Genomic DNA, 57671 nt, shown 5'->3' with positions numbered 1-57671 from the left:
AATTGGGTATCGATACTTTTCTATACGATCCCGAAAATAAACATCCAAACGCCCAGGTAACCTATCGCTCACAAAATCTTAAAGACGCGGCCGCTATTGTTGCTTAAGCACCTTTACCGTAACCAAAAGCTGCCCAAGATGGCGCATGGTATGCTCAGCCGAATGCGTGTACAAGCCGATAACTGTAGATGGTAATTGCCCCCGGCCTACTCCTCGCCATTCGGTTAATATGGTCTCGTCGGTAGCTTTGAGTTGATCGATAGCGTTATCAACCTGGATATTAAACGCTTTTATCAAATCAACAACGGTAATTTCACGTTCACCAGGTTTACCTTCGGCTGCAAGATAATTCAGTTGTGCCGCGCTAAGCCCCTCTCTTTTTGCATAGGTAAAAAGCCGGCTAAGTACCCCAGTGAGGTGTTGTAAATGAAAACCCGGCGATGCCATGCCGGCAAGCTTTTGCCACAGCAGCTTTTCCGGAAAATCGGCCATCAATTCATTAAGCTCCTCTCTTGCCTGCAAAAGAGCATGGGCAACAGGCTGAAGCAGGGCCGACATGTCATCCAGTGGCCCGCGAAGCCAAACTTCAGGTAATTTTTGAGTAGACATTAGTTTTTATTTAACATGGTTTTCACTTGTTCATGATTCAACGTTTGAGGCAGACCATAAATGGCTCTTACGCGCTCATGTGTATTATCAGTCCAAAGCCAGCTCGTCCAAACCATAAACCAGGCCCATTCGGGTTGGGCTGCCAGAATTTCGGGTTTTGGAAGTTCGCCGGTTTCTGTAAGCGCAATGATCTTGCCATTAGCAACCTTTAGCAAATCGTTATAATCCCGTTGTTCATAATCGAAATGATAGATATCAGCACCTAAAATGTCTACGTAATCGGCACCCGGATAAAAGTCTTTATAGTCATACGCTTCATCTAATGGAAGGTCGCGCAAACCGTTTGGGCCCCATACCCAAATCAGATTATTTAAATGATGATAATTGGTATACCGATCGTACATCATTTTCCAAAGCTTGATGATCCCGTCGTTCCCTTTTTTGTTTCCCCACCAAAACCATACGCCGTTCATTTCATGGTAAGGCCGCCACAAAACAGGCACATAGGCATCCCTGAGCTGTTTCAGGTAACCGGCTACCACGTCAATTTGGGCAAGCCATTTTTTATTCAGATCGGTATTGGGTGTAATTAACTCTTTCCATTGGGCATCAGTTATTTTGCCCTGAATGCTTTGCTTCCAATCATATGGCGGGTTATCTAAAGGGCGCCCCTGGTGCCACATGAGTGTTACCAGATAGCCATCCTGCCATTTTTGCTTAGCTTCGTTTACAAGGTCCTGCCCCAGGTCTTTGTCTCCCCAAAGCATGAAATCTGAGCCCCAAACGGCAGGATATTGTCCTGTAATTGCCTTGGCACTGTCTGAAAAAACGTCACGATCGCTGTTATAATTTTGTTGACCCGATAAAATATGTTTGCCTTTTATACTATAAAGGAAGCTAAGCAATTTATTTACCTCAGGCGACGCTTCTTTATTTACTGGTTTAAAACTTTGTGCTAATGCCATGAAAGGCAATGATATGATTAAAGTAAGCGGGAATAGTTTTTTCATTTTAATTAAACTGGCTATTCGGGTTAAAGGAGATAACAGGCTTTGTTCAAAAATAAATAAAAAGCACGGCCGTTTATGGTATGGCTATTGCTATTCATAAGCAATATTTAACTATCTTTCTGTCTATATGATACCTATTCCCTTTAGGAAACACTTTATCCCGATTATACTTTCCACGTGTTTGGTTTTGCCTGCTGTATTACAAAGCTGCAAGAAAAAGCATGAAATGATTGCTGAAGATATGTTCAGGATCACACAAAATGAAATTTTTAAAAAGGCCGATACTGAAGGATACATCCCTGTTTTTAAAAGAGTATTCACAAAATACCGGTCTAAGACTGCCAATCCGCTGGCTATCGAATCGTTTTTCAAAAAGAACGAATACCAGCCGCTCTTAGTTATAAACCACTTGAACAATGGCGATCTCGAAGCTTTACCAGAATATCTTGATAAGATCAATGAACACGGCCTCGATCCAACTATGTATCCATCGGCAGAGATCAAAGCACTTGTAGCCAAACTTAAAGACAAAAAGGCGATAAAAACAATTGATGAAGCCTATGAAACTGTTGCCAAACTTGAGGTGTTAACAGCGGGCGCATTAATAAAATATTCCAATGCCCTGCAATACGGTGTGATCAATCCTAAAAAGATCTACTCGAGATATTTTATGGCCACCCGCCGGCCCGATAGCACAACGATGCTTGCCACTTTAAACCGAGCAGACTTTAAGACATTACTTGACAGTATCCAACCCAAAAGCCCTCAATATTTAGCGTTGCAAAAAGCATACAGGGACAGTGTAACTATCGAAGGCCTTTCCCGCGAGGAGAGCAAACGCTACTTATTGGTTAGCCTGGAGCGGCTGCGTTGGAGAAATAAACCTTTCGAACCCAAATACGTGATAGTAAACATCCCCGATTTCAGGCTCGACGTTATCGAAGATGGCAAATCGGTTTTAAATATGAAAGTTTGTGTAGGCCAGGGACGAAACATGAAAAACCAAAACACGCTTGAACATTTTGATGATACAGCGAGAGCCGATAAACCTTTTCCGCGAGAAACGCCAATACTGAACAGCCTGATCCATAGCGTTGAGGTAAATCCTATTTGGAATATTCCCCGCAGTATTGCAACAAAAGAGATCATTGTTGAGGCTGCCGACGACCGTTACTATCTCTCAAATAAAAACATAGATGTTTTTAAGGACGGTAAAAAGATTGAGGATCCGGAAACTATCGACTGGTCGCAGGTTACGCCCGACAATCTGGAATACGAGTTTAAACAACGCCCCGGAGAAGACAACTCGCTGGGTAAAATAAAGTTTCTGTTTAAAAACCGCAGCAGCGTTTACCTGCACGATACACCTAATAAAGAAGCATTCAGGCATGCTATGCGTGCAGTAAGTCACGGCTGTGTACGATTAGGTGATCCGCTTGGCCTGGCACAAAACCTATTTGGAGAAGGTGCAGACCTCGATACCATTTCGAAAGATATGGTTGAAGATAAACCGAACCCTACCAATATCGGCTTGCCAAAGAAAACGCCTATTTACATCACCTATGTAACCTGCTGGGCAGATGATAATGGCACCATTCAATACCGCCCGGATGTTTATGGTTTAGATATAGTGCTTTACGCACATCTGCAAAGTTTTTTGGCCAAATAAAAAAAGCCCGGCAAACTTTTCGGTAAGCCGGGCTTCATGATTTGGTTTATAGTTGGGTTGGATTTAAAACTTTGTAAAATTGAATGACGTATCGGTGCTCGCCATTAAGTTAAGCGGCCCCGTTTCATCCAGGTATTTTGAATAGTACGACTCATCGTTTCCATTAATAAATAAAACGGTTTTGCCGGCAATGGTATTGATAACTTTATTAACCACTTTCGGCGATACAGCAGGGCAACCAAAGCTTCTGCCGATATATCCCTGCTCATTGATAGCAGCCGGCCCAACATAATTAGCGCCATGTACAACAATGCTGCGCATACGGGCATTCCCGTTAAAGCCTTCATCCATACCGTCAAGGTATAGTGAACGGCCATGTTTACCATTATAAACCTTATCAGTTACATAAAATCCGAGACTACTTTCATGTGAATCGTTAGCATCCGAAAAATGATTTGCCATTTCCTGACCGCTGCCTGATCCATGTGCAACCCATGTATTGAGCACCAACTGCTTGTTTAACAAATTTATAATCCACATACGCTTTTCACGGCTTGATTTGGAGAAATCAACCACGGTAAGCACCTCACTGCTTTGAGGTACTAAATGTGAAAGCTTTAAATTGGTATAACCAGTAACCGCTTTTTCAAATACGTTGAAAGCTAAACCGGCCTCCTTAAGGCGCGCTGCCTCGTATAAATTATTAACGTATTGCTCAAATAGTTCCTTTGTTGTAAACGCTACATTTTTTTCTTTACACTCACTGATCTATTTGCACCATCCGATCTCCAGCTTAAAATTGTTGCCGAAAGGAAAAAGATCGCCATAGTAACCCACAAAAAATGTTTCCTCATACGCTTGCCTGAGTTTAATTTAATTTTAATTAATTAGGGTATAGTAACAGGGTTTGGATAAAAGGTTAACCTGCCATTAACAGATTAATACAAAAATATACTTTAAAACTTGAAATCCAAATTAGCAATATGATATATTTACTAAAATGAAAATAAATTTAAAAATAAGCAATATTTTAAATTCTTATACGGAGCGAAAAAAGGAAAGGTTATAGATTAAATTTATTTAACCCATTTAATTTTATTTTCAAGCGGAATAGTGCGTTTACCTTCGGGATACTGGTCGGCATAACCAAGATATAATACGCCCATTACATTATCTTCATCCCGCAAATTCAAAAATTCTTTAAAAGTGGGTTTCAAGATAGCACCGCCGGTACTCCAGAAGGAGGCCATATTTAAGGCGGTTGCACCTAAAAGGATATTCTGAATAGCGCTCGACACAGCTGCAACTTCCTCGAACGGCGGTATTTTAGGCAAATCGCCGCGCTGCATTATCGTAATGATTACATGCGAAACTTTGTTGCCAAGGGTTTTCAGGTTATTGTATGCAGCCTCATTAAATTCTTCGGCAGATACACTCTGTTTATAAACTTCGGCATGTTCGGCACAAAACTGATCGGGGTTTTCATAAACAATAAAGCGCCAGGGTTCGGTGAAACCATGTGTCGGCGCCCAGTCGGCAAGTTCCAGAAGTGCAGCGATATGACCATTTGGAGCCTTATGACCATTCATCATGGCTGGTTTTACGGTACGGCGGGTTTTGATATTCTCGGCGACTGTTAAAAAAGTATTGTCCATAAACAGATAAAAAGCAGTTGTTGAAAACGGGATTATGAATCACTGATTTCAACAACCTGTAGTTATGTTATTAATAAATAGCGGGATATTTTGAAGGGTTAGCCTCATTCATCATAGCGTAAACGGTTTCAACAACATCATCAACAGAAGGCTTGCTGAAATAATCACCGTCCGAACCATAAGGCGGTCTGTGTTCTTTTGCGGTAAGCGTTTTTGGCTGGGCATCAAGTGCATAATAGCCATTTTGGCCTTCCATTATCTTTTGCAGGATATAAGCTGAACCCGCTCCCGGTAAATCCTCATCAACTACAAGTAACTTGCTGGTTTTCTTTAACGAAACAGCACAAATACCCTCTGTATCAAAAGGGTACAAAGTTTGCGGATCGATAATTTCGATATTGATACCCATTGCTGCAAGCTCTTCCGATGCTTCCTGCACGATGCGCAGCGTTGAACCATAAGATACAACCGTAATATCGTTGCCTTCGCGTAAAACCTCGGCTTTACCAAGCGGTACAGTAAATTCGCCGACATTGGCAGGTAACTTTTCCTTCAAGCGGTAACCGTTCAGGCATTCTATTACGAGCGCAGGTTCATCCCCCTTAACAGCGTATTGTACATACCTGCTGCCTGGGTCATGTTACGGGGCACACAAATATGAAAGCCGCGCATCGACCCTAGAATAACACTCATTGGCGAACCTGAATGCCAGATCCCTTCTAAACGATGGCCCCGGGTACGGATAATAAGCGGAGCTTTTTGCCCGCCCATAGTACGGTAACTTAAACTTGCTATATCATCACTGATGATGGTTATGGCATAGATCAGGTAGTCAAGGTACTGGATCTCTGCGATTGGCCTTAGGCCGCGCATAGCAAGGCCCATACCCTGCCCTATGATACTTGTTTCGCGAATGCCCGTATCTGTAATGCGGATTTCGCCATATTTTGCCTGTAAACCGGCGAAACCCTGGTTAACATCGCCTATCGCACCCAAATCTTCGCCAAATGCAACGATGCTTTTATCGCGCGCAAAATTAGCGTCGAAAGCTGCGTTCAATACTTCTCTTCCGTCCAATAACTTTGCATCATCGTTATAAATAGCGGGCACAACAGGAACATACAGAGGCGATTCAGGAGTTCCGGTAAAAAGCTTTGAGTTATAACGTTCCGTATTTTTTGCTTTCTCAACTTTTAACCATTCTGTTAAAAGCTGGCGTTCAACATTATTTTCGGTAGTAGTTAACCGTAATGTTTTGCGGATGGCTGAAAAGATTTCGCGACGCCCGGCATCAATACTGGAGCGCACACCAACTGATAATGCTGATATTGCTTCTTTTTTACCCGGTACTGTTTCGGCAAAGGCTTCGATCAATGCTGCAGCTTCTTCTATTTCGCTTTTTATTACGACTGCCAATTCATTAGCGGCCTCACGCTGGCATTCGCGTACATACCTTTTCGCTTCAGCTTCAAGCTCTTCCAGTTCTATTTCGGTCGAGATAGCCGATGTAATCATCCACTCGCGCATTTTTAACAAACAATCGTGCTCATCTTCCCAGGTAAGGCGTTCCCTACTTTTATATCGCTCATGTGAGCCCGAAGTTGAGTGCCCCTGTGGTTGGGTCATTTCGGTAACATGGATCAGTACAGGCACATGTTCCTCACGGCAAATATTAATGGCACGCTCGTAAGTTTCACAAAGGGCTATATAATCCCAGCCACGCACTTTAAAGATCTCGTAACCGTTGCTTCCGTTTTCGCGCTGAAAGCCTTTTAATATTTCAGAAATATCTTCTTTGGTGGTTTGCAGGTTCGCTGGCACCGAAATAGCATAAGCGTCATCCCAAATAGAGATGGCCATAGGTACCTGCAGTACCCCCTGCATTAAAAGTTTCAAAAAACGAACCTTCGGATGTAGCGCCGTTACCAACGCTGCCAAAAGCAACTTCATTACCATTAACCGAAAATTGTTTCAGGTAATCCAGTTCTTTATTTTGGCGATATAGCTTTGACGCGTAAGCTAAACCTAATAAGCGAGGGATTTGTCCGGCAGTGGTTGAGATATCCGACGAACTGTTCATTGTTTCGGCCTGGTTAACCCAACTGCCATCAGTATTTACAAAACGCGTAGCGTAGTGGCAGTTCATTTGTCTGCCACCAGAGGCTGGATCTTTTTCAATATCGGGGTTAGCATATAACTGGGCAAAAAACTCTTTCATATTGCTCATGCCCGTAGCAAACATAAAAGTTTGATCGCGGTAGTAGCCCGCGCGCCAGTCGCCGGCGCGGAAAGCCTTGGCCATCGCCAGTTGCGCAACCTCTTTACCGTCGCCGAAAATACCGAACTTTGCCTTGCCCGTTAGCACTTCCCTGCGGCCTATTAAACTGGCCTGACGGCTCTCATAACCAATGCGGTAATCATCAATAACAATCTTCTTGAAATCATCAAAACTGAGCTCGGCAGTATTAAATTTACTGGTAGCGCGTGTTGTAGTTTCAGGCATATAAAATTTTGTTTAGACGGTAAAAGTATAAAATTCTATTCTGTATTAAGCAAACTAACAGATAAAACCCCGAGTTTGAGTAATAGTTTTGTAATTACATTAAACCTTTTATATTTGTAATAATCAAATATAACGTATGAAAAAGATATTAATGATTTGCGCTGTAATATTAGGCTTTGCCTTCACCGCATCAGCACAAGATAGCGGAAAAGCTGAGTTTAAATTTAACGAAGAAAAGCATGATTTTGGTAAAATACCACAAGGCACTCCCGTTACTACTGTGTTTGAATTTACCAACATTGGTAAAGAACCGCTTATTTTAACAGAAGTAAGGCCAACCTGCGGCTGCACCATCGCCGATTACACTAAAACACCGGTAAAAAGCGGTGATAAAGGCATGATCAAGATCACTTACAATGCTGCTGCTGCTGCTCCGTTTAACAAAACTATCGTAGTTAAATCAAACGCAGTAACACCCGAAAAATATTTGAACATTGTTGGTGAAGTAGTAGCTAAACCCGCGGCGAGCAAATAACTGATTACATGCTTTAAATATCCCGTATATCAACCGGGATATTTAAAAATAATATTTAAAAGACCCGGTTTCGGGTCTTTTTTCGTTTACAAAGGTTTTACAAAACAGTATTTTGATTTTTAGTAATTTTGCAGGATGCCAAAAATATCTGAAAAAGGGCAACGGATGCCCGCATCACCGATAAGAAAATTAACACCTTACGCTGATAAAGCTAAGCAGGATGGAAAAAAGGTGTATCATCTCAACATCGGCCAACCCGATATTGCTACACCCGAAGGCATGCTGAATGCCATTAAAAATATTGATTTTAAGGTTTGGGCTTATACCCCGAGCGAAGGTACATTAAGCTATCGCAAAAAGCTTACTGAATATTATAACAAGCTGGATTATAATATTACTCCCGAGGATATTATTGTTACCACTGGAGGCTCAGAAGCAATTACTATTGCCATGATGGCCTGCCTTGATTCGGGCGATGAAGTGATCATCCCTGAACCTTTTTATGCCAATTATAATGGATTTGCAAGCCAGGGCGATGTTGTGGTTAAGCCTATATTGTCATACATTGATAATGGTTTCGCGCTCCCTCCTATCAGCGAATTTGAAAAGCTAATAACGCATAAAACCAGGGCCATCATCATATGCAATCCTAACAACCCTACCGGGTATTTATACTCAAAAGAAGAGATGGAAGCATTGAAGCAATTGGTTTTAAAGCATGACCTGTACCTGTTTTCGGACGAAGCTTACCGCGAGTTTTGCTATGATGGCCGTTCATTTATATCACCGATGCACATGGATGGGCTTGAAGAAAACGTTGTAATACTGGATACAGTAAGCAAACGCTATAGCGCGTGCGGTGCCCGGTTAGGATGCCTGATCACTAAAAATAAAGAGTTGCGTGCCACAGCTTTAAAATTTGCCCAGGCCCGTTTAAGCGCAGGCATGGTAGAACAAATTGCAGGCGAAGCTGCCGTTGATACTCCGGATAGGTATTTTGAAGCTGTAAATAAAGAATATACCAGCAGGCGTAACACACTTGTTAGTGCATTAAACAAAATGGATGGCGTTTATTGCCCTAATCCCGGCGGGGCTTTTTATGTGGTTGCCAAACTGCCTATTGACAATGCCGACAAGTTTTGCCAATGGATGCTTGAAGGCTTCAGCCTCAACAACGAAACCGTGATGATGGCCCCTGCCACCGGCTTTTACAGCACACCGGGCGCGGGACTCAATGAAGTGCGTATGGCATACGTTTTAAATAACAACGAGCTTGAAAAAGCGATGATTTGTTTGGATGAAGCATTGAAAGTTTATCCGGGCAGGACGGTTAGCAGTGAGCAATTATCAGTTGGCAGTTTGTAACAGGCGGTTGTAGCAGGCAGTCGCTTAATTTATAAATGGAAAACCACTGCTTAAAACTGCAAACTATTTCCGTATATTTGTAACCGCTTTACTGCAACTGCCTACCGGCTAATACAAACTAAAAAATGGGGTCGACCGGAATTGACAGGATGGAGATAAGTAGGTAAGCATGCAGCGCGTTGGGTGAATTAGCGCTTTAATCTGAACGCTCAAACTTACAAATGGCGAAAATAACTACGCCTTAGCTGCCTAATTTAGAATTAGCATAGCTTTTGTCCCGCCGGTTTTCCGTTTCATCGGATCGGCAACCGGGGCATCGAAAGATGAAACTGGCCTGCTTAGGGTGTGATAAGCGGGTAAGATAAAGCACCTAAGGAAGACGGTACAGGTAAGCGGCTGACCTTCCCCTTCACTACAATTAAACAGAAGCTAAGCATGTAGAAAGCTTACCTTATACCATGTTTGGACGAGGGTTCGAATCCCTCCGGCTCCACTTTTACAGGTCTAAAGAAGATCAAAACGCTATAAAACTCGGTTTTATAGCGTTTTTTTTATGAATTCAAACTCTAAAGATGTCAAAATAGCGCAACGTTCTGGAGACCTATTCGGAGACCTCGACAAGTTTCTTACCTTAGGTCTCTGGAAACTCTATAATTTATTGTATTTCAATTTGTTATATGAAATCAACTCATTAAAATCCGCTGTTTAAAGGACTGATTTTTTTAACCCTTTAGAGACCTGAAAATGACAAAATCTTTTGCCATTTTGTTTCAGATGAAACGAACAAAGGCGTTACCCAATGGAAACGCCCCTATTTATCTATGGATAACTGTTGATAGTGAGCGAGTTGAGATTGCAACTAAGCGAAATGCCCCTCCTGATAAAAGGATTACTGCCGCCCAAAAAGTAATGGGAAACACTGATGATGCCCGATCTGTCAACAGCCACCTGAAGACAATTGAGCAAAAAGCATATGAAGTTTATCGGGAAATGATCGAACGGAAAATCCCCATTACCGCGCAAACCTTTAAAGATCGCATGATGGCATTGAAGAGGAAGTATAACAAAATAACAGAACAAATAATTGCCGTATAACCATAAAAGTAACTCCGATATTGACTAAGCAACAATTTCATTAAAACTGAAAAACAAGTTACATAACTGAAAAATAAGTTATAAATTTGATTATGGAAGAATTGACCAGGACCGAAGAACGGATCATGCAGGTTTTATGGGATTTGAAATCTGCATTTGTGAAAGATATCATTGAACATTTGCCTGATGATCCAAAACCACCATATAATACGATATCGTCTGTGGTGAGGCTCCTGGAAACTAAAAATTACATTGGTCACAAAGCTTACGGAAAAACCCACGAATATTTTCCGCTTATTACCAAAGCACAATATGGAAAACACTCTTTTACCAAGCTGATCACTAATTATTTTGACGGCTCGGCGCAATCGCTGCTATCGTTTATGGTGAAAGAAGAAACCCTATCAGAAAAAGATATTGAAGAGATCCAGAAAATGATCGATAAACAATAGCTATGGATGTATTTAACTATCTGATCGGCGCAAGTGCCTGCATGGGTTTAGGTTATATGCTATATCCATTGGTGTTAAAGCATCTAACGTTTTTCTCAATAACCCGGTTTTACTTATTGTTCACTGTAACAATAAGTCTAATAATTCCAGCGATACACATTAAAGTGAGGGAACCCCTTCCTGTTAGCCCAACAACTCAGAATGTAATTGTTACTCAGACCACCGCACCCGAAAAGGAATATTTACAGCCCGTTGCACGTCAAAACAACACCATTAACTGGCTATTAATTGCCGGTGCCGTGTATAGCGCAATTTGTTTTGCTATAATTTTTAAAACGGCATTCAGCGTATTGAAAATAATAAATCATGTAAAAAAGCATGGTGTAAGATCCGGAGAAAATTACCTGGTGGTGGACAGGTATAAAAATAACGCATCTTTTTTTAACTACATTTTTATCAGTCCGGGCAATACAGCATCATCAGAAATAGCCCAGGTATTGGCCCATGAAAAAACACATGCCCGCCTGTTTCACTCAGCGGACAACCTATACATGGAGCTTGTGAAAGCGTTTTTCTGGTTTAACCCCTTCATTTACCTCATTGCAAATGCCCTGAACGAGGTTCATGAAGTTGAGGTTGACCATTTAATGAAGCATGTTTTTAACGCCAAACAATATGCTTCATTAATCCTCAAATTATCTACTTCGTCATCTACAGGCCTTGTTAACCAATTCAGCACTTACAGTTCAAAAAGTAGAATCGTAATGTTGTTTAAGCCCCATTCGCATGCATTAAAAAAGTTATGGTACCTGGCTATTGTACCTGTACTGGCCATTTATGGATATTGGATTTCGGTTGAAAAGGTTTACGGCAAAGCGTTGAAAAAAGATTTTGTATTGGTGCTGGATGCGGGCCATGGCGGTAGTCAGTATGGTACGGTTGGTGCCGGAGGTTATATTGAAAAAGATCTGAACCTCGAGGTTGTCAATCAGATCAAAGCCGTAGCCGAAAAACAAGGTATCCACACTATTTTAACCCGGCCCGATGACAGCTACTTAGATCTGCGCGGCAGAGTTGTGTATAAAGGGGACGCATTTATTTCCATACACCTGAACGCGCCCGGCTACTGGACCAAACATACCAATGGCATGGAGGTGATCATAGATAAAAATGAACTGTATCCTTTAAATAAAAAATTGGCCGGCCATTTAAAAACCAGTTTACAACAGCTAAGCGGTATAAACACCCGGCGAAAAATGGATATCAGCGAAACCTCGCCCGATAATACGCTGTATATTTTACGGCATAATAAAGCACCGGCCGTATTGTTAGAGCTGGGCTACATGACAGACACTGCTGATCTTAATTATATCACCAAAGCGGATAACCAGTATAAAATAGCCGAAAAAATTGTCAATGCGATAGTAGCTTACGGCACAGGAGAATAATATTTAAGCCCAACCCTTATTTTAGGATTGATAAGGCTTCGGCAATAATCCAAACATTTGATTAGATACCATGAAGGTGATTTTATCGGCCTTATTGCTACTGCTTTGCCTAAACTCAATGGCTCAAAGTAGTGGAAAAACAGAAACAGCGAGGGGTACCATCAGCGGAAAAATTGTTAGCGCTAAGGATAGCCAAGCAATTGAAGGCACAAGGATAACCCTTAAAAGCCAAAAGGACACACTTTATAAAAATGTGGTTCATAGTGATCAGTCCGGCGTTTTTGAATTTAAAAACCTGCAAAACGGAACTTATTCCCTGCAGATAAAACATTGGGTTTACAAGGAAGTTTCTATCGGGCAACTGATTATCAATGCAACAAAACTCTCTATAAATCTATCCGAAATTAAATTGGAGATGGCCGAAAATGATTTAAAGGAGGTTGTGATCAGAACCGGGCAAAAGCCTTATACCGAACAGAAAATAGACCGGACCATTGTAAATGTTAGTCAGTTGCTTTCAAACAATGGTGTGAGTGCCTTTATACGGTCCGCTTGAATTTGCTATTGAGCAGGCGCACAAACGCGATATGGAGCTACATGCCTGGTTTAACCCGTACAGGGCAACTAAGGATGGTAATTATACTGCTTTAAGTCCGCACCATATTACCAACATTAAACCCGAATGGTTTTTTACCTATGCAGGCCAAAAGTTGTTTGATCCGGGAATCCCCGAGGTAAGGGAATATATTGTGCGGGTTATACTTGATGTGGTAGATAATTATGATGTTGATGGCATCCATATCGATGATTACTTTTATCCCTACCATGTAGCCGGGCAGCAAATCAATGACTCGCAAACATTTGCCAAATACGGATCGGCATTTACCGATATTAGGGAGTGGCGGCGTGATAACGTAAACCGGCTGGTTAAAATGTTAAGTGATAGCATTCAACAGCATAATCCAAGGTTAAAGTTTGGCGCAAGCCCTTCGGGTATCTGGGCCAATAAATATCAAAACCCGGAAGGTACTGATACACGTGGCGGTGACTCCTATTACGAGCTTTACGCCGACTCCAAAAAATGGGTAAAAGAAGGTTGGGTTGATTATATTAACCCGCAGCTGTACCGTTTGCTCAACGACCGTTCGGTTGCCTTTAATGTTTTGGTTGATTGGTGGGGCAATAATACCTACGGACGGCATTTATATATTGGGCAGGGGCCTTACCGCATTATCGAAAATAAGCTTATCGGGTTCAGACAGCCATCTCAATTGCCCAAACAGATTAAATACCTGCGCAAAAATCCACGGGTGCAGGGCAGTGTTTATTTCAGTTCAAACTCACTGATTAAAAACCCGCTTGGCTTTACCGACTCTTTAAAAAATAACTATTATCGTTACCCTGCGCTGCCGCCGGTGATGTTATGGCGTGATTCTATAGCGCCGAACCCGCCAAATGGGGTTGCAGCTACTTCCTCTGCCGGAGCAGTAACCCTTACCTGGCAGCAACCATTACCCGCTACTGATAATGAGCCTGTATATGGTTATGTAATTTATCGTTTTGACGAAAGCGATAAATTGATAAAAATCGAAGACCCTAAGAAAATTATCCATATTCAATACAACACAAATACTACTTATACAGATATAAGCACAATCAAAGGAAAATCATACCGCTACGCTGTTACTGCGATAGACAGGCTTAAGAATGAAAGTGAGCGTTCTATGCCTGTTTTAATCAAATTCAAATAATATCAAACATGTTCATCTCTATTATCGCCTGAACGTGTTTCCCATTCTGCTTCCTGCTCTTCGGGAACGGACAGATGATATCCTGTTGCTTGCCGTATTTTTCGCCTGGAAATTATGTAAAAAGATCGGTAAACCTTTTCGCGGGATTGACGAGAAGGCCATGGATGAACTTCAGCAGTGTCAATGGCCCGGCAACATACGAGAGTTAGAAAATGTGATAGAGCAGGCTGTGATCATCAATGATGGTCAAAGTTTGCTTGGGCTCGGACGGCAGTTGACCGATAGGATCTCTACTAAAAATAATGATCATATAGAGGCTCCTTCGACACTTCACTTACCTAAAACACTTTCAGAGATCAAGCGGTTACAGCAACAGACCGAAAGAGAAAATATCTTATCCATACTTAAGATCGCCAACGGCCGGATAAGAGGCAAGAACGGGGCTGCAGAACTACTTAACTTAAAGCCGACCACCCTTGAATCGCGGATGGAAAAATTAGGGATCAGCAAGTCGAACATCTGATCCTTTTGTCCCGGCGTTCGGATAAGATATATTATAGGTGAATTTAAATGCCCCTTAGACCAGATGACTGACCACTGTGATCTGTTGATCGAAAAAACAACAACTCCGACTCAGATAATCTCGGAGCATCACGATGCGTAGGTTGTAGAACTTTGTATTTAAAGATCTATGCAAATGCAGACCCGCATAATTAAAGATATCTATAAATACAAATAGTTATCACGAAGATCATCACAGTCGCCCACCAAAAAGGGGACGTAGAGAAAGGGTATCATCTGTTAATATTTTGCGATTAATAGTTTTATACTACTTTGCCCGCCTGATGGCTTTTTCCTGCCCCGCGTTACTTTCCACTTTATTAAGCATCGCTGTTATTTTATAAACGTATAATACTCCTGGTTGTACGGTTTTATCTACGTAGGTAACCGCATTTTTAACGTCAGATACCTTGCTAAAGCTTTTCGCAGTAACAGCTTTACGGTAAACTACGTAATCATTACCCTTGTCATTTCCAGGCCAGGTAAGCTGAATGCCATCGGTTTTGTTGATCAGGTAAAAATCCGAAGGCGGGGAGATAAAATCATAGGTTGGTACTGTTAGCTCAGTAAGCGATGACAGCAAACTTTGGTTAGCAAAAGCATCAACGGAGGTAACACCATATTCATAAGTTTTGCCCGGCGTAGCGAGTGTATCCCTGAAAAACGGAAGGCGCTCCACTTTTGAGATCATCTTAAAAAAAGGCTGCCCTTTTTCTCTTCGGAATACGATATAGCCAATCACATTGTCATACACCGCAACAGTGTTTTCCCATTTAAGGCTCACAGCCCTATCGGCCCAGCGGCTTTGCACTCCTGCAGGCGATGCTACATACTGGGCTTTTAACGGACGGATGCCTACCGATGCGGATATATCGCTCATGTTTTGCGCCAGGTTCATTACCTGCACAGCATATATGTATTGTGTTGCCCCGTTCAGGTATTTTAACGAATCGCGGTAAACGGTATCACGGATTGGCGGTGAAATAACCTGCATATCTTTAGCAGACGTACCACGAAGCACATAGTAAGCAAAAAGATCAAGCTCAGGGTTTTTATCCCAGCTAAGTACAATAAACCGGGTGCTATCCTGTTTGGCGGTTAGCCCGCCCGGTTTTGACGGCCTCTCATTTTTTACCTGCATTGAGCCATTCGCGGTAGCGGTTGGCAGCATTTTAAAGCCCGGATAAGGTACCAGCAAAGGCCTCACCTGGTAGTAATATACCATATTGGGCAGCACTTTGCGGTCGAGGTAATTAACTGCGTTTGGTGCAAGCGTATCTGCAACAACAAATTCCTTTTGCGCCGAGCGCGATTTAAGAATCTGGATCCCCGAGTAAACGGCCTGCCGTGGCAAGGCGTTCCAGCTTAAATACAACGCATTGGTGGTATCTTTAACCTTAAGACCGGTAATGGTTGCGATGCTTTTAAATGATTTGCTAAGATGGCTGCTGGGATCAGAACTTGCACCTTTGTTGCCGGCCATATCATAAGGTTGCATATAATAGGTAAGCAATTCGCCGGGGTTTATCTTTTCTGTAAAATAAACATGCAAACTATCATCGCGGTTATAAACTATCAAACGTTCGGCGGCCACAGTGAAGCGTTTTGAGATTGAAGATTTTTTATATACCGATGCGAAAACGGCAGGGTTTGCAGCCGGTGCCGGAACCGACCAGGTAAACTGAACCACACTATCGGCAACCAAAGCCCTGTTCAATTTAAACTTGGGGAAAGGCACCCGCTTTACCGCCGAAACTGCTTCTGTATAAATAACCTCCGTTTTCCCCGCAGCGTCAATACCCGAAACTCGGTAAACCGTAGCGGCCGAATTGCCTTTGATGTCAGTATCGGTCCACATCATCCCGATACCTTCCAAAAACTCTTTGGAAAGGAAAAAATAACCAATTTTTTGTACATCGCCGCTTTGCAAGGTGGCCCAGGCTTCGGCATCATCCCTGGCTTTTACCTTGATCTTAAATTCATCAGCTACCAATGATCCCGTGCGTTTTTTAAATTCGGAATAGGAAGCCGGAAAAGTAACCACAGCCTGTTTTTTAAAGTTGCCTGTTCCACTTTGATCTTTGCTTACCTCGTAGCTTTTATACTTTCTGAAAATATTAAGGGATTTGGTACCGGCATCCGGTGCGTTCACCATAATGATCACCTGCTTGTCTGACGGCAGCAGGTGGCCGCCCACTACCCCGGTTTGTATTTGCTGCGCATTTACACCTGTGGCCGCTATCAGTAGTAATATTATTAAATTAAATTTTTTCATACTGTTTTTAAATTAAGGGCATACTGAACGGTCGCCGCCCACGTGGATACCAAAATTAAGTCCTCTGTGCTGCGTATACCCGAGGTCTACATTCGCAGTAGCGCAAACTTTGGCCCCGGCCGGCGGCCAGTCCCAGCACGTATCTATCGAGTTACAGCCCGGGCTACAGCCGCCTATGCTAAAGTCGGCCCGGCCACCAGCAGATCCTGAAATGAACCAGCCATCCGTATCATTACGACCGCCCCGGATATTATAACAAGCCTGGAAACCGGCGCTTACACATAAACCAATAGCGCAAGCTTTGGCTCCGCCGCCATATTTGCCTGATAAGCCAAGCAGGTAACTATTTTCGGCAAAATTGAGCAACAGCGTTGATTTCGATTCAGTGTAGAACCATACACTGGCACTGGCTACGTATACATCAAAACCAATAGCCCTATTTTCGGGGATGCCAAGCGAAGCGGTACTATTAAGGTAGATCCCTGAAAACTCCGTATTGATATACTCCGGCGCTGCATTGGCAAAATAATACGAAAGCCTGTCGGTACGGGTTCGCGGGTTTTTAAGGCCTATAGCCATGGCGTAATCCGCCCGGGCGTTGATCAGGCCTAACAGTGAAAGGTCCATGCCGCATCCCAAAAACACATACTTGTCTGTACTTTTACCGCTTACCACCAAATCGCCCTGGATATGCGCTTTTACCAGGCCCTTTATCGGCTCAATATCTGAAATGATACCTATCGTAAAATATTGGTTAGGTATATCTAACACGAGATCGGCATGGGCCAGGTTCAGGTAATCGGCCACTTGTACAGTAGCATAACCTTTTATAACGGGGCCGCTCTCTACCGTTAGGCCTATAGGATCGAGCTTAACCAATGTACTGGTGCCGGTAAATGATAATCCTCCGTTAATATCTATTTTAAATTTCTTTTCGGCACTGTTGTAGTTGAAACCACCACCTACGTGATCAATAGTAATGATACCCACAGGAATTACTGTACCGGCGCTGAAAGCTGCCCCTACATCAATACCTCCGGTTACCTTGTAATAGTGAAAGTTAACCGAGGCATTTATAGGCGTACCAGGTATCGATAATGACCCCGCGCCGTCAAAACCATTATCCTTGATCCCCACCTCGATCTCTGATTTCATTACCGGGATATCGATAGTGGCACCAAGCTTACTTACCGAAGCTTCAATGCCGCCGCCAACTTTAGCTTTAAAGCGGATATCGCCCGCGGTAAATTTAATCATCGGCACTTCTACCGTAAACTCGCCCTGTACACCAATAAAAGGGATTTGATCGGTAGTGTTAAACTGGATGCTTTGCACTTTAAATTTAGCAAATGCAAAATCGGCCGAGAAATCGGTTGGCGCGTCTATCATAAACCGCCCGTCGGTTTGTATTTCAAAAACAGGCAGGTTGATCTCTTTAGTAATAAAAGTATCAAACTTGATCTTGCCCGATCCGGCCAGTTTATAGGCTGATGAGCCCGGTGCTTTACCAAAGCTAAGCGGCGTGCTGCCCGGCATCAGTTTTACTACATTCAGGAGGTTCAAGCCTTCATCGGGGATTTTAAAGCTGCCACCATAAAAAATATCCTTACCAACGCGCAGGTCTGAAAAGCTTACGGTAGATGGTGTGGATTTAGGGATCTGCACCGTAATGCTGCCGCCAAAATTGAAGCCGTCTTCCGTAAATACCAGTGAGGCCAGTGAAGCTTCCCAACTGCCGATGGATAGTTTGGGCAGATCGGTAGCCACTATTTTCAACTTACTGATTTGCAATTGCGGGTTCAGCACAAAATCTTCAATTTTTAAGTTGATAGTTTTTATCACGCCCAGATCAGGTGTGCTTACCGAACCTTGCATGTGAATTCCCTGCTGATCAACATAACTGCCCGCGAAGGCTATTTTAGCTTTAAAACCGTACACTTCGGCCTCCCAATCGGTCATGCCGGTGTCTCCCCCGTAAACTTCAGCTTGGTAAGCGCCGACGGCACCCCGCCCGAGCTGAAAACAGGGACCTCGGGCGATGAGGTGTTGTCAGGTATTAACTGCGGTATATAACTTTTGGCCAGCAGGTACCCCCGACTGTCGGTTACACCGGTCATATCTAACTGCAGCTTGCCTTTTATCTCTCCTTTACCACCCGTTGTACCTGTAACAACCAGGGTTTCTCCGTCGGGTTTAAGTATCAGCGGTAAAAAGTTAAATAATTTAAGCGAGAGCTGTGTATCGTCGGTCTGTACCTTGTTACCCTCTGGTATCGGATTATTTGATGCATCAAACGTAACTTTTATGTTAGTAAACTTCAACGAAATTTTATCATGGCTGCTCAATACTGAAAATAGCGGGGTAAGATCACTGAATTTACCGGTTACGCGATAAGAATTAAGGCCATCGGGGGTCATTTGATCCAGCGCCACCGGAAAACCCAGTAACTTGCTTATGTTTTTACCACCGCCATCGCCAAGGGTAAAATTAACGGAAGCCGGTTCGGAGGTTAGGTTTTCCTCTTGCGTTAAAGATATAAAGCCAGATTTTGATGCTTTAAGGAAGGTTTTTCCTGCCGGAAGACTGATTTGATACCGTCCATCAACCCCTGTAACGGTATTAAGATACGGTTGACCTTCAACCTCAACAACAGCGCCGCCTAAATTGCTCCCGGCAGCGGTAACAACACCGCTAACCAGGGTACCTTTAGCAAGTGTAATGTTTTGGAGACTTTCAATACCGTTTTCCTGAACAATCACTGTATTTTCAACAGCTACCAGTCCGGAACCACCTGGAGGCGTTACGCTTACTTTGGCATTACCTCCAAAGCCTTCGTAATACCATTCGCCGTTTGTAGCTACGTGTGATGTATCAAACAGCGTGATAGTAGCATTATTTACAAGTGCACCGTTCGGGTCTAAAATCCTAAACCTTATCCTGCCTGTCCGGCGTACCAGGTTACCGCAATCGCCTAGATCAATAGTACGTACCGCCGACTGCACCAGCGGATTATTATGGAGGTTTTTTGAATAAAGGTCGGCAAACTGAATGGCCGAGGCCCTCATTGCCGGGCTATTGATAAAGGCCTGATCGGTAACAGGGCCGGTTAGTACGGGGTTATTGCCCACCATATTACCTATAGGCGATGCAATTTTAGGCGTACTATTGTCAAGCACTATCGCGTTTGTTATCAGCTTTACATCGCCTATTGCCGGTGACGTAGCACTTGCCACTGTTGGCCCGGCAAAACCAAACATGCGTGTGTTATAAACAAAGCCCCTGTTAATTGATGCCTGGATACTATTGGCGGTAAGAATATTAGCATTAAGCTGGTTAAGCTTTGCGATATTATCGCCGGGGTTAATTACCGGATTAATTACCCTGTTGACTGTCGAGATCACATTAGACGGGTTTTGTAACACCAGGCCGTTGCCAAGCGCAGGGTTAGCATTTGCTTTTGACGGTGCAGGGATCACTACATCAATGGTTTGTGAAATGTATCCCTCCTTTTCAATCATCAGCTTATGGTTACCCTGGTAATAGCTTGTCTGGAAAAGCCCGTCCTCGCCCGAGTTAAAATAAACCGTTGAGTTAACAAAGTGTAAACGCGCGTTTGGAATTGCTTGCTTTGTTGACGATATAGCCCGGCCAACCACACTCACAATATCCGGTTTGATGCTGAATATCACTTCCTTGTTTGATCCGTTGGCCAGCGCCTGGAAAGTTTGTACTGTATCGGGTGTTACCTCGAGATCCTGAAATTCACTGCTTACTTTAATCAATTTTACCTTAAAGCTCGCGCGATCTTTTAGCTGCGGCAAGTTCGGGATCGTGAACCTGCCAAGCGAATCGGTCTTCACACTATAGGGGCCGTAGTCAGCAGTTAAAACTTTTACAAGGTTCAGTTCATCCATCTTGCTTAAAACACTCTCCGCTAAAATGGTTGATTTATTCGCATTACTTACAACAGTGTTCGATATAGGCGAGGGTGCGGTAGGTAATCCTGCAATGGCAGGAATTGGGCGGATAGTTGCCGGGCCGTTAAATTGCGCACCGCCAAGTGAAAGCGTGTTTAGTATTAACGGCCTTGCGATAACCCCACTGACAACAGGCAGCTGGTTATTATTGCCGCCAAGAAGGATAGCTGTTCTTGATGCTTGCCTATTGAAATAATCAATTACTGAACCCGTGAACGGTGGTGGCCCGGGATTCAATAAATCGCTCGTATTGTATTCAATCTTAACTATGGCACCCGTAACCGGTACAAAACCCGTTGGCAGCGACATTCTTACCTCTCCAAATACGTATGCCGGCGTGGCCGTTAACCGGTAATCTGCTTTAACATTAAGTACCAGATTAGAAGCAAGGTTGAGGTTATGCGCTTCCAGATCGGTGGTTTTACCGTTGAAACGCTGGTTATGGCTTTCAATAACCACTAAAAAACGCCCGCCATAAAACAGCTTACCATACTTTAGTGTTCCGCCACCGGTTCCCATTTTTACACTATCAACCGACACTTCAACCACACTACGGCCGTTTATAGTTACAGCATGTTTAGATTCAAAAGGAATATTCCCTTCCTGGTATAAGTAAGGATCGTTTTCAAAATCAATCTTATTCCGGTAAATATGTACAACAGCTATCTTATCTTCCGGGCTGGCATCGGCCACGTCGTCTAAAGTGAGTTTTGGCGTGTAGCGCAGGGTGCGGGCCAGTAAAAGGATCTGTCCTATATCACGCATCCCCGTTGAATCCAATTTACTTATGGGGATCTCGACGGTTTTCTGCTCAAAATTTTCAGACGTTATACTGATGATCAGTTTGGTGTATTTAGCTAACCCCATATAGGAGGGATGTGTAAAATCAATAGCGAAATTGCCTCCGCCATCGGTTTTACTGGTAGCTATCAATTCCTCCACCGGCGGTGGATCTAAGTTGTAATGGAAACCAAAACTAAAATCGAACATGGGGTTTACAAAACTGCTTGCCGGAAATGAGTACATGCCCAGGTACGAAAAATCACTCGTGTAATTTGTGGCTTGTGTGCTCGCTGTCGTGGTAGAAAAACCGTTATCCGTTTTCCAGTTTGGATCGACAACTCCTTTAATGACGATATCTGCATTAGGCAGTGCGTACCGCTCTGTTGCACTGTCAACAGCTATGGCGTCCTCGTTGTAAGAGAGGTTGGTGCCGCCCGTTGTAGTCATAACAGCGCCTGCGCCCAACCCGGCGGTGGTTTGTACAGGCACATAAGGTATCAAGGTAGGATCTACCTGCGCAGCTGCGGCTATCCTGGAATCATTTAAAACATTAGGGGCATTAAACACAGAGGTTTTTAAAATGGAAGATATCGGCCTTGAGGCGAGACCTGGTATAGGTGCGCCTGTTAATACAATTGGCGGCGGTGTAGCCTTCACTATCGTATTTATCGGAGCAGGAATATCAGCCGATACCCCGCCAAAACCAGCTGACCCAGTGTACTGCGCTTCGGTTTTCTTAAAAGTCCATACCAGCTTGCCTTTTATAGTATTGGTAGCGTATTGTACCGATTGAGCTTTTTGTTTGGCTTGTTCTTTAACTAAGTTGGTATCTACCTTCACAATTGGCGCCCCGCCATAAATAAACGACCGAACCTCGCTTCTGCCTTTATTGCGGAATGGGGTATTATTGAAGGGATCAAAGGCCTCTACTAAAAGCGCATACCTGCGCCCCGGTGTAAGCTGCGGATCGGCGGCATTATAGACATAGGAGTTGCCGACAACCTCCTTCTCAAAAAAATAAGGCTGCGTTGCCGACATAAGTGCATTACTGGGGTTTCTGTCACCAAGTACCTCCACCATCCTAAGCTTATACCTTACTGACGACATGATTTGCGGAGATGTGCCCGGAGGCGTTGTCCATTGCATCAAAACAATTTGCCCGCCGGTTGTGGATAGCTGTGCATCCTCCATAGGTGATATAATGGTTGGCGGCTCCAGGCTGCTTATGGTAAACGTGTTACTACATCCTACCGGTTCATCTGGACTAATGACGGCATTGGTATCATAATCAAACGCCTGTAAACAAAAACGGTAACTGCCTTCGGGCAAGCCATTTTTGTTGATGAATTCACTTTGGGTTATACCGGTGTACTTCACCTGGGTATAATCAAAAAATTTACTGAGGTCATTACCGTTAAGGCTGCGGGTTTGGCCCGGATCAAGCTCAATAGCTACAGGACTTTTGTAATTTGGCTTTACAGCAAGTATCACACCGTTATCGCCGGTAATAGTTCCCCGTAACTGGATCCGTTGCCTTTTGGTTGATACGTTGGTGACCGCGATCACCATTAATTGAGGCTGCGATGCATAATCGGTGATCTTACGCGGATAGGGCGGCAAGATCTGTATCGACACGCTTACTTGTGCTTTTAAGGGCAACCAGGCAATACAAATGAGTAAAAAGAGGTACAGTTTTTTCATGTTCTTAAAAGCTTAGTAGATAACTTAATTCCCCGCGGGTTTCTGTAAAATTTGGCTGCAGTTGAGGCCCTGCCGTTTTCACTTTGTTATTGGTAAGGAAAAAATTAAAGGATACTAATTGTTTATTAGCCACCCGGTAACCCAGGTTACCGGTAGCGTTAATGATAAATGTATCCTCTCCGCCTAATGACTTGCTGCTGGTAAAAGTGCTGCTAAGGCCGGTTTGCAGTTTTTGAAAAAAGACCTTGTTTGCCCCTGCCGTTGCCGACCGGAAGCTGTTGCTCATGCCCTGCCCACTCAATTTGGTATCCGAAATATTGACGTAGGCGCTCAGCATCCTTTTAGTGAAGTTGATATTGTAGCTCAGCATATACTGGTTTGTTTTTATGCTGCGCGATACCGCATCGGTACTATAAAAAGTGTTATAGTCATTTAAACTATTACGGGTAAATGAGCCGGAGATCATATGGATCACATCGGTGCTGATGATCATGTACCGGGGCATGATGGTGATGGTTTGGGTGGTTTGTACAATCTTAAGCGAATCGGCAAATAAAACGGTTTGGGCCTTTTGATTATCGGAGAAGTTGGTGTAAACCGCATCTACCGACAGTGATTTGGTAATATCAACGCCCGCGTTAAACGCGCCAATAACCCGGTGATTGGTCGCTCGTTTCTGATCTTTTATATTATCGTGCTGAAAGCCCAAGCTACCGTTAAACCTTATTTTTCCTTTGGCAAGATTTGCAGAAGGGCTTACCGTCCAGTTTTCATAATCCGAGCTGAAATAGTAGGCACCCATAGTCTGAAAATCTGGGTCGAGACGCTTATATTTTAGTTTGAGTCCGTAGTTCCGGCTTTTATAACCAAGCCCCGCCGAAAAAGCGGTGTAGTATTCGGATGTACCATTTAGCCCAAAGGTAGTGCGGAGTTTATTCAATAAAGTACTGCTTCCATTATCAAGCGAGATTGGCGAATTGACATCATTGGTATACAAACTTAACGCGCCGTCACTTTCAAACATAAAATACTTAAAAAAGCTAAACCTTGAGGTATAACCCATCACATCATTTCTGGCCGGGCTTATATAGTCTTGCTGTGGGGTAACACCTTTTGGCTTGATGGTATCGTCTTTGGCGCTTAGGTAACTCAATTCAAAAAAGTTACGATCGGTTCCATAACCCAGTTTAGCGGCATATCCCTTTCGTGAAAAAGAGAAAGGTACCAGGGCCTGCGTGGTAGTATCGATAGTGGTTGCCCTGTTAAGCCGGCCATACATAAAACCCACCCTCAGCTTGCCGGGGGTTAATTCAAAACCCGCTCCAAGCATGGTATGACCGCCAAGGGTATAAGGCGAAAAAGAAATATCCCGGTACCCGAGGTGCACGGTAACCCATTTATAAGCAGGACTTATTCCCAACTGGTTAAATGGCTGCCTGAATGATTTATCAGACTCGCTGAAACTGAAAGACAGCGGTACATCCAAACCGTAAAAACTAATAGTCGGATTACCCGAAAAATAGTAAGTAAAAGGTGCACGGCGATCCTGGATACCCGTTGCATTATAAAAAATACCCTGAGCCTGGATAGTGCCTGATAAGGTTACAGGCTTTTGATGAGCGATATTTTCAAGATCTTGAGCGTGAAGGCTGCAGCATCCACTGTAAATAAGTGCCATTAACAGCAGGTATTTTTTCATTGCAGTTAGGTTGATAACTTCAACTCATCAACCGGTTAAATGCCGGTTAATGAGTTAAATTGATATATGAGTGACAAGGTGCTTTATTACGTATAGCTTTCAGAATGCAGTATCGCCGTTTGGGATATATATTACTGTTTTAGTGAACTGTTTCATAGGTGTTAGTTTTAATAATATTTATAGTGATAGTTTATGATTTTACAGTCCGCAGTTATGCGAAATCCGTTTTACAAATAAACACGGTGAGGCTAAGAATCTCTTTCGAGTATGTTGCAGATACTTGCGTTTTCGTTACATTTTGACGCAAGTGGCGCACTTCCGCACTATGCCGGCCTAGGCTTTTGGCGAAGCAAGAGGTACGGGGCTACCGCCTACATTATTTTTTCGAAACACCGAATGACAAATTCGCTGGGGATATTGGACCGTCAAGCTTATTCTCATAAAATATAAAAGGGGAGAAAAAATATCTTTTATACTAATAGATTATTACACGGTATCAGCGGTTTTCTTCGCCCGGAAGACAGTGAATGTAATGTATCGGGCACCGGTCATTCTTTCGCTTCCATATCCCCGGCAGTCACTCAGTCGAACCATTCAATCCCAAATTGGTTAAACATGATATGACGATAATCGCAAATGAATTACATGTTAATGCAGTGCGTATAGAAGGTGAAGAAACTTCCCTTCTCGTTGTGGCGACGAAGCTGCTTACCGAGCCGGCCTACATGGTGTTTTTAATCCCTGAAAGATGCATGCGCGTGCCGATGAACAATTTTGTACATGAATAAAGCGGCAATGAAGGCAGAGAAGCTTAGAAAAAAGCATCGATCCCGTCTTTGTAGCGGGGCTGTGAATATACTATTTTCAACAAAAGAGCCTTCCCGGGAGAAGCCTTTAATGAACGTATTTCATGGATGATTACTAATGTAGGAGCAGCGCCTCATGGTCAGGAAAAAAGCCCGGCGATGCAGGGAGCATCTAAACGGCTGAATATGATACTGGCTAAAATTTGCGACGGTGTGCGTTCTCATTTTAACAGACTGATGACCTGTTCATCAGGAACCTGGGACGATGTAGACTGGAAATTATTTGATATTGTAGGTAGATTATTATAAAAGCGGTGAGTCTGCCGAATCATACGTAACTGAATTGGAGAAGTACAAGTCAAAAAAACTTCGGTGGCAATGGAAGTTGTGCTTATGAGGCGATGCTGAAACGGTGGTCCAAAAGTTTCCCAATCGGGCATAATGGTGTTTGTTTAGGTTCATCGGTTCGGATTAACGGGATTATTATGTTCCCGGTTATTTTTATCTATAAGTTTTTTCTTTTTTCTGCTGTCCATAATCAGGGTTACTACAGCATATATGAATACGGCCAACATGGCCAGGATCTCCTGTGTGTTTTTTTTGACAATGCCGTCCACAATGCAAATGGGGCCCAGCACTGTCAGGCAAATAAGGGTCGGTTTTCGCGGCAATAAAATGGCCATGGTAAATAATTTAATTGGTTAGCAAATTTTGCGGTGTATAATAATTTACTGTATAACCAGGTCTGCTTCAATATTTAATTCATTATCCGCTTTCACCTTGTCCCAAATGTGTACTTTTACGTGATAGGTCTCCCCTGCTTCCATCGGTCTTGCAATGGTGATATCACCGCGCAGTTCGGTAGCGCTTGCCGGCGGATAGCCCTGAGCACCTGCAAACAGGTCGGCAGCATTAAGTACCGTGGTTCCCTTTTTATCAGTTACCAAGAGCATCATCCCCGGGAAAACCTTTCCTTCTTTAAGCCCATAATTGTTTAGGCCAAGCGCTACAATAGCTATTCGGGTGTTCAATTGTACTTTATTATCGGTCATTCGTTTATTGGCCGGGTCAATCAATAAAACATCGCGCACGATAAAGCCATTGTAGCTGAAAGATAAACCGGTGCGGAAGTCCTTTTTTGCGCCTTTACTATAGTTGCATCCGACAAATATCATACAACTTAATAGCATGAGAAGAGGTATCGCTAAGGTTGTTTTTAGGTTTTTCATTGAAGTTAAGAATGTTGTTTTGAAACCAGCCAATATGATCACTACAGATTGTAAGGCCGGTACAATTTCTTCACAAAGAAACGTAGCTCATCCAAAAATTACTTTCGTATATGTTACAAATGCTTTTGAATTTGTTGCGTTGTAAAGCTGCCCGTTTCTAACCCTGGCATCTTATTTTGATCTAGCTGCCAGGATGTACAAGCTGATAAGCACATCAGGGTAACGTAAAGTGGTTTTGATGGGTCGTTACAGATGTTCATGCCTCAGCATGGTACGGTCAAGTTTAAACTTCACCTCGGTCTTTAGACTGTCGGCTGTTTGGTAAATCCTTAAGCGATTTATCAATTATGCCAAGCAGAGCGCTGTGATATTAAAGCTGACAAAGACCGCCACACGCAAAAGCATGGCATTCCGTAATCATGCTCTGTACGCAAGTGCCCTATATCGTCTTACAAATGTCTGGCCCACGCCACATGCAAAACAGCAGGAATGCACATCCAACTAATCGGCGCCGATACCCTCAAAACGAGTAAACCAGTGACGAAATCACATCGTTTATTAGACGATTATGTTAGAAAGGTAATAGGCAAATACAGTGTCAACGTTTTTATTTCTCAAAATTATTTTTAAAGCCAGTTTTATTTAATAGTGAGCTATTCATTGAGTAGGAAAAGCGCATCGTCATAAAACATTGATTTTAAAGCTAATAATACCGGAGTTCAATTCCCGCTCTTTCCTACTCCATCCTTATATAAATCAACATTTTATATATCTGCTTATTTAACACCTAAGCTAATCTTTATAATAACAGCTTGGTGAGCATTGAGTGAGCAAAGCGAAAGCATACATCATCTATTTTGATAATGAACTACTTAAGAGTCGATCAAATTCCTTCGGACTCCTAATATTACCTTTCAAAATGGTAAAACTAAAAACGACCTTCGCAATATATTAATGGTCGTTTTGTGCACCCAAATGGGCTTGAACCATTTTAAGCAATCTAAAATTGTCTAACTAAAAACATTTGGATTTTTCGGCATTATTGACCATGTTGTTGCGTACCTATTAGCCTTGCGAATCGCGTCGACGAATATCAAATTACAAATATCGGATTCAGGGAGATGACACGATAAAAGTTTAACGAAACGTCGTGAACCCATTTTCGAAACGTATTGGTCTACTAATCAGGAATATCCACCTACCTCACTTAACCAAAAAAAGTTTTATGTTGATTCATCAATTGAAAGGCAATTGATTTTTAATTAACGTGTAGTTTAAAGCGTAGCGATACAGTTACCCCTCCCAATCCCGATATTTCAAAAACTCCTCTCAGCTGTCGCGTAAGCCCATTCATCATCTGCAAACCAAGTGATTTATTTTGCATAGCATCAAAGTTTTCCGGTAATCCCCGCCCGTTATCGGCAACAGTAAGTTTTACAAGATCATGCTCACCTTTAGCAAATGATATAGTAATTTGCCCGGCTTCGCCATTAAAGGCATATTTAACTGCATTAGTAATAGCTTCATTCAAGATCAGCCCTACTGGAACCGCCTGGGAAAGCTCTATATGCAGCGAATCAATTGCCTGTATAAATTTAATTTTTTTAACACCAAGGCCATTAGAGAGATTATTAACCAAATCTGATACATATGCAGGCATATTGATAGTGGCAATCTGGTCATTGTTATAAAGTTTCTGATGAATAAGGGCGATAGCGTTAACCCTGTTTTCGCTTTCGGCTATCGCCTCTTTAGCATCTGCGTTTTGAAGAAAACCGGCCTGCGCTCTTAAAAGGCTCATGATAATCTGGAGGTTATTCTTTACCCGGTGGTGTACTTCTCGCAACAACCAGTCCTTCTCCTTCAAAAGCCCGTCTTTATCTGCAAGCAGGCCATCCTTCTCGTATAATAACCTTTGTAAAATGATATTCTGCGTATTGATAGCTTCCTGTTGAGACTCCAGTCTTCTGTTAATTTTCTGCTTGCTTTTAAAGCCCCAAAACGCCAGGGTTGCCAGCAACAACAGCACCACAACGCCCCCAATCATCACATCGCGGATTGTATTGGAGCGTTCTATTACTGCTTCCTGGAGTTTCTGCTTATTCTCAAGCAATTTGATATCCTTCGACTTTTTGTCTGCCTCATACTTGATATTTAATTCAGATATTTTTTGCCTCGCAGCTAAATTATTGATAGAATCGTCTAACGCTTTATGCCTGGCAAAATGCCTGATAGCCGGAATAAAGTTTCCGAGCGCAGAATCTGCCTTAAACAACAATTTATGGGTATCAAGCTCCTGGTCCCGGTCAAAATATTGCGGATCCTTTAACGATGCCTCCAGGTATTTCTTTCCTTCTTTGAAACGGTGATGCTGGGTATAATACTTACCTATAATGAATAAAGCGCCGCCACCGGCTAAAGTTAAATGATAGCCTATCCTTTTCCCATTTTCCTGATCGGCAGCCTGATCAAGTCTGAGCATTTCCAAATAGCTTTGTTCTGCAAGGTTTTGGTTCCCGAGCAGGTCATAAATATACCCGTACGTTGAGGCAAAGAGTTCCCTGTTATTAACCGATAAGGTTGGATATTTCTTTAAAAAATCGTTGAGAAATCTAAATGCCTTTTTAGGTGCCCCTCCTGAGGCCATGAAATTGGCTATCTTATAACAATCAACATACTTATCCCGGTCAGATTTGCTGATATCATATTGAAGCACTATCTGATAAAATTGAATAGCCTTATCAAATTTCTTCAGCGCCGCGTATGTGTTGCCAAGCGCAATATACGGTCTGATCTGCTTATCAGGATTATCTCCGGCAGCCTTTACCCCAGCAAATCCCCAGTCGAGGGCTTTATCATAGCGGCCGTTAAAACGATAAAAGTCACTTACGATATAGTAAGTGGTTATAGAAAGCGGCTCGTGACATTCCGAAAAAGTCTCAGCATTTCCAACAGATCTTTCTCGGCCTGTACAATCTGGCCATGGTTTCCCCGGATAATAACAAGGTCGCGTAAACTATATCCAGCTTCTTTCAGGTTATTTGCCTGGCGATAGTATTTTACGGCCATTTCATTACTGTAAATAATATCGCGATAGGTATTGTTATTCTCAGGCATATACGTACCAAGTTGCGACCATGTTCGAGCCACATTTTCAGTTTCTCCTGATTGGTGAAAACTTTGAATGATATCCATGAATGCCCTCTTGCCACAAGCTACGTTACCTCGGTTAAAGTAAAATTTACCTGTCAGGACAAAGCATTCGTTCATCCATTTAGTTGAGCCGGCTTTCTTTGCCGCCGCCGATGCCTGGTTTATCAATGGCATAGCCTGGATGTATTCTTTACTGTCGGGCGGAAAGTTAAAAACGCCGCGTTCGGCAATAAGCAACAACAACCTCGCCTTTTCTTCACCATCGGTACTGGATGCTATATCCAATGCGTCTTTAAACTGATTTCGCTCAAGTAAGGCCTTGCATTGCATAAATTTGGCCTCGTTGCCGCCCTCGGTGAAATTTAAAGTTTTACTTAACTCAAGTGCCAGACCTGCATATAACATAGTGCTATCAATAGCCTTGTTCTCTAAGGTTCTGGAATACCAATAAACATGCGAAATTTTAAGGAGCAAATTGATCTTATTGGTATCTGAAGGAGATTGGCTTAACTTTTCCAACAAAGCCGAAAGGTTATTATCCGTTTCCTTTTTTACAAGCAACACGCCCTTAGTTACCTGACCAAGGGCCGTCAGGGCAAACAGCAAAAAGAAAGAAATAGAAAAAATCCCTTTTCCCATAGTAAAAGATAAATTCGTCCGGTGAGTGGAGTTCTTACCGGAGCGATAACCGGATCATTTCCGTTTCTAATCCGCTCAATCTTATTTCGCTATTAAGCTAAAGCAATGTCCCAAATTTACGCATAAAATAAAGAAATAAGGATTTGACAGTATACACTCCCTCCTTTTAACTAGCAAAAGAGCACCCGCTGGCAGCAAACCAATAATTTTGATTGACACTTTTAAAATCATATCAACTTTGTTATTGACAAGAATTCAATCCCGGTAAGAAAACACCGAACCTTAACTACCCGGTTATAAAATCTATACTTTTGACGTTGCCCCCTACTTATGAATAAGCTGTTTTTTAAAATCTTTATTCTTGTCTTACTTCTATCCCACCCTGCTTTCAGTAAATCCAATTCCCCCTTCTACCGGATATACCGTCTGGCATTAAGAAGATCGACCTCGGAGACACAGCAAAGATCAACGCATTGCTCCGTTTAGCATCTACCTATGTGAATAAACCGGGTGAGCAGGCCGACGACCTAAGTAACGCCATCAATTATGGCAACCAGGCCCTTTCCCTAAGTCATCAATATCATTTTTTGCCACAGGAAATCGCCGCCTACAGCTTGCTTTCACAAAGCTACCGCGAAAAAAGATATAGTTGCGGGCAGAAAATATGCCGAACAGGGCGTTAAACTGCTTCCCAAAAACTCAACAACCATTGAAGCCGCTGACGTACTGGCGGAATTATCAACTTATTACGACGCCACCAATGCGGATAGCCTTATTATCAAGATAAATTATTTTACGAAGTCGGTAGGCATTTTGAGAAAAGTAGCGCCACGTACTAAGAAGCTTGCCGATGGATTGAAGTTTCTTGGAGATTTGAAGAATAGCAGATATGATCTTAAGGAAGCTGTTTCGCTTTTAAACGAATCGCTGGCTCTTTACCAATTACTCGGGGTAAAACAATTGCAGGATATTTATGATTTGCTTGGGGATGCACTCACAAGTTCAGGAAACACCGTAGAAGGCCTTTCCTATCAACTAAAGGCGCTTAAAACTGCTGAAATGTTTAAGGACACCAGCCAAATGATCAGTACCATCTACTATCGTTTAGCCTTTACTTACAATTCCATCAATCAGGATAACAGAACAGCGGAATACATGGAGAAGGCAAGTTATTATGCGCTTAAAAACCGTAATAATAACGACTGGATTATGATATCGGGCAGCCTCGGCACTATCTATAACAAGCTGGGGCGTTACCGGGAGGCGGTAAAAACTTGTGAAGAAGCGCTCATAAAATGCCCGACTACCGATTATCAGAACCAAACCAACCTGATCACCAACCTGCTTTTCGCGGCGACAGCTACAAAAAAGCTTGATAAAGCCTCGGGGTATTATAACCGTTTGAAACAGCTTACAGACGCACACAATATCGAATTGAGCCCTACCGATGCGGCAATGATAGAATACTTGATTGCCATGAAGCAGTTTCCGGAAGCGGAATTACAAGTGGAAAAATTTATTAAATATGCGGCTGTCACCCAAAGCCTGATATCCAAACAGAAAATAGAACATTATCAATTCCAGGTAGACTCGGCCAGGGGAAACTTCCTTTCGGCAATCAGTCACCAGGAAAACGCACATTTATTGCGGGATTCAATGCTGTCCCGTAATTATAACAAGCAGATTGGCAGGATGCAAATGACTTTCGACCTGCAAAAGAAGGATCAGGAAATCGCTTTTAAAGCAAAACATATCGACCTGCTAACCCATCAAAATCAGTTACAGAACAGCGCGCTGCATAGCCAGAAAATGATCCGGAACCTGTTTATTGCCTCTGTCCTGTTATTGATGGCCTTACTCGCTGTCCTTTACAACCGTTACAAGCTTAAGCACCAAGCAAACAATGATCTGCAGGAACAGCAAGAGGAAATTAATACGCAAAATGAATATTTACGGCAATTGGTTGATGAAAGGGAATGGCTTTTGAAAGAAGTACATCATCGCGTCAAAAACAACCTGCAGATCGTGATCAGCTTGCTTAATTCCCAGCTAAGCAATATTAAAGATGTAGTAGCAATCGATGTGATCAGGGACAGTCAAAACCGGATGCGGTCGATATCGCTGATCCATCAGAAATTATACCAGTTTGATAACCTCGCTACTATAGATGCGGGTGATTATATCCGGGAGATCGCACTCTATCTGCAGGATAGCTTCGATACCTTTGGCCATATCAAATTACGGGTAGATGTTGCACCGGTAAGGTTAGATGTTTCCCAGGCTGTACCCATCGGGTTGATCCTGAACGAAGCGATAACAAATTCGATAAAATATGCGTTTGCTGATCAGACCGACAAACAGGTTTCCATCAACCTTACCAGTACTGACAATCACGTTCGGTTAATGATCAGTGATAACGGGAAAGGTTTATCCCCGGAGATTGATATAAAGCAATCAAAATCATTAGGTATGCAGCTCATGACAGGTTTAAGCCGCCAGATACGCGCCCAATTAAAGATAACCAGCAACAATGGATTAACTATCGAACTGGAATGGCAACAGGCAGATCCCTTCCATACTTCAACGCACCGTGGGGTGTGATGGTTTATCCGGACAGTTGATCTGTCATGATTTATAAAAGTAAAAATAAATAACTTGTTGTTTGTTTGTGGTGTTGAAATGTGGGAAACTCGGAGAGTTTTCCATATTTCAACACGTTTTTCTTTTTTGCTTCTTTTTTCTTTTTATCGGGCCTCCGCTTTTTGTGGATAACTTGCCTTTCGCTCAAACGCCATCGGGCTGATATAGCCTAAGGCTGAATGTCTTCGGATAGGGTTATAGTACATTTCAATATATTCAAATATCTCGCTGCGGGCATTTTCTATATTTTCAAAAGAGCCGTCCTGCAATAGCTCGGCTTTAAACCGGGAGAAGTACGATTCCATAAAAGCATTGTCATACGGATTGTCCGCATCGCTCATGCTTTGTAGTACATGACACCTGGCAAGCCATCGGCGGAATATATTCCCTGCATATTGTCCGCCACGATCTGAATGAACGATCAACCCCTTATCAGCTTTACGATTGCTATAGGCCTTCTGAAACGCCTCCAGTACAAGGGCCTCTTTCATGTGGTGCAACAACTGCCACCCGATCACTCTGCGGGAAAACAGATCCATCCATACCGCCAGATAGCACCAGGATCCTTCTCTTAGCGGGATATAGGTGATATCGCCAACCCATATCTGGTCTATCCCTGATGGCGGTAACCTGTCTTTCAACCGGTTGGGGCTGATTGGATATGGATGTCGGCTATCTGTTGTCCGGGGCACAAATGATCTGGGTTGAATCGCTTTCAATCCATTTTGATGTAAGATACGCCGTACCCGGTAATGACCTATCTTTAATCCCTGGTCTGACAACTCCGGGACTAACCTACGGATACCATAACGGTGTTTATGTAACCGGAAGGCTTCAACTACCTGCGCTTCGATCTTCTTTTGAACTGAGCATTCAGCCTGCTCATCCTGCTTACGATAGGCATAGTAACAGCTCCTGCTCACCGATAATACATCACACATCCTTATCACCGGAAAAAACAGCTCCTGTGATAAAATAAAAGCGTACACCTGCTTTAAGTTGTCCGGCTGAAAATGCCCAATGCTTTTTTAAGATATCCCTTTCCTGCTCCACTTCTCGCAGACGTACCTTCATTCGTTCATATTCTTCTACCGATACAATCGGCGTTTCTGACCCTGGCGATTTCAGCGCCGATGATCCCGTTGTTTCTTTATAACGGCTTTTCCATTTGTGGATCAAATTCTCCCTGATCCCCAACGAAGCGGCCACGTCCACAACCGAACGACCACTAAAAACCATCTTCAATACATCCGACCTAAAATCCGCATCGTAAACACGGCGGCTTGACTTTTTCTTGTCCATTGATTTGCTAAGTTAAGCATCTCGACTGTCCGGCTTTACCGATGCATCTCACCGGGATAAGATCATTAACGACAGCTTCAGTTCAGCGGCAAAACCAATGATATGACAAACTAACCTTTAAACCCATTGTCCTTTTTTGTCTTTCAAAGTGCTATTGGCCAAACTCAACCAGGTTACCGACCCAATGCGGCAATCTGTTTATCAATAAATAGATTGTTTTAATAGCGCCAAAAGTAAATAATATAACCCAACATTTCGAAAATCTAATCGCTAATACAAGCCAATATAAACTTTATATAAACCAACATATATTATTAAAAATCAGTCTAATAAGAGACAGTTTTAAATCTTTTATCCGCCAATATCGTTTCAGTCTTCAAAGGCTTGGACAAGTCAATGCATTGACATTTATCAATGTGCTTTTTTATTCTATATCAATGCCTGGTCAACGCTAAAGGGGCAATTTTGTCATATTCACAAACAAATGAAAAACATTAAAAAAAGCAAGAACATGTCAACAAAAGCACAAATATCAGGTATTGACCATGTTGGTATCAATGTACCTGACCTGCAACAGGCCATCGATTTTTTCAGTGATATTTTCGGTTTCTCGGCGGTTACCCAACTTGGCCCATTCCCGCTTGACATCGCATGGAAAGAGAACAACAATATGCATCCCGATACAGGAGCAGTAACTATTAAAATGGTACACGCCGGCACTGGTGCAAGCATCGAAGTTTTCGCCTATGAAAATAACCAGGGAAGTAAATCGCATCCGGGGAGTGATGATATTGGCGCAAGCCACATCGGTTTCTATACCGCAAACATGGATGAATCGGTAGAATTCTTAAAATCAAAAGGTATCAAGTTTCTCGGCGAACCTTTCCTGATGCCATCGGGCGATACTGAAGGGGAAACATGGGTATATTTCCTTTCTCCATGGGGAGCTAAAATGGAACTTGTCTCCTATCCCAATGGCAAAGGTTACGAGAAAAACAAACCGACAAAAGTACTTTGGTCTCCTAAAGGCAGTATTAAAAATGAAGCGCTTACAGAGGAGGAGATTAAAGCCCTGATAGAACGCCATCTCGAGCTTTGGAACGAACAGGATGAAGACAAACGCAAAGCAATTCTCAACGAAATTTACGCAACAGATATAGAGATGCTCGATCGCCACTTTATTGCGAATGGTCACAAAGAAATAGATAATTTTATTGTTAGCCTTCACCGGGAAAATCCGAATTTCCGTTTCACACAAGCCAAACCGGTTAATATCAATCATAACATCGCCCGTTTATTTTGGCAATTTGGTGATGATGCCAAGCCAGACACTGTTACAGGCATGGACCTGTTTGTGATCGAAAACAGGAAAGTGCAAAAACTTTATGTTTTTGTAGGAGAAGAGTAAACTAAGTTGCTCTAAATTAAAACAATCGGGGCCGGTTAACTGAAAAAGATGTTAACCGGCCCCGACTGTTAAGAAGCCGCTTAGAAATGATTAAATAAAACAGTTATATCCACAACGTCATCGAATTATCCTCCATCATTAAAATGAAAAAATTATTTATTGCGCTTTTAGTAGCCTCACCATTCATTTCCACCGCGCAAAACAACGCTTTCACTATTAAAGGAGCTATCGAAAATTCAGCCCGCGGAGATAGTGCCTTAATGCGGTACATTACACCATCCGGTGCGCATCAGCAGATAGCGACACCGATCATCAACGGGCATTTTACCTTTAACGGAACTGTCGCGGAACCTGTTAAAGCAGAGATCTCGCTTAAACATAAGTCGCTCACAGATAGTAAAGACGATAAGCTCGAGTTTTATCTTATGCAGGGCACTACGATCATCCAGGGCAAATCGACTATTGAGGATGCTACTGTAAGCGGCACCAGGTTGAATGAAGAATACCGGTTATACCGTGCTGAAGAGAAGTTTTTTGATAACAAATACCAGGCATTAGAAGCCGAAACCAATGCGGCAACCGAACAAGAACGTAAAGCGGCAAGCTTTAAAGCTAAGCAACAGATCAAAGAAGCGGCTATCGATTCGGCTTATTATGCCTCAAAACGACGATTTGCTGAAAATCATACAGCATCAATAGCCGGGATTCTGGCCTTGGGCGACTATGCTTATACCGCCGATTATTCATTGCTGCAACCTATATTTAATAAATTTGGAGAAGATGTAAAAGCAAGTAAAGAAGGCAGAAGTTTTACGGCCAAACTGGAAAAACTGAAAATCACTGCAATTGGCAAAATACTCCCCGACTTCGCGGAGCCGGACACCAGCGGCAACCTGTTAAAATTATCTTCTTTACGGGGCAAGTACGTATTGATCGACTTCTGGGCACCATGGTGTGTTCCTTGCCGCGCGGAGAACCCTAATGTTGTAAAGGCCTATGAGCATTTTCATGATAAAGACTTTACGGTATTAGGCATTTCCCTGGATGGCCCTAAATACCGCGACAGCTGGTTAAAAGCCATTAAAGATGACCATCTAAGCTGGACACAGGTTTCTGAGTTCAAATACATGAACGACACTGCCGCGAAACTTTGTGGTATTAATGCAATTCCGCAAAACTTCCTGATCGATCCTGAAGGCAGGGTGATAGCTAAGAACCTGCGCGGAGAAGCACTGGAGGGCAAACTGAAACAATTACTAACAAGGGCCGAATTGAAGTAAAAGCCGCAATGCGTTAACGGATTCAGCAGGGAAAAAAACTGCGGTGCTCAACTTTACTCATTGACATTTATCAACCCTCTTTTTTATCCTATGTCAATTTACAGAAGAATGGCAATTCCAACCTTTGTATCAAATCAATAAAAGAACCATATGAAAACTCCAACAAATTCAGAAAACGAAAAAGTGATCCGCGAGCTTTACCGTGTCGCTGAAATACAGGATAGCAAAGCTTTTGCAGCCCTTTTTACAGACGACGGCTACTTTTGGGATATATCTGCAGGCGCAAAATATTATGGCGCGGATATTGGCAGAACGGTTGATATCTATTCAACAGCCTTCCCTGATATGCACCGCGAACTATACGATTTTTATGTAAGGGACGAAGAAAATGTAGTGGTGGTTGAACTATCACTTAACGGCACGCACAAAGGCCCGCTGCAATTGCCTGCCGGCACAATTGCGGCTACCGGTAATGAGATACATACCCCTTGCTGCGATGTATTTCACCTGGAAAATGGTAAGGTAAAATCATTTCACTGTTACACTGCCGGCACTATTTTACTCGGCCAGCTTGGTGTGTTTGGAAATTTAAGCGCGGTGCTACAGTAATTATTTAGCCAATGGCTACAGTTATTTCATCAACAGTTTAAAATATGGAAAATTCTATTAAAACAGGAACATCAACAGATCATGATAAAACACTTTCAACCGGTATTACGGTAAGTGCCTATTATCGTGTGCATCCGGATGACCGCCAGATATTCATCGACGCCGTGATCCCGGATATGACAGCGGCAAACAAATTGCCGGGATGTATATATTATGCCTTTTCTCAAGACCTAACGGATCCAAATACCTTCCACCTGCTTGAGGGCTGGGCAGACGAAGAGGCTTACGAGCGTCATGAAAACGCTGAAACATTTTTAACCGCGTTAAGTACGGTAGTTAAAAACGTTCGGATCCTTGATCGCCAGGGAGTACGGTACGAAATCGCCAAGATTCACATCGATGATCCGAGAGGTAAGGTATCGTAACCATTAGTTTCATATACTGAATATTATAGCGGCCAGCCATTCAGGCTGCCCGTTTTGGTTTATATCCTCCCGGCAAAATGATATCCAACAGCCCCGATTAAAAAGCAGGATTGATAAATGTCAAGGCAGTTATTTAGCGTAGGTCAACAGGTAGTTTTTAAATAGTCATGACCTTTGATAATGGATACTTGAAACAATACACCTGCTAACAAGCCCTATACTGAACCGGAACCAGATCAATAAGGGACATTGCACTTAATGCCCCAACCAGGGCAAATTGCTTCAAACCCAATACGGTTACCGAAATATCGCAATTTCTCGAAATATCGGGAATTTAATGAGGTCCAAATCGTAAGCAATTGAAAAAGAACAACCTTTTCGCGGGCATGCAGATTGCTGGTAAAGCGTATTATTTGTTCAAAACATTTTTGGATAAATAATACGCTTGACTAAACCTAACAAAACCGTGCCGAGGAATAATCAAATACAAAAATGACGATACCAAATGCCGGGTTTATTATGGCAACCAGTACCAGTAAAGAATATATTGCCGACAACATTTCAGGCTGTTTGGCAATAGGTGTTCTTCAAAACAGCTGGTTGATTGGAATTACAGTATTATTGCTGGTGATTGGGGGATGTATGCTGTTGTTGGAGCGTATCAGTATAAGAGAAAACAAAAAGGTGAACGAGCAGCAGATCAAAACACTGGAGTTGAGCATTGCCTTATTAAAAGGCGATATCGATAAACTATCTACCGAAAAGGAATGCTTGGTTGCAGAAATGCACCACAGGGTAAAGAACAACCTACAGGTATTAAGCAGCCTCATTAACAGCCAGCTTTCGTTTATAGATGATAAAACAGGCAGGGAGGTTTTGGTTTACAGTAAACACCGGTTGTATGCACTGTCGCTGGTACATCAAAAGCTATTTCAACAAGCCACCGGGGCTGCTATCGAAATGTCGTGCTGTATAAAAGAAGTGGTAGATTATCTTATTGATGAGTTTAAGTGTGGCAACCGGATAACGTTTGATTTGAACATGGTACCGATTGCGGTAGATCCGGATACCGCGATACCTTTTGCACTGATCATCAATGAACTGGCTACCAACTCATTGAAATACGCGTTTCCGAATGAAGCCGGGGGCAAAATAACAATTACGCTCCTGCACCTGCAGGAAGGCACTTATCGCCTGATGTTTGCCGATAATGGCGTAGGTCTTCCCGAGGGGTTTGATTTCCTTTCGGCAAAATCGCTTGGAAAAACGTTGATCATGGGGCTTTCCAGGCAAATACGCGGCGCTGTAACCGTAAATACCGTAAGCGGGTTTGAGATAATAATAGATTTTAAAACAAAAACTGATCAACAGGCGCATTTTGTGTTCTGCTAAGGAAAAGCTAATTTGAAGTATGATTGAAAAACTACTGATTGTTGAAGATGAGTTCATCGTTGCCAATGACCTGACCAATATGATGGAGAATGCCGGCTACAACGTGTGCGGCACTGCGGACAGTGTGGAATCGGCGAAAGCAGCTGTTGATAAATATCAGCCTACCTGGGTACTGCTTGATATATTTCTGCAGGACGATTCGATGGGGACGGAACTTGCCCCCTATCTGCAGGAAAAAGGCATTGGCTTTATTTATATTTCTGCCAATACCAATCAAAGTATCCTCGAGGCCGCCAAGGCCACGCAACCTTACGGCTTTTTGGTTAAACCTTTCAGGGAGAAAGACTTGCTGATCATGCTGGATATTGCAAGAAGCAAGCATGAAACCAGCTTGCAATTTACCGCACAGCGCGAACTGCTTTTGCAGCAACAGGTAAGGGCCTTAACAGATGAGCAAACAACATTGGAAAGTAAACTGAATAAAATTCCGGCTACATTTCAATCTCTGATCCCATTTGATTACCTCGCTTTCAGCTATACGCCGGCAAACAGTAACAAACCGGAATCCGGCGCTTTTTTTAGGGTTGGCTTTAACGAATACCAGGTACTGCCTGCACTCGAGGCCAAACAACTTATCCAGGTATTTTACTACCAGGGCAGTCAAACGCAGATCCGAAAAAGTGTAGACGTGAGTATACTTAATGGGGGCGCTTTCCATAGCTTTCAGGCAGGCCGTATCCCTGGCGGTGGACTGTTAGCGCCCTACAGGTTAAACTCATCCTTACAATTGCTGAACAAAACCAGCGAGGGCACACTGCAGCTGGCATTCTTCAACAGAAACGAAAATGGGTTTGACCATTCACATAAAACCCTTTTATGTAAGAATGAAAAGTTTGTCTTTCGCCTTTTTAACACTTTATCATTGGCGTATAACGGTGATTCAAAAACACTCAGACGGGCATCCCGTATTCAACCGGTTAAATCTGTACCTAAATTTGAGGGCATTTATGGCAACAGCGCCGCGCTGCTGCATGTGCTGGATAACGTAGAAATGGTTGCAGATACCCCGGTAACTGTTCTTATCCTTGGCGAGAGCGGTACGGGCAAGGAAAAAATTGCACATAATATCCATCTACTATCTTCAAGGCGGGATGCTCCATTTATAACAGTTAACTGCGCGGCTATACCTGCCGACCTGATTGAATCTGAACTATTTGGTCATGAAAAAGGTGCCTTTACCGGTGCTATCGAAAAGCGTATCGGGAAATTTGAAGCAGCTAACGGGGGTACAATATTCCTGGATGAAATTGGCGAGTTGCCTTTAGAATCGCAGGTAAAACTGTTAAGGGTACTACAGGAAAAGCAGTTTGAACATATCGGAAGCAGCAAAACAATTAAAGTTGACGTGCGGATTGTGGCTGCTACCAACCGTAACCTGGAGAAAGAAGTTGGCGAAGGCCGGTTCCGTTTGGACCTGTTTTACAGACTAAATGTGTACCCGATCAATCTGCCTCCGTTGCGGGACCGCAAGGAAGATATTCCGGTCCTCGCCCGGTACTTCCTCTTAAAAAGTGCCGAAGAAATGGGAAGATTGGAAGCGCCGGAGCTCAGCCCGGCTGCTTTAAAGCAATTATCGGTTTATAACTGGCCGGGTAATATCCGGGAGTTAAACCATTTGATGGAGCGGACATTGATCAAAACAAGAGGAAAAATTGTTGAAAGCATCGAAATGCCAGCTGTGAAACGAACGGATTCCATGCCTGCAACCTCCACCGGCGATAACAGGAAAACACTTGAGCAGATTGAAGCTGAACACATCCTTTCAGTACTTAAAAGCTGCAATGGTAAGGTAACAGGTGTGGGCGGTGCCGCCGAAATTCTGGGCCTGCCACCAAGTACGCTCACGTCCAGGATGAAAAAACTTAGTATTAAAAAAGAACTGTACCACGACAGATAGATTGATAGCTGGTATGGGACTAAATCCATACCAGCCCAAAAACTTGTCAGGAGGCTGTGCTCAACTCCCGCTCCTCATATATCCCAAACAGGCTTTGCCCGGTTATACGAATATGGCAAAAGCGAAAAGATCCCTGGTCACAATCCATAACAGCAACAACTTCCGCCCCAGATCTTGTCAATTCAACAAGCGCCTCATCCAAATTGCTGACCCTATAACTGACCACAACATCTGAATCTGCAAACAAATAGGCCGGAAAGTCGGCACCGGGACCATATAACTCCATTATTGTGCCGTCTACCAATACATACACAGTCAACCCAGGCGCGGCGAGAATCTTCTTTGAACCGATCACATTTTCAGCAAGCATTTCGTAAGCTTTACTGGTAGTGCCATTCAACCGGATCGCTATTTTTCTTAATCCTTCTATCTTTTTCATAACAAGTTTGCCAGCTCTCAAAAGCGAAAAACCGACATCCAAAAATGCTGATGCTGCTGCCGTTTTTAATTGATATCAAATAAGAAATGGCATTGATATTTATCAATGCCATTTCAAGTAAAATGCCTTCCGAAAATTCAAATACCTGCAAAACCTACGCTATTTCTTCGCAGTTTGGTTACGGATCCGGCTTAAAGTTTCGGGCGTTATGCCCAGGTAAGAAGCAATCATCCCCTGCGGCACACGCATCACCAAATGAGGAAACTTCTCCAGAAATTTAAGATACTTTTCTTCAGCGGATAAACTGATAAATGTATGGATGCGATTTTGGGCCACAATAAAACTCTTCTGCAAAATGCCGTTCACCATATCGTTAAATGCGGGGATCTGGACACAGAGCATTTCGAAGTTCGACTTCGAGATCAGGACAATTTCCGAATCTTCCAGCGCATCAATATTAAATATCGATGACTCGCCCGACGCAAGGCTTTCCCGATCTCCTGTCCACCAGTTTTCTACCGCGAAGTTGATAATATGCTCATTCCCCTTATCATCGAGCGTGTAGGTACGCACACATCCTTTTGTTACGAAGGCATTATATTTCCATACATCGCCCTCCTGCAATAAATACTGTCGCTTCCTTACTCTCTTCACTTGGCAAACCGCAATAATTTTATCCAGGTCCTCTTCCGAAACCTTGCTTTTTTCGCGGATATATTTTTTAAATACTTCAATCACTCTGTTCGCTGTTAAGTAAAATCAATTTCAAATATAAGCAATAGGCGTCTCCACCGCATAATTACATTTTCTGATTTTAAACAAAGAACAAATCACACTCGCAATTAACTTAAAACAGACAAGATATTTTTCGAAAACTCCCTAATTTCAGCACGCTCATTTTACCGGAACTTCAATTATCAGGATCCTGGAGTTTTCAGTAAACCTCATTAAAATGCTCTCCAAGCCAGTAACAGTAACCGCGTCACGTTTTTGCAGTGTATGCCCAGCTATCCAGGCCTCGCCGCTAATCAAAAGAAATATACACCATCGCCCTGGTGTTTGATGTTGTAAGCAGCACTTGCGCCAGCTTCAAAATCCCCTAAATGCATCCAGGCCCTTTGATAGATCCAAAGTCCCTCATCATCAGGATAAGGTGAAACCACTTGCCGGAGTTGATTTTGCGCGGGAGAATGGATATTTGCTGATACCTTGCGTTAACATCCCTTTGCTCCGGGTGGATCCATATTTGAAGGAAGTTGACCTCTTCGTTACTATGATTAAATTCGCTGTGTGTTATACCGGCACCTGCGCTCATTACCTGTATATCTCCGGCGCCGATAGTTGACTCCCTCCCGGTGCTGTCTTTATGGGTTATCGTTCCTTTCAACGGAATAGAAATGATTTCCATATTTTTATGTGGATGCTGTCCGAAGCCGGTATTAGGCTTTACGAAATCATCATTCAATATCAGCAAGGGGCCAAATGGTACCCTTCCGGGTTCATAGAATGCGCCGAAGCTAAAGGAATGGAACCCGTTAAGCCAGCCAATGTTTTTATTACCCCTTGTGGATGCCGGCAAAAAATTGATATTTTCCATATTTCTTCCAATTATATATCAAGCTTATTGGTAAAGTGTTACTAACTCGCTCATTGGTTTACGCACTTTCGGCAATTTAAAGTTCCAATCGTTCGCCTCATCACGGTAACCAATCGCCATCAGCATTGAACTGCGAAGGCCTTTAGATTTCAGATCAAGAAATCTATCCAATTCCTGTGCGTTAAAACCTTCCATCGGCGTAGCGTCTACCCGCTCCAATGCCGCAGCAGCTACAGCGATACCCAGGGCTATATGGGCCTGCTTAGCGGCGTGATGAAAATTCTCCTCACTGCTAAATTTTGAAAAATAGTTTAATGCGAACTGGCGCTGACGATCTAAAGTGGTAGACACCTTTTCACGTTGCTGGTTCAAATAATCGAACACGCCGTTAATACGTTCAGGCGTGTAATCATCCCAGGGAGCAAAAACAAGCAGGTGAGATGATTCTACCACCTGCATTTGATTAGCAGCTATCGGCAATATTTGTTTTTTCAACTCGGCGTTGGTGATCATCAGTATTTCATAAGGCTGCAGGCCAATGCCCGAAGGTGCCAGTCTGGCGGCTTCAAGGATCCGGCCCATTACATCTTGAGGAACAACTGCACCGGTCATTCTTTTCGCAGCATAGCGCCAGTTAAGCGCACTGTTGATATCTAATTTTTCTGTTGTCATGATCTAAAACTTTTGCTGTAAAGGTCACGAGCTACAGGCGGTTGCCCGTTGATATAAAATAAAAAAGGCTATTGACTTTTATCAATCGGCAACCGAAAAAATCCCGCCAAATTATAATAACAAGCATACCTGGCAGTGCGGTTTAAACAGTCATATCATAAGAGCTGTCAAGACACACAAGGAAAGTTCTTGATAAATATCAATGGCCTTTCTTGCTTTTTATCAATGTGCATTTTGGGGAGGCGACAGAGATTTGCACTATGAAAAACGAAATCAATACAAACGTACCCGAAGAAAATAAAAAAACCGATGAACCGGTAAAAGCCACTACCGATCCTGAAGTAAAAGTTACCGCCCCTTTGAAAACGAAAGAAAAGAACTATAAAGCGCGGACCAGGCGCCCCTTGTTATTGTTAGCATTTTGTCTATCGGCTATCGTTAAGACATACGCGCAAGATCCGGCACTCCCTCCTACCAACCTTGGCCTTGCAAATGTTTACGATGGCGTGGCCGGTAAGCCGGGCTTCATTTACCAGGGCTACGCCCAGTATTTTCAGGCCCATCAGTTAAATGATGGTTTCGGCAGAAATACACATTCTGATTTGAAGGTTAACTCTCTTTTGCAAATGAACCAGTTGATCTATCTTTCACCGGTACGCCTGATGGGCGGCAACCTTGGCTTTACCGTGATAGTTCCTTTTGTACAAATCTCGGCATCAAACCTGGGTGGCCAGGCCTTTATCGTTAATCCCGGTGTTTTAGGCGATATTGTGCAGGGAACAGCTGTTCAATGGTCGGATAAGAAACTGTTTGGCAAACCGTTCTCGCACCGCGTAGAATTTGACATTAACGTACCGGTTGGCGGTTATGACAGCAGGTATAATATCAATCCGTCATCGCATGTATGGGCCTATGGCCTTTACCATGCCTTTACACTTATGCTGAGCGATCAGGTTAGTGTAAGTTCCAGGAATCAGTTCAATTACAATAGCCACTTTATTGGGCAAAAAAGTAAGGCAGGGGCGTATTACAATGGTAACTACTCCGTCGATTATTCGATTTTAAAAAGCTTGAAGATAGAAGCAGCAGCCTATTACTTAACGCAATTCAACCAGGATAGTTATAATGGCGACAACCATTACTACCAGGATAAATACGGTATCGATAACACCAAAGAGCGCGTATTTGGATATGGCCCGGGACTAGCTTATTTTGCACCGAACGGCGTTTTGCTTGAAGCCAAAGTATTTTTTGAAACAGCAGCAAAAAACCGCTTCGAAGGAACCCGCCCAACACTTCGGCTTGCTATCCCCCTATCAAAGTAATCCGTATGGCTTAAATAATAAACCGAATGTCCCCTTCCTCGATAAAAATTTATATATCAACAAGGAGCCTCTATATGAGGCTTTTTTATTAGTCCGTACTTTACGGACGGAGGCAAAAGCAGGCGTTGACAAAAGTCAATGTGCTTTCTTAACCCAGGTCAAGCGGCATTTCTGAACCATGAGACATTTTTGCACCATAGAAAAACATAAAATCATGAAAACAAAAATGACCCTCAAAGCAGCATTGCTGTTAGGCACTTTAGCAATAGGAACAGAGTTAAAGGCGCAATCAACGGATCCGGCATCTGATCCGCAGATCGAATCAAACACCAAAGCATTTTTAAAAGTACTTAATTCTGGCAACGGGAAACCTATCGAAACTTTGTCCCCAAAAGACGCCCGCGCGGTGTTATCCGGCGCACAAAGTTCTGTAAAGGTCGATCTTTCAGGGATTACCATAGCAGAAAAAACAATTACCGAAGACGGACAGTCCATCAGCATCAATATTGTAAAGCCGGCAAACGCTAAGGGAACACTTCCAGTATTCATGTTTTTCCATGGAGGTGGCTGGGTATTGGGTGATTTTGATGTTCATAAACGCATGGTTCGTGATCTTGTTGTCGAATCGGGCGCGGCTGCAGTTTTTGTTAATTATACCCCATCGCCGGAAGCCCACTATCCCGTAGCTGTTAACCAGGGATATGCCGCTACCAAATGGGTTGCAGAACATGGTAAAGAAATCGGAGTCGACGGAAATAACCTTGCGGTTGTGGGTAACAGCGTAGGTGGTAACATGGCCGCGGTTGTAGCTTTGATGGCAAAAGATAAAAATGGCCCAAAAATCAAGCTCCAGATGCTTTACTGGCCGGTAACCGACGCCAATTTTGAAACAGAATCTTACAATAAATATGCGACCGGCAGATTCCTTTCAAAAAGTATGATGCAGTGGTTTTGGGATAACTATACATCAGACCCTGAAAAACGCAAAGAAATTTATGCGTCGCCATTGCAAGCTACTGTTGATCAGCTTAAAGGTTTGCCGCCTGCAATCGTTCTGACTGCCGAAAATGACGTTTTGAGGGATGAAGGCGAAGCCTATGCCCGCAAGCTCGACCAGGCAGGTGTTCGCGTAAACGCGGTACGCTATAACGGCATGATCCATGACTGGGGCATGCTAAACGCCTTGGCCTACATTCCCGGCACAAGGAGCGCAATGACCGAGGGGGCAGCCGAACTCAAAAAAGCATTTCAGGCTAAAGCAGTAGCTACCGCGCCACTAACTTCAACTAAATAACATCCTAATCCTTTATTACCTGCTGATTAATAATCAGCTTGGACGCCCGGTCTGCTCATGCTTTCCGGGCATTTTTTTGTACTGTGTAACCGCGTTCTGTTTCAATTTTACCCAAGCTGGGATTCTTATATTTGAGCATTTTAGATTTCTCCCAACTTGGTTTACCGAAATAAAATACAATAAATTCTTAATTATCAACAACATACAATAAAACGCATTGATAAATATCAATGCGTTTTTTTATTTCATGTCAATGTGTGGGCAAGCCCATTATATGACCTTTGAGATATCAACAACAACAAAAACTTAAGAAAATGTCACAGATAGTATTCATCACAGGAACAAGCTCAGGCTTCGGAAAATTAACTACAGAAACCCTTTCAACAGCTGGCTATACAGTTATAGCAGGAATGCGTGATATCGACGGAAAGAACGCAGAAGTTGCCAACCAATTGTCGCAGCTGCCAAATGTAGATGTAGTTGAGATAGACATAACCAAAGACGAATCGGTTACAAACGCCTTTGCAAATATGATAGCTAAATACGGCAGGATCGATGTATTGGTAAATAATGCGGCCGTTGCCGGTTTCGGTTTGCTGGAAGCCTATAGCTTAGACCGGATCCGCCAAATGTTTGAAGTAAACTTTTATGGTGTTGTCCGTACTTACCAGGCTGTGTTACCAACTATGAGGGCCGCAGGTAAAGGTTTGATTATCAATATTACTTCAGGGGCAAGCGGCCATACTATGCCGTTTATGATCCCATACCTGGCTTCAAAATTCGGCGTTGAAAGCATCACCGAAGGTTTACAGGACGAGCTGGCAGAATTCGGTATTGAGAATGTAAGCATTCAACCGGGCGTATATCCAACAGAAATGAACACCAGCCAGAAACAAGGTGTCAATTCAGACAAAGCAGCTATCACCGAGGCCTATGGCGATGCAGCCACTCAAAAATTCAACGCCATTGGAACAGCCCTTTTTGGTAAAATGCAGCAATTCAACATGGATCCTCAGGTTATTGCCAATGGCATCCTGGAACTCATCGAAATGCCGGCTGGTACACGACCACTCCGTAAACCACTTGATGCCATTGCTCAAGGTACCGATATCGAATTTATTGAAACCAGGGCCGCTATTAAAGCTAAATGGCTGGAAAAATACACCGCATAATAAATTCTAATTAAGAAATAATCTTTCATCATCATATAAAATGAAAAATCAACAATACAACAAGTTGGCATCCGGAGCAAAGTCAACACTATTGACCCTTGTCCTCGTTACTTTTTTATCGCTTGGAAAGTCAAATGCGCAGGCTCCCGGTATCGTTGGCATTGACCACGTTGGGATCAACGTACCTGATATTGACGAAGCTGTTAATTATTTTCATGACATGTTCGGTTTCACGCCGGTAACACAACTGGGGCCGTTCTCGATGCCGGCAGAATGGAAAAAGACTTTTTACATACATGAAAATGCAGACCAGGTTGAACTTAAAATGTTACGTGCCGGCGACGGATCAAACATCGAGTTATTCGCTTATAAACCAAACAGCGGTAGCAAAGAACAGCCGTATCGCGATGATATCAGTGCTACACACTTTGCATTATACACAAGCGACCTGAAGGCAACCAAAACCTACCTGGAATCCAAGGGTGTTAAGTTTCTGTCCGATATCCAATCAGGCGGCGGTGACACCGAAGGCGAAACCTGGGTGTACTTTGAAACTCCATGGGGAGCTACCATCGAGCTGAACAGCTATCCTCATGGTAAGGGTTACGAAAAACATAACCCGGCTGTTAAGCTTTGGACTGCTTCATCAAATATCGAGCTAAGCCCGGCTACATATTCTAAAGCTGAACTTAAAAAAATCGCAGACCTGCAGATTCAAATTTGGGACAATACCGACGAGACAAAGCCGGTCAGCACAATTGACAGAGCTATACACGGATGACATTGTTTTCTTTGACGAAGCGGCTGTGATCAAAGGGCTTAAAGACCTGAACGCCCGGATCACACAATTGCAGCATCAGAATCCAGGCTTCAAATTCAGTATGATCAAGATTGATAACAGCGCCAATGTGGTACGATATTATTGGAATTATGGTCCGAAGTCTAACCCGAAACTTATTTCAGGTATGGACCTAATGATCTTGGAAAATGGAAAAGCCAGGTCTCTGAACGTGTTCCTGGACAAATTACCTGCAGCCAAAAAATAACAACCATCAAATTTTTGAGCCATGAAAATATTTCAAATCAATTTCCAAACGGCTTCCAAATACAATTCGCAAATAAAGCAAAGTGGTGCTCCTAAAAGGAGCGCCGCTTTATTAATTACTGTTGTTGCCATATTTATCAGAGTAATTTCTCACAATTACGTATTTGCCCAATCGATTAATAAAGAGGCACTTTCAGACAATGCATTGGTTAAGAAACTCCCTGGTTTCAAAAGCGAATTTTCCGAGGTGAATGGCGTGAAACTTCATTACGTTGAAGGCGGTACGGGGAAAATACTCGTTTTATTGCCAGGTTGGCCGCAAAACTGGTGGGAATACAGCAAAGTCATGCCGGAACTTTCGAAGAAATACCATCTGATAGGAGTTGATTACCGAGGCATGGGTTCATCTGATAAGCCAGCCAACGGATATGACAAGAAAACTATCGCCTCAGATATATATGGGCTGCTGCAAAAATTAGGTTACAAGAAGGCTTTTATTGCAGGGCATGATATTGGCGCACAGGTTGCCTTCAGTATTGCCGCGAACTACCCAGACCTGACTGAAAAACTTATTATCATGGACGTACCACACCCCGACGAGATCCTTCGCTGCTGTGACTATGTTGCCGGCGCTGGGAACGCCGACGGACAAACTTGACCCTGCCCGACCGTTCCTTTGGTGGTTTGCATTTAATCAAATGCGGGGCATGCCGGAAGATTTGCTGGAAGGTAGGTTTGCATTGGCTCAAAAGTATATCTTTCATTATCTTTTGAAAGATGACAGATCGATCAACGCGTTTGACCGCGCTGTTTACGCCAACATTTATAATAACAGGGACGCTATCAGAGCAGGCAACGGATGGTACCAGGCATTTGCACAGGATATTGCCGACTATAAAACTTATAGCAAATTATCTATGCCAGTGCTGGGAATCGGGGGTCCAGGTTATAATTGGCTGAAATATTCGCTACCTGAAAAAACTTCGAATTTAAAAGTTGAAAAGGTGGAAAACAGCGGGCATTTTATAGTCGAGGAGCAACCCTCGGTTGTCATCCAGGACATCATCGAGTTTTTAGACTAACTGTTGAGAAGCCCACTAATTGAAATTAGTGGGCTTTTTACTATTTGAACATCTCTTTTCTGACAATAGACCCTATGAGCTTGATCGTAAATGGTCTTGTATGGGAACAGAAAGCGAACCTGCCAAATTACCTGAAACACGAGGATTTTAATTAAATATGATGCTTTCTGATCCGGCTTAATGTTTCCGGTTTAACACCCAGATAACAGGCAAGCATGTTTTGTGAAAAACGCATGGAGTATTGCGGTTGGTTTTTGAGCAGATCATAATATCGCTCTTCCGCGGTCATGCTAAGCGCGGCGTTGATCCTTTTTTGATTATAGATCAGCTGTTGTTTTTGATACTCAGAAAACATCTGGGCGAAAGCAGGTACCGACGCTATCAATAGTTCAATTTGCGACCGGTTGAGTATCAACAGTTCTGTATCTTCCATAACTTCGATATGATATCCGGAGCATTCATTTTGGTTGAAGCTTGCCTGATCGGTTATCCACGTGTTTTCCAATCCGAAGGCGACAATTGACTCCTGTCCGCGTTCATTAATTGAAAACATCCGAGTCGATCCCTTAATGATAAAACCGATGTATTTGCAAATATCGCCCTCCTGCAGAAAGTACTGGCGCTTTCGTAGTTTTTTAAGTTTTACAGATTCCACGATCAGTGTTTTTTGCTGATTGCTGAGCGACATGCCCGATATTGCTGTAATATACTTAAACAGCTCCCAATGAGCCGGCCCTGCAAGTGTCCGTACAGCGGGGTCGCCTGGCATACGGTATTCAACATTTTGTACAAAGAGAGAGCTTATTTCCGAGTTATTCTTGCCTACAATATTGTTAGTGTACATACGATGTCTGTTTTGTTGTACACACTATGCCAAAAAACAACCAAATATTTACAAGCCTAATAATCAGCAATTTAATATTTAAAAATCAAAATTCTATCGAAATATCGAAGATTCCCGAAAGCATAAACACCAAAATACCGGCAACAAGAAACGGTGAAGCATTGACAAATATCAACAGAACTTTTTAGTATAGATCAATGGGTAAATGACAGAGCCTTAATATTTTGCCGATTCAGATCCCAGATAGCCATTTACCATAACACTGTGGGCAAAACGTGAATAACGAAGAATTTACTCCATATTGCTGAGAATGCACCAAATACTTTTTAATGATAAAAGACAAGTGAATATGAAACCAAACAAAGCCCTTGCCATCGCTGGATTTACAGCGATCACCTTAAATACAATAATGCTTAAGCTTGCTAAAATTTTAGACATTAAAGCGGAAAGCGGCGGCTTATTGAAGTTAACACTGAAAATACTGCCGAGTTTCCTTCCCAATGCAACTTTTATTAAAACAGACTGGTTTTGGATCCTGTTCCATTTTGGAACCGGAGCGGTCATGGTTATCATCTATGCTGCGTTCTTTAACAAGTCGGCGCTCTCTACATTCTTTAAGGGTTTATTATTTTCGCTATTTCCTGGGTTGTTAATGGCGTGGTTGTCTTACCCACATTAAACCAGGGAATATTTGGCTTAAAAGCACTACCCCTATCGGGTGTTTTCTACTTTTTTCTTGCCAATCTCCTGTTTGGTTTTACGTTAAGCCAATTTTATGAAATGTTAAGAAGGTCAAGCTGATTTATCAGGCTCTATATTCTATAACTTCAGAAAACCATTTTAAAAAACGGATAAAGTGCGTTTAAATTCCCTAATGGGCTCAAACAAGAGATCATGCCTTTTATATTATAATATATTCTGTTACAGTGATAATCGCTGTGTAAGATTTACAAAAGTCAACTCAGAGCTACTTTTCGACCTGGTCAACAAATCACAATTTTATATTTCTTACACAATAGCGAACACTTAAAAGTTCCTCTACTAAATTCGAAACGATCTTATTTTTATATGATATTATCTTTTTATACTTTAGAATAAAGTAAGTAGCATAATAAGGTCAATTAGTGGCCATTTGGTGAGCATCCAGTGAGCGGTGTCGAAAACCCCAATATTGATATTGACAGTGAGCCCGTTATGTGATTTTTCACGTTCCCTCCGACTCCACTAAGTTCAATGTTAAAACAGAATAAAATCCTGAAAATCAAACAATTGAAGGCTTTTGTTTTTTAGTCAAATGACTATTATTCATCAATTCGCAATAAAAAGGAGCGTAATTCGGTGAGTAAATTTTAAAAATTCCCCACTCCCTAAAACGACATATAACTTTGATAATCAATGTATTAAAATTTTCAAAATCTTGTAAAGATGTAGTTGTAAGCTTAATTTTGTTTCACTTTTTAATGCTTAAAACATTATGAAAACTAATTTCAGCTTGCTTTTTTATTTAAACTATCAAAGCGGCCTGGTGCCGATTTATCTACGTATTACTGTAAACGATAAGCGTTCGGAAACTACCACCGGGCGCGAGTATGATCCCAGCCCCTATGGAACAGCATTGCTGGCCGATTAAAAGTAACTAAAGAAGACACTAAATCTTTTAACGCATATTTAGACACTTTGCAAAAACAAGTTTATGAAGCGCACAGTCAATTGACCGAGTAGAAATGTGGATATTAACAAAACGTAAAAAAACAGATACCCCAAGCCGTATTCCATTATTACCATCTGTCTTAACTCTACTTGATAAATACACAGATCATCCAATTTGCAGTAATCTAGGTAAAGCCCTTCCGGTAACTGGTTACTAACCGGAGAAGGAAAAATGGTTAAATCGGGTGTTTTTGAGGCCGCTATCCCTGACAGCAATACGACTTGCTTCACAGAATGCGGGGTATATTGCACATACCCCAGACAGTACAAAACGTACAGGTGTAACAAAAGCCGCAAAAACCGCCCCCTGCTACGTTTTTCAACCCCCAGAATTATATCTGTCAACAATGAAAAGACAAAAATATTCTGTACGTTCCTGTGGATAAGCGTATGGATTTGGCCTCCATTCGGCCGCCTGTAATTCACACCAAAAACTTTCCGATGTACCTTGCTGACCTGGTTATCATGCGGATGGACCGTGACAGAAAGCATCGTCAGTATCTCTCCCCTAAATAGCGGCCGTGAAGCTTAAGAACGAACATATCAAACAACTGATCAAGGAAATTATGACGAAGCAAGGGCTGACCGCACACTAATGCTGCTGATCGCGGCTAAATACTTAACTCAGTACACTCCAAACTGTAAAAAGAAGATGAGATTGGGGTACTTCTGGTAGAGATCTCAACTAATTTATTTTCTTTTATTGAAGGAGTAATCCGCATTGCCGGAGATGCCCGAATGCATCATGTAAGTACCAGATATTAAGTTATTTAAAACGAGTATTTTGATTATTTTTGGTTCTTGTAACGTTGAAACGTAAACCTAATATTTACATTTAGAAATCTTATTCCCGGCTGTCGATTTCCAATGTAAGTTTAACCTGCAAGTGTCAAGGAATTGTACAGGGATTTTGCTCTGGGCAATATCTTAAATCGATCTTCGGGTTGCCGATAGCACGATGCTATTCATGCCAGTCACTAATCTTTTGATTTTATAACCCCTGTGCGGCCTTTTTTCCTATATTAGTTAGGAATAAACCTTACTGATGAATATCACACCAAAACTAAAGCGTCATACTGGCTTTACTCTTATTATATCTTGTTTTATTGTCGCCTGTTCGGATAAATTTCACGAGCCCGAACCTCTCAAGATCACAACTCCGAAAATTGTGTCGCTTAGTATCGATTCCGGTGCTTATAATACGCCTGTAACCATAACCGGTACCGGTTTTGGGAAAGATACAGCCAGCAACCAGGTTATGTTCAACGGGCATAAAGCGGCTATAAGCAGCGCAACTACTACCAAAATTATAACAACCGTGCCCGAAAATGCCGGCACAGGCAACCTCACCATAACCACCGGCGGACTTACCGCCACTGGCCCTGTATTTAAATACCTGCAACCTGCCGTAAAACCCGACTCACTATACATCGTATCGCTTAGCCCCGACTCCGGTACATACAATACTTCTGTAACAATTAACGGCCTTGGCTTTAGCAGCACAGTTGCCAATAATAAGCTCTTATTTAATGGAAAGGCAGCCGTCATCAGCGCAGCAACTGCCATGGCAATCACCGCCACCGTACCGCAAGATGCGGGCACCGGCAGGGTTACTATCCAGGTAAACGGCAAATCTGCCTCTGGCCCCATTTTTAAATACATAATTCCTGTTATAAAACCCGTCATCACGTCTTTAAGCGTTTCGCAAGGGCTCATCGGTACCGGCGTTGTTATTAACGGCACCGGCTTTAGTCCGGTAATTAATAACAATAAACTATTTTTTAATGGTCAAGCAGCAACTATAACTGCGGCAACTCCAACCAGCCTCGCTACAACCGTTCCGGCCGGGGCAACTACGGGCCCTGTTACGATCGTGGTAAACAACAATAATGCACAGGGCCCTGTGTTTACTGTAAAAGCGCCGCTTACCATCGCCAAACTGAGCGCCACAACAGGCGTATACCGCGATGCCATTACCATAACCGGCACGGGATATAGTGAGGACATGTCGGCAATACAAGTTTACGTAAACGGGAAAAAAAGCGATGTGCTTTCGTCTTCTGCCACACAAATATTGTTTGGCGTACCACTATCTGCGGGTACCGGAGTAGTGAAAGTAGTGGTTAACGGCGCGACAATTAACGGCCCGGTGTTTACCTATATGTTATCGTCCGTAGCAGACGTAATTACTTTAAGCCAACCAGATCCCAGCGGTAACACTACCGACTTTTTGAAAGTACCAACCGGGGTAGGCGTGGATAGCCTCGGCAATATTTATATTGGCGACAGCGGCCATAGTGCTGTTAAAAAAGTTAGTGCCCATGGAAGCTTATCTACATTTGCCGGAGGCACCGCCGGCTTTCAAGACGGCAAAGGCGCCAACGCAAAATTTTACAATCCAGCAAATGTAGCAGCCGACGCAAATGGTAACCTATATGTAGCCGACCCCTATAACCGTGCTATCCGTAAGATAACGCCCGATGGTAACGTTTCAACAGTTTACACAGGCGACTACCAGCCGTTTGCCATAGCAGCGGATAAGGCCGGGAATATCTATTTTTCGGGAGGCACAACGCCTACCCTGCTGATGAAAATGAGCACAGATAAAAAGGTAACTGTATTGGCAGGTAGCAATACCACCGGTTTTAAAAACGGCACTGGCAACATGGCCTTGTTTGGCGAAATATTGGGTATCGCTGCCGACGCTACCGGGAACATTTACGTAGCCGACGCCGCGAACAACCTTATCCGAAAAATCACCCCGGCCGGTAACGTTTCAACCCTGGCAGGCACGGGTGCCGCAGGCAAGGCCAACGGCGCCGCACTAAAAGCATCTTTTGACAGGCCGTGCGGGGTGGCGGTAGACGCCGGCGGGAATGTATACGTTGCAGACTATCACAACTGGCTTATTCGCAAAATAAGTGCTGCCGGGCAGGTAACGACTGTAATAGGTAAACCCACGTCATACACCCAAAATATTGATGGGAATGTTGATTTTGCTGTTATACCTGAACCTAATGCAATTGCGGTTGATGCGTCAGGCTTACATATTTATGTGATCGAACGAGATTTCAGCTCGCTAAGGAAGATCACCATAGTGGTAGAGTAACAGTGGCCGCAACTGCTCTTAAACATTTTTAATCTGTTTTCAGTCTGTCAAGTTTGAAATTAACTTAAGATTAAAAATTAATCATAAGTTAATTTCAAAAAAATAAAACCGGCTTTCTGCATTTGATCGGTCAATGCGTTGAACCTTGGCTGGGTTTTGGCCGGGAACGGTTAAACTAATAGGTAGTATCTCATAGATGCAGATTTTAAGCTCTTTGTATAAGTCGTTGCAAGAGCAGGTGTTATGACGAATTAAGGTGATTATTTAATTTCCATGAGCTCGGTTGATTGCATAAATTGTGTTACGGCTGAATTAATTACAGGCAGCCGTTTTGCTACTAACACAATTATTTGGATTTTTCATCCATTGTTTATAAACTTTGAAAGCCTGGGTTCAATATTCAGTTAGCGGAAGACGTGCGAAAATGGTTACCTACTTTTGCGGCGATGCTGCTAGGTTCATTACCGGCGCGGAGCTCGTCATGGACGGCGGCGTGAGCCTGGCTTAATCGCTGTAACGGTCGTTACGCCAGGGATAAGCCGTGTTGGAATAACCACGCTCTTCCCAGAAACCTAGCTTGTTCTCCGTCAGGAACTGGATGCGTTTGATCCATTTGGCGCCTTTCCAGGCATAGAGCTGCGGCGTGATCATGCGGCAAGGGCCGCCATGTTCCTGGGGCAGCGGCTGACCGTCGAATGTGTGGACTAATAGTACATCCGGCTTCAGCGCTTCTTCCAAAGCGATATTGGTGGTATAAGTGTCGTAACCATAACAAAGCAGGTGCGTCGCTTCGGGCTTGGGCTGCACCAACGCGGCCAGGTCGATAAGGCTGACGCCTTTCCAGTGCATATCCAGCTTGGACCAGGTGGTAACGCAATGAAAGTCGGACGTATCTTTCGTTTGCGGCAGGGTCATAAAGTCTTTCCAGGTCAGCACGACCGGGTGGTCTACAGCGCCGTCAATGGTCAGCCGCCAGCGTTCCTGCGGAATATTGGGATGGTAACCCAGGTCAAGGACAGGCCACTTGACCGTTTTGGTCTGTCCGATCGGGATTGTGGGCATGCCATGACGGTTAGGCGGGCCGGAGCCTTTCGGCTGATCGTCCGCCAGTGAAGGCGTCGCCTGTATCTGCTGCTCGAAGCGTGCTTTAAGTTTCATCCGCGCTTCTATAATACGTTCCAGTTTTTCCGGTTCTTCCATACGCTAAGTTAAGCATTTAATGCTTCGGCCAGCAAACGATAAGACTTTAGCCGGGCCTGCTGATCATAAATGTGCGAAGTCGCCATCCGTTCATTGATGCCCGTGCGCTCAATAAAATCATTCAGTTGCGCCTGTACCGTTTCCTTGCTACCAAAGAAGGAATAGGCCAGCATCTGCATTGCTGCTTCCTGTTCAGCCGCGCTCCAGATGTCGGCCATACTTTCTACAGGCGGTGGTAAGGGATGCCTTCTGCC

General features: G+C 43.0%; 51 protein-coding genes, 1 other RNA gene and 4 pseudogenes (2 of these 56 cut by a window edge). 33 read left to right on the top strand and 23 right to left on the bottom strand.

Features of this window, described 5'->3' with window-relative positions; genetic code table 11:
• On the top strand, positions 1 to 107 hold the final stretch of the coding sequence (locus tag ACRQ5D_RS22340) for an HAD family hydrolase (RefSeq protein ID WP_091168367.1). It extends 520 nt beyond the left edge of the window; 107 of the gene's 627 nt are visible here — the last part of the coding sequence; its start codon lies beyond the left edge, outside the window; it ends in the stop codon at positions 105 to 107.
• Here the strand turns inward: ACRQ5D_RS22340 and ACRQ5D_RS22335 are convergent.
• Together ACRQ5D_RS22335 and ACRQ5D_RS22330 are read right to left on the bottom strand one after the other, a co-directional pair.
• The gene (locus ACRQ5D_RS22335; RefSeq protein ID WP_091168371.1) at positions 94 to 609 is read right to left on the bottom strand and encodes a DinB family protein; all 516 of its coding nucleotides are present in this window, start codon (positions 607 to 609) and stop codon (positions 94 to 96) included. The genes ACRQ5D_RS22340 and ACRQ5D_RS22335 overlap by 14 nt on opposite strands.
• Entirely contained in the window at positions 609 to 1619 is a 1011-nt protein-coding gene (locus ACRQ5D_RS22330) for a glycosyl hydrolase (protein WP_091168374.1), read from the bottom strand. The genes ACRQ5D_RS22335 and ACRQ5D_RS22330 overlap by 1 nt, the downstream gene beginning before the upstream one ends.
• A 226-nt stretch (positions 1620 to 1845) precedes the next feature.
• Between ACRQ5D_RS22330 and ACRQ5D_RS22325 the strand changes: the two genes are divergently transcribed.
• Positions 1846 to 3288 (top strand): L,D-transpeptidase family protein, encoded by a 1443-nt coding sequence (locus ACRQ5D_RS22325; RefSeq protein ID WP_431200437.1) that lies wholly within the window; start codon positions 1846 to 1848, stop codon positions 3286 to 3288.
• Positions 3289 to 3351: 63 nt separating this feature from the next.
• Here the strand turns inward: ACRQ5D_RS22325 and ACRQ5D_RS22320 are convergent, their stop codons facing one another.
• From ACRQ5D_RS22320 to ACRQ5D_RS22310, 3 genes and pseudogenes are all read right to left on the bottom strand, one after another.
• Positions 3352 to 4056, bottom strand: coding sequence for a murein L,D-transpeptidase catalytic domain family protein (locus tag ACRQ5D_RS22320; protein WP_431200844.1), 705 nt, complete (start codon positions 4054 to 4056; stop codon positions 3352 to 3354).
• A gap of 308 nt (positions 4057 to 4364) precedes the next feature.
• Positions 4365 to 4943 (bottom strand): nitroreductase family protein, encoded by a 579-nt coding sequence (locus ACRQ5D_RS22315; RefSeq protein ID WP_091168381.1) that lies wholly within the window; start codon positions 4941 to 4943, stop codon positions 4365 to 4367.
• A 70-nt stretch (positions 4944 to 5013) separates the two neighbouring features.
• Positions 5014 to 7446, bottom strand: a pseudogene (locus ACRQ5D_RS22310) (alpha-ketoacid dehydrogenase subunit alpha/beta).
• Between the two features lie 136 nt (positions 7447 to 7582).
• Here ACRQ5D_RS22310 and ACRQ5D_RS22305 point away from each other — a divergent pair.
• From ACRQ5D_RS22305 to ACRQ5D_RS22265, 9 genes are all read left to right on the top strand, one after another.
• The gene (locus tag ACRQ5D_RS22305) at positions 7583 to 7981 is read left to right on the top strand and encodes a DUF1573 domain-containing protein (RefSeq protein WP_091168388.1); all 399 of its coding nucleotides are present in this window, start codon (positions 7583 to 7585) and stop codon (positions 7979 to 7981) included.
• A 135-nt stretch (positions 7982 to 8116) separates the two neighbouring features.
• Positions 8117 to 9346: a pyridoxal phosphate-dependent aminotransferase gene (locus ACRQ5D_RS22300; RefSeq protein WP_091168391.1), complete on the top strand. Its 1230-nt coding sequence runs from the start codon at positions 8117 to 8119 to the stop codon at positions 9344 to 9346.
• A 127-nt stretch (positions 9347 to 9473) separates the two neighbouring features.
• Positions 9474 to 9842: a transfer-messenger RNA gene (ssrA, locus tag ACRQ5D_RS22295) on the top strand.
• Between the two features lie 278 nt (positions 9843 to 10120).
• Complete coding sequence (locus ACRQ5D_RS22290; RefSeq protein WP_218134525.1) at positions 10121 to 10441, top strand: Arm DNA-binding domain-containing protein; 321 nt, start codon at positions 10121 to 10123, stop codon at positions 10439 to 10441.
• A 92-nt stretch (positions 10442 to 10533) separates the two neighbouring features.
• Positions 10534 to 10893, top strand: coding sequence for a BlaI/MecI/CopY family transcriptional regulator (locus ACRQ5D_RS22285; protein ID WP_176844606.1), 360 nt, complete (start codon positions 10534 to 10536; stop codon positions 10891 to 10893).
• Between the two features lie 164 nt (positions 10894 to 11057).
• The gene (locus ACRQ5D_RS22280) at positions 11058 to 12341 is read left to right on the top strand and encodes an N-acetylmuramoyl-L-alanine amidase (RefSeq protein WP_256337581.1); all 1284 of its coding nucleotides are present in this window, start codon (positions 11058 to 11060) and stop codon (positions 12339 to 12341) included.
• Between the two features lie 70 nt (positions 12342 to 12411).
• Positions 12412 to 12897, top strand: coding sequence for a carboxypeptidase regulatory-like domain-containing protein (locus ACRQ5D_RS22275; protein ID WP_091176263.1), 486 nt, complete (start codon positions 12412 to 12414; stop codon positions 12895 to 12897).
• Positions 12875 to 14092, top strand: a complete 1218-nt coding sequence (locus ACRQ5D_RS22270) for a glycoside hydrolase family 10 protein (RefSeq protein WP_256337582.1) — start codon at positions 12875 to 12877, stop codon at positions 14090 to 14092. Before ACRQ5D_RS22275 ends, ACRQ5D_RS22270 begins: the two co-directional genes overlap by 23 nt.
• A gap of 34 nt (positions 14093 to 14126) precedes the next feature.
• A complete protein-coding gene (locus tag ACRQ5D_RS22265) occupies positions 14127 to 14615 on the top strand; it encodes a hypothetical protein (RefSeq protein WP_091176266.1) in 489 nt (162 codons plus the stop codon).
• Between the two features lie 306 nt (positions 14616 to 14921).
• Here the strand turns inward: ACRQ5D_RS22265 and ACRQ5D_RS22260 are convergent, their stop codons facing one another.
• The 4 genes from ACRQ5D_RS22260 to ACRQ5D_RS22245 are packed head-to-tail and all read right to left on the bottom strand — an operon-like array spanning position 14922 to position 25088.
• Positions 14922 to 16928 carry a fibronectin type III domain-containing protein gene (locus ACRQ5D_RS22260; protein WP_091176269.1) on the bottom strand — a complete coding sequence of 669 codons (2007 nt, stop codon included), beginning with the start codon at positions 16926 to 16928 and terminating at the stop codon, positions 14922 to 14924.
• A 12-nt stretch (positions 16929 to 16940) separates the two neighbouring features.
• A complete protein-coding gene (locus ACRQ5D_RS22255) occupies positions 16941 to 18887 on the bottom strand; it encodes a hypothetical protein (protein ID WP_431200436.1) in 1947 nt (648 codons plus the stop codon).
• On the bottom strand, positions 18884 to 23389 hold the full coding sequence (locus ACRQ5D_RS22250) for a carboxypeptidase-like regulatory domain-containing protein (protein ID WP_432326631.1): 4506 nt from the start codon (positions 23387 to 23389) through the stop codon (positions 18884 to 18886). The genes ACRQ5D_RS22255 and ACRQ5D_RS22250 overlap by 4 nt, the downstream gene beginning before the upstream one ends.
• Before the next feature lie 4 nt (positions 23390 to 23393).
• Complete coding sequence (locus tag ACRQ5D_RS22245; RefSeq protein WP_091176274.1) at positions 23394 to 25088, bottom strand: hypothetical protein; 1695 nt, start codon at positions 25086 to 25088, stop codon at positions 23394 to 23396.
• 465 nt (positions 25089 to 25553) lie between these two features.
• Here ACRQ5D_RS22245 and ACRQ5D_RS22240 point away from each other — a divergent pair, with 465 nt between their 5' ends.
• From ACRQ5D_RS22240 to ACRQ5D_RS22230, 3 genes are all read left to right on the top strand, one after another.
• On the top strand, positions 25554 to 25712 hold the full coding sequence (locus ACRQ5D_RS22240; RefSeq protein ID WP_143020910.1) for a 1-deoxy-D-xylulose-5-phosphate synthase N-terminal domain-containing protein: 159 nt from the start codon (positions 25554 to 25556) through the stop codon (positions 25710 to 25712).
• A complete protein-coding gene (locus tag ACRQ5D_RS22235) occupies positions 25709 to 25876 on the top strand; it encodes a hypothetical protein (RefSeq protein WP_432326629.1) in 168 nt (55 codons plus the stop codon). The genes ACRQ5D_RS22240 and ACRQ5D_RS22235 overlap by 4 nt, the downstream gene beginning before the upstream one ends.
• Positions 25877 to 26002: 126 nt before the next feature.
• Complete coding sequence (locus ACRQ5D_RS22230) at positions 26003 to 26203, top strand: hypothetical protein (protein WP_091176276.1); 201 nt, start codon at positions 26003 to 26005, stop codon at positions 26201 to 26203.
• Between the two features lie 419 nt (positions 26204 to 26622).
• Here ACRQ5D_RS22230 and ACRQ5D_RS22225 read toward each other — a convergent pair whose 3' ends face one another.
• On the bottom strand, positions 26623 to 27069 hold the full coding sequence (locus tag ACRQ5D_RS22225; protein ID WP_112656690.1) for a hypothetical protein: 447 nt from the start codon (positions 27067 to 27069) through the stop codon (positions 26623 to 26625).
• A gap of 13 nt (positions 27070 to 27082) precedes the next feature.
• Here ACRQ5D_RS22225 and ACRQ5D_RS22220 point away from each other — a divergent pair, with 13 nt between their 5' ends.
• On the top strand, positions 27083 to 27268 hold the full coding sequence (locus tag ACRQ5D_RS22220; protein WP_091176282.1) for a hypothetical protein: 186 nt from the start codon (positions 27083 to 27085) through the stop codon (positions 27266 to 27268).
• A gap of 1113 nt (positions 27269 to 28381) precedes the next feature.
• Here ACRQ5D_RS22220 and ACRQ5D_RS22215 read toward each other — a convergent pair.
• The 3 genes and pseudogenes from ACRQ5D_RS22215 to ACRQ5D_RS22205 form a co-directional block, all read right to left on the bottom strand.
• The gene (locus ACRQ5D_RS22215) at positions 28382 to 29839 is read right to left on the bottom strand and encodes a histidine kinase dimerization/phosphoacceptor domain -containing protein (RefSeq protein ID WP_432326626.1); all 1458 of its coding nucleotides are present in this window, start codon (positions 29837 to 29839) and stop codon (positions 28382 to 28384) included.
• A 12-nt stretch (positions 29840 to 29851) separates the two neighbouring features.
• A pseudogene (locus ACRQ5D_RS22210) lies at positions 29852 to 29905 on the bottom strand (hypothetical protein); the annotation flags it as partial.
• A 122-nt stretch (positions 29906 to 30027) separates the two neighbouring features.
• A complete protein-coding gene (locus ACRQ5D_RS22205) occupies positions 30028 to 30915 on the bottom strand; it encodes a hypothetical protein (protein WP_432326624.1) in 888 nt (295 codons plus the stop codon).
• 473 nt (positions 30916 to 31388) lie between these two features.
• Between ACRQ5D_RS22205 and ACRQ5D_RS22200 the strand changes: the two genes are divergently transcribed.
• Together ACRQ5D_RS22200 and ACRQ5D_RS22195 are read left to right on the top strand one after the other, a co-directional pair.
• The gene (locus ACRQ5D_RS22200) at positions 31389 to 31598 is read left to right on the top strand and encodes a hypothetical protein (RefSeq protein WP_431200432.1); all 210 of its coding nucleotides are present in this window, start codon (positions 31389 to 31391) and stop codon (positions 31596 to 31598) included.
• Between the two features lie 130 nt (positions 31599 to 31728).
• Positions 31729 to 33516: a tetratricopeptide repeat-containing sensor histidine kinase gene (locus ACRQ5D_RS22195; RefSeq protein WP_432326622.1), complete on the top strand. Its 1788-nt coding sequence runs from the start codon at positions 31729 to 31731 to the stop codon at positions 33514 to 33516.
• A 143-nt stretch (positions 33517 to 33659) separates the two neighbouring features.
• Here ACRQ5D_RS22195 and ACRQ5D_RS22190 read toward each other — a convergent pair whose 3' ends face one another.
• Together ACRQ5D_RS22190 and ACRQ5D_RS22185 are read right to left on the bottom strand one after the other, a co-directional pair.
• Positions 33660 to 34496: an IS3 family transposase gene (locus tag ACRQ5D_RS22190; RefSeq protein WP_431200279.1), complete on the bottom strand. Its 837-nt coding sequence runs from the start codon at positions 34494 to 34496 to the stop codon at positions 33660 to 33662.
• Entirely contained in the window at positions 34489 to 34857 is a 369-nt protein-coding gene (locus ACRQ5D_RS22185) for a transposase (RefSeq protein ID WP_431200280.1), read from the bottom strand. The genes ACRQ5D_RS22190 and ACRQ5D_RS22185 overlap by 8 nt, the downstream gene beginning before the upstream one ends.
• Positions 34858 to 35341: 484 nt before the next feature.
• Between ACRQ5D_RS22185 and ACRQ5D_RS22180 the strand changes: the two genes are divergently transcribed.
• The 6 genes from ACRQ5D_RS22180 to ACRQ5D_RS22155 all read left to right on the top strand — a co-directional run bounded on the left by ACRQ5D_RS22180 (position 35342) and on the right by ACRQ5D_RS22155 (position 41928).
• Positions 35342 to 36265: a VOC family protein gene (locus ACRQ5D_RS22180; protein WP_091176509.1), complete on the top strand. Its 924-nt coding sequence runs from the start codon at positions 35342 to 35344 to the stop codon at positions 36263 to 36265.
• Positions 36266 to 36408: 143 nt separating this feature from the next.
• Entirely contained in the window at positions 36409 to 37545 is a 1137-nt protein-coding gene (locus tag ACRQ5D_RS22175) for a TlpA disulfide reductase family protein (RefSeq protein WP_091176507.1), read from the top strand.
• A 150-nt stretch (positions 37546 to 37695) separates the two neighbouring features.
• Positions 37696 to 38154, top strand: a complete 459-nt coding sequence (locus ACRQ5D_RS22170) for a nuclear transport factor 2 family protein (protein WP_091176505.1) — start codon at positions 37696 to 37698, stop codon at positions 38152 to 38154.
• Between the two features lie 44 nt (positions 38155 to 38198).
• Positions 38199 to 38579, top strand: coding sequence for a putative quinol monooxygenase (locus tag ACRQ5D_RS22165; protein WP_091176502.1), 381 nt, complete (start codon positions 38199 to 38201; stop codon positions 38577 to 38579).
• Positions 38580 to 39071: 492 nt separating this feature from the next.
• Positions 39072 to 39971: a sensor histidine kinase gene (locus ACRQ5D_RS22160; RefSeq protein ID WP_431200429.1), complete on the top strand. Its 900-nt coding sequence runs from the start codon at positions 39072 to 39074 to the stop codon at positions 39969 to 39971.
• Positions 39972 to 39990: 19 nt separating this feature from the next.
• Positions 39991 to 41928: a sigma-54 dependent transcriptional regulator gene (locus tag ACRQ5D_RS22155; protein ID WP_091176497.1), complete on the top strand. Its 1938-nt coding sequence runs from the start codon at positions 39991 to 39993 to the stop codon at positions 41926 to 41928.
• Positions 41929 to 41974: 46 nt separating this feature from the next.
• Here the strand turns inward: ACRQ5D_RS22155 and ACRQ5D_RS22150 are convergent, their stop codons facing one another.
• The 5 genes and pseudogenes from ACRQ5D_RS22150 to ACRQ5D_RS22130 all read right to left on the bottom strand — a co-directional run bounded on the left by ACRQ5D_RS22150 (position 41975) and on the right by ACRQ5D_RS22130 (position 44636).
• Positions 41975 to 42367, bottom strand: coding sequence for a hypothetical protein (locus ACRQ5D_RS22150; protein ID WP_143020922.1), 393 nt, complete (start codon positions 42365 to 42367; stop codon positions 41975 to 41977).
• Between the two features lie 159 nt (positions 42368 to 42526).
• Positions 42527 to 43105, bottom strand: a complete 579-nt coding sequence (locus tag ACRQ5D_RS22145) for a Crp/Fnr family transcriptional regulator (RefSeq protein ID WP_091176493.1) — start codon at positions 43103 to 43105, stop codon at positions 42527 to 42529.
• 156 nt (positions 43106 to 43261) lie between these two features.
• Positions 43262 to 43476, bottom strand: a pseudogene (locus tag ACRQ5D_RS22140) (hypothetical protein).
• Positions 43467 to 43964, bottom strand: a complete 498-nt coding sequence (locus tag ACRQ5D_RS22135; protein WP_218134529.1) for a pirin family protein — start codon at positions 43962 to 43964, stop codon at positions 43467 to 43469. Before ACRQ5D_RS22135 ends, ACRQ5D_RS22140 begins: the two are co-directional and overlap by 10 nt.
• A gap of 24 nt (positions 43965 to 43988) precedes the next feature.
• A complete protein-coding gene (locus ACRQ5D_RS22130) occupies positions 43989 to 44636 on the bottom strand; it encodes a nitroreductase family protein (protein WP_091176491.1) in 648 nt (215 codons plus the stop codon).
• 260 nt (positions 44637 to 44896) lie between these two features.
• Here ACRQ5D_RS22130 and ACRQ5D_RS22125 point away from each other — a divergent pair, with 260 nt between their 5' ends.
• The 7 genes from ACRQ5D_RS22125 to ACRQ5D_RS22095 all read left to right on the top strand — a co-directional run bounded on the left by ACRQ5D_RS22125 (position 44897) and on the right by ACRQ5D_RS22095 (position 50554).
• Entirely contained in the window at positions 44897 to 45961 is a 1065-nt protein-coding gene (locus ACRQ5D_RS22125; RefSeq protein ID WP_091176489.1) for a SphA family protein, read from the top strand.
• 214 nt (positions 45962 to 46175) lie between these two features.
• Complete coding sequence (locus ACRQ5D_RS22120) at positions 46176 to 47255, top strand: alpha/beta hydrolase (protein ID WP_256337586.1); 1080 nt, start codon at positions 46176 to 46178, stop codon at positions 47253 to 47255.
• Between the two features lie 314 nt (positions 47256 to 47569).
• Entirely contained in the window at positions 47570 to 48427 is an 858-nt protein-coding gene (locus tag ACRQ5D_RS22115; protein ID WP_091176487.1) for an SDR family oxidoreductase, read from the top strand.
• A 40-nt stretch (positions 48428 to 48467) separates the two neighbouring features.
• Entirely contained in the window at positions 48468 to 49208 is a 741-nt protein-coding gene (locus tag ACRQ5D_RS22110; protein ID WP_432326615.1) for a VOC family protein, read from the top strand.
• Positions 49186 to 49473 (top strand): nuclear transport factor 2 family protein, encoded by a 288-nt coding sequence (locus tag ACRQ5D_RS22105; RefSeq protein ID WP_432326613.1) that lies wholly within the window; start codon positions 49186 to 49188, stop codon positions 49471 to 49473. Before ACRQ5D_RS22110 ends, ACRQ5D_RS22105 begins: the two co-directional genes overlap by 23 nt.
• Positions 49474 to 49494: 21 nt before the next feature.
• Complete coding sequence (locus tag ACRQ5D_RS22100; protein WP_432326612.1) at positions 49495 to 50130, top strand: alpha/beta fold hydrolase; 636 nt, start codon at positions 49495 to 49497, stop codon at positions 50128 to 50130.
• Entirely contained in the window at positions 50093 to 50554 is a 462-nt protein-coding gene (locus tag ACRQ5D_RS22095; protein WP_431200991.1) for an alpha/beta fold hydrolase, read from the top strand. The genes ACRQ5D_RS22100 and ACRQ5D_RS22095 overlap by 38 nt, the downstream gene beginning before the upstream one ends.
• A gap of 151 nt (positions 50555 to 50705) precedes the next feature.
• On the opposite strand, the gene ACRQ5D_RS22090 is transcribed toward ACRQ5D_RS22095, so the two are convergent.
• Positions 50706 to 51398, bottom strand: a complete 693-nt coding sequence (locus ACRQ5D_RS22090) for a Crp/Fnr family transcriptional regulator (protein ID WP_256337585.1) — start codon at positions 51396 to 51398, stop codon at positions 50706 to 50708.
• Between the two features lie 349 nt (positions 51399 to 51747).
• Here ACRQ5D_RS22090 and ACRQ5D_RS22085 point away from each other — a divergent pair, with 349 nt between their 5' ends.
• From ACRQ5D_RS22085 to ACRQ5D_RS22075, 3 genes are all read left to right on the top strand, one after another.
• Complete coding sequence (locus ACRQ5D_RS22085; protein WP_432326610.1) at positions 51748 to 52077, top strand: hypothetical protein; 330 nt, start codon at positions 51748 to 51750, stop codon at positions 52075 to 52077.
• A gap of 795 nt (positions 52078 to 52872) precedes the next feature.
• On the top strand, positions 52873 to 53028 hold the full coding sequence (locus ACRQ5D_RS22080; protein WP_176844613.1) for an Arm DNA-binding domain-containing protein: 156 nt from the start codon (positions 52873 to 52875) through the stop codon (positions 53026 to 53028).
• A gap of 1125 nt (positions 53029 to 54153) precedes the next feature.
• On the top strand, positions 54154 to 56217 hold the full coding sequence (locus tag ACRQ5D_RS22075; RefSeq protein ID WP_091176478.1) for an IPT/TIG domain-containing protein: 2064 nt from the start codon (positions 54154 to 54156) through the stop codon (positions 56215 to 56217).
• Between the two features lie 504 nt (positions 56218 to 56721).
• Here the strand turns inward: ACRQ5D_RS22075 and ACRQ5D_RS22070 are convergent.
• The gene (locus tag ACRQ5D_RS22070; protein WP_432326608.1) at positions 56722 to 57417 is read right to left on the bottom strand and encodes a sulfite oxidase-like oxidoreductase; all 696 of its coding nucleotides are present in this window, start codon (positions 57415 to 57417) and stop codon (positions 56722 to 56724) included.
• Between the two features lie 8 nt (positions 57418 to 57425).
• Positions 57426 to 57671 (bottom strand): annotated as a pseudogene (locus ACRQ5D_RS22065) (LLM class flavin-dependent oxidoreductase); it runs 593 nt beyond the window's last position.

This window comes from Mucilaginibacter sp. P25, assembly GCF_050859465.1.
Taxonomy (GTDB): domain Bacteria; phylum Bacteroidota; class Bacteroidia; order Sphingobacteriales; family Sphingobacteriaceae; genus Mucilaginibacter; species Mucilaginibacter gossypii.
The sequence above is the reverse complement of the archived record's forward strand: the minus strand, read 5'-3'. Positions and strand labels throughout refer to the sequence as shown.

Bases quoted from the DNA above. Each gene is read 5' to 3' on its own strand.
- ACRQ5D_RS22315 (WP_091168381.1), bottom strand. From the start codon at position 4,943: ATGGACAATACTTTTTTAACAGTCGCCGAGAATATCAAAACCCGCCGT.
- ACRQ5D_RS22175 (WP_091176507.1), top strand. From the start codon at position 36,409: ATGAAAAAATTATTTATTGCGCTTTTAGTAGCCTCACCATTCATTTCC.
- ACRQ5D_RS22125 (WP_091176489.1), top strand. From the start codon at position 44,897: ATGAAAAACGAAATCAATACAAACGTACCCGAAGAAAATAAAAAAACC.
- ACRQ5D_RS22245 (WP_091176274.1), bottom strand. From the start codon at position 25,088: ATGAAAAAATACCTGCTGTTAATGGCACTTATTTACAGTGGATGCTGC.
- ACRQ5D_RS22170 (WP_091176505.1), top strand. From the start codon at position 37,696: ATGAAAACTCCAACAAATTCAGAAAACGAAAAAGTGATCCGCGAGCTT.
- ACRQ5D_RS22085 (WP_432326610.1), top strand. From the start codon at position 51,748: ATGAAACCAAACAAAGCCCTTGCCATCGCTGGATTTACAGCGATCACC.
- ACRQ5D_RS22155 (WP_091176497.1), top strand. From the start codon at position 39,991: ATGATTGAAAAACTACTGATTGTTGAAGATGAGTTCATCGTTGCCAAT.
- ACRQ5D_RS22075 (WP_091176478.1), top strand. From the start codon at position 54,154: ATGAATATCACACCAAAACTAAAGCGTCATACTGGCTTTACTCTTATT.
- ACRQ5D_RS22120 (WP_256337586.1), top strand. From the start codon at position 46,176: ATGAAAACAAAAATGACCCTCAAAGCAGCATTGCTGTTAGGCACTTTA.
- ACRQ5D_RS22235 (WP_432326629.1), top strand. From the start codon at position 25,709: ATGACGATAATCGCAAATGAATTACATGTTAATGCAGTGCGTATAGAA.
- ACRQ5D_RS22160 (WP_431200429.1), top strand. From the start codon at position 39,072: ATGACGATACCAAATGCCGGGTTTATTATGGCAACCAGTACCAGTAAA.
- ACRQ5D_RS22335 (WP_091168371.1), bottom strand. From the start codon at position 609: ATGTCTACTCAAAAATTACCTGAAGTTTGGCTTCGCGGGCCACTGGAT.
- ACRQ5D_RS22330 (WP_091168374.1), bottom strand. From the start codon at position 1,619: ATGAAAAAACTATTCCCGCTTACTTTAATCATATCATTGCCTTTCATG.
- ACRQ5D_RS22325 (WP_431200437.1), top strand. From the start codon at position 1,846: ATGATTGCTGAAGATATGTTCAGGATCACACAAAATGAAATTTTTAAA.
- ACRQ5D_RS22275 (WP_091176263.1), top strand. From the start codon at position 12,412: ATGAAGGTGATTTTATCGGCCTTATTGCTACTGCTTTGCCTAAACTCA.
- ACRQ5D_RS22255 (WP_431200436.1), bottom strand. From the start codon at position 18,887: ATGACCGATTGGGAGGCCGAAGTGTACGGTTTTAAAGCTAAAATAGCC.
- ACRQ5D_RS22250 (WP_432326631.1), bottom strand. From the start codon at position 23,389: ATGAAAAAACTGTACCTCTTTTTACTCATTTGTATTGCCTGGTTGCCC.
- ACRQ5D_RS22070 (WP_432326608.1), bottom strand. From the start codon at position 57,417: ATGGAAGAACCGGAAAAACTGGAACGTATTATAGAAGCGCGGATGAAA.
- ACRQ5D_RS22285 (WP_176844606.1), top strand. From the start codon at position 10,534: ATGGAAGAATTGACCAGGACCGAAGAACGGATCATGCAGGTTTTATGG.
- ACRQ5D_RS22110 (WP_432326615.1), top strand. From the start codon at position 48,468: ATGAAAAATCAACAATACAACAAGTTGGCATCCGGAGCAAAGTCAACA.
- ACRQ5D_RS22185 (WP_431200280.1), bottom strand. From the start codon at position 34,857: ATGGACAAGAAAAAGTCAAGCCGCCGTGTTTACGATGCGGATTTTAGG.
- ACRQ5D_RS22190 (WP_431200279.1), bottom strand. From the start codon at position 34,496: ATGTGTGATGTATTATCGGTGAGCAGGAGCTGTTACTATGCCTATCGT.
- ACRQ5D_RS22290 (WP_218134525.1), top strand. From the start codon at position 10,121: ATGAAACGAACAAAGGCGTTACCCAATGGAAACGCCCCTATTTATCTA.
- ACRQ5D_RS22220 (WP_091176282.1), top strand. From the start codon at position 27,083: ATGAGAAGAGGTATCGCTAAGGTTGTTTTTAGGTTTTTCATTGAAGTT.
- ACRQ5D_RS22165 (WP_091176502.1), top strand. From the start codon at position 38,199: ATGGAAAATTCTATTAAAACAGGAACATCAACAGATCATGATAAAACA.
- ACRQ5D_RS22205 (WP_432326624.1), bottom strand. From the start codon at position 30,915: ATGGGAAAAGGGATTTTTTCTATTTCTTTCTTTTTGCTGTTTGCCCTG.
- ACRQ5D_RS22095 (WP_431200991.1), top strand. From the start codon at position 50,093: ATGTTGCCGGCGCTGGGAACGCCGACGGACAAACTTGACCCTGCCCGA.
- ACRQ5D_RS22080 (WP_176844613.1), top strand. From the start codon at position 52,873: ATGAAAACTAATTTCAGCTTGCTTTTTTATTTAAACTATCAAAGCGGC.
- ACRQ5D_RS22300 (WP_091168391.1), top strand. From the start codon at position 8,117: ATGCCAAAAATATCTGAAAAAGGGCAACGGATGCCCGCATCACCGATA.
- ACRQ5D_RS22100 (WP_432326612.1), top strand. From the start codon at position 49,495: ATGAAAATATTTCAAATCAATTTCCAAACGGCTTCCAAATACAATTCG.
- ACRQ5D_RS22115 (WP_091176487.1), top strand. From the start codon at position 47,570: ATGTCACAGATAGTATTCATCACAGGAACAAGCTCAGGCTTCGGAAAA.
- ACRQ5D_RS22230 (WP_091176276.1), top strand. From the start codon at position 26,003: ATGATTACTAATGTAGGAGCAGCGCCTCATGGTCAGGAAAAAAGCCCG.
- ACRQ5D_RS22260 (WP_091176269.1), bottom strand. From the start codon at position 16,928: ATGAAAAAATTTAATTTAATAATATTACTACTGATAGCGGCCACAGGT.
- ACRQ5D_RS22130 (WP_091176491.1), bottom strand. From the start codon at position 44,636: ATGACAACAGAAAAATTAGATATCAACAGTGCGCTTAACTGGCGCTAT.
- ACRQ5D_RS22150 (WP_143020922.1), bottom strand. From the start codon at position 42,367: ATGAAAAAGATAGAAGGATTAAGAAAAATAGCGATCCGGTTGAATGGC.
- ACRQ5D_RS22180 (WP_091176509.1), top strand. From the start codon at position 35,342: ATGAAAAACATTAAAAAAAGCAAGAACATGTCAACAAAAGCACAAATA.
- ACRQ5D_RS22135 (WP_218134529.1), bottom strand. From the start codon at position 43,964: ATGGAAAATATCAATTTTTTGCCGGCATCCACAAGGGGTAATAAAAAC.
- ACRQ5D_RS22305 (WP_091168388.1), top strand. From the start codon at position 7,583: ATGAAAAAGATATTAATGATTTGCGCTGTAATATTAGGCTTTGCCTTC.
- ACRQ5D_RS22090 (WP_256337585.1), bottom strand. From the start codon at position 51,398: ATGTACACTAACAATATTGTAGGCAAGAATAACTCGGAAATAAGCTCT.
- ACRQ5D_RS22225 (WP_112656690.1), bottom strand. From the start codon at position 27,069: ATGATATTTGTCGGATGCAACTATAGTAAAGGCGCAAAAAAGGACTTC.